The sequence below is a fragment of the Caballeronia novacaledonica genome, assembly GCF_900258035.1.
In the GTDB taxonomy this organism is placed as follows: domain Bacteria; phylum Pseudomonadota; class Gammaproteobacteria; order Burkholderiales; family Burkholderiaceae; genus Caballeronia; species Caballeronia novacaledonica.
Genome location: NZ_OGTP01000027.1, coordinates 1 through 57,671, shown reverse-complemented (window position 1 = coordinate 57,671; position 57,671 = coordinate 1). Strand labels below are relative to the sequence as shown.

Genomic DNA, 57,671 nt, shown 5'->3' with positions numbered 1-57,671 from the left:
TCGAGCCCCACTACGGCAAAGTCGAAGAATTTCTCGGCATTTATGGGTGCGCAGACAACGTGCGCAATGTGCCGAACGGCAAGTTCAAAGGCCCTTCGAAGCTCACCGCGACGGAAAAAGAATTCAAGGCTTGCACGGAGACCCGCTGGCCGGAACGCTCCGCAATCGCATGGCGCTACATGCCACCGAACATCAAGCGTATTCCGCAGCCTATACTTGCCGCGAAGGAGACGGGCCGGCTGACAGTCCGGACCGATGCCATCGTTAAGTGCATCACGACGGACCCTTCGAGCGGTAAGGCGACCGGGGCCGAGTTTATTGACCGCGTCACCAAACAGGTTGAGTCGGTCAAAGCAAATGTCGTGGTGGTATGTGCGTCGACGATTGAGTCGTCGCGTTTGTTGTTGAACTCAAAGTCTGCGAAGCACCCCAGCGGCCTTGGAAACAGTTCGGGCGTCCTGGGCAGATACTTCATGGACCAGGTTCCTAGTCTCATCGTGGGCTCTGTTCCAGGCGTAAAGGGCTGGGAGTTGGACGACACCGTTCCAGCTGACCCGTTCTACGGAGTAACGGGCGGGGTCTACATCCCGCGCTACGAGAATCTCGACAAGGTAACGAATTCGGGCTTCGCTCGTGGCTTTGCCTACCAAGGCACGATTGGTCGCCTGTTCTCTCGTGACGACAAGCCCGCTAAGTTCGGGGTTATGGGGTTTGGTGAGATGCTTCCGCATTACCAAAATTCGGTGACTTTGGACGACATGAAAACCGACGCGTGGGGCCTGCCCGTTCCAAAAATCTCCTGTTCAATGACGCAAAACGAAGTTTCGATGCTGAAGGAACAGACACGGGCCATCAAGGAGATGATGGACAACGCTGGTCTAGATGTCGAGTTCAACGGTTCCTCACTCGGACTCGAAGAGTTTGGCAAAGGGGCCTTCCCGGAAGCAGACGCATTTAGTCGTTTGCTGTTTCGCCAGAACTTCACCAAGAGCATGGCCATGGGCGCGGCAATCCATGAAACGGGCGGCGTGCGGATGGGTGCCGACCCGAGCAAGTCGATTCTCAATTCTCACAACCAGTCTTGGGACGTCCCTAACCTATTCGTGACTGATGCGAGTTCCTTCCCATCCGGCGGATGTGCCGGCGCGACCCTGACGGCAATGGCCGTAACAGTGCGAGCATGTGAATACATTGCGGACCAGTACAACGCGGGTCGGCTCTGACCAAGGGGCTTGGAACTAGGCAACCTCAACCCATCCTTCAGTTTTTCGTCGAATTATGAATTATTGAGCGTCTTGAATTCGCTTGATTGTTCAGTTTTCAAACGATAATATGGATGTATGCCTAAAACAAAATCAGACGCCAAGGAAGAGACACCTGTTTCGGCGCGACGTGGGGCGAGGGGAGCTAACGTGCTACTCGTGCTTGACGTGCTGCGTAGCGATGGTCCCTCTTCCCAAGCCGCGCTCGCGCGCCGTACGGGCTTAGCTCCCGCGACGGTCAACAACATCATTCAAGCGCTTCGTGCCGAAGGTATCGCTGACGTCCAGTGGATTAACGGACGGGAAGCCCTCGTCGAGCTGGTTTCGAAGCAGGGCGCCATCGTTTCGATTTCCGTCGGTCCGGACTCGGTCCATGGCTCCGTATTCAACTTTGCTAAGGGCGTGCGCTCAAACGGAGTTCGTGAACTGAAAAAGGAAGACCGCCCTGGCGCCGACCCTACGGCTGCGGTCGAACTGATTCAGTCTCTTGCGCAGAGGGCAGGCGTGGCCGTGACTGACCTCGCAGGCGTCTCTATCGCTATCCAAGCTCCCATTGACCGTCAAACGGGTGCCGTCGCGCCTTGGGCGGCGAATCGTATGCCGCTCTGGCGGAGCGTCTCTATCGCAGAGGCTATTAAGGCCGAAATTGACGTTCCTGTGGTCGTCGACAACGATGCCAACCTCGCCGCCCTGGCCGAGTGGACGTGGGGTACAGGACGAGGCTCAGACTGCTTCCTCTACGTTTCCTGCTCGGTCGGCATCGGAGGTGGACTCATCATTGATGGGAAAATCCACCACGGCGGCAACGGTATGGCGCTGGAAATTGGCCACATCGTCGTTGAACAGACGGGGCCCGTGTGCTTCTGTGGCAGTCGTGGTTGTCTCTCCACATTGGCGTCCGAGCGCTCCATTCTGGCGGCGCTTCAAGGCTCGGAGAGCTCGAAGGATTCCCTCGCAGAGGTCATCGGGAGCGCAAAGGAGGGCGACCCCGCGTGCCAGCGTGTGCTCTATGAGGCAGGCAGAAATCTGGGGCGGGCGCTCGCAAACATGTCGAAGATTTTGGCGCCGAGCATCGTTGCGGTCGGCGGCGTCCTGTCAGACGCAGGCTCGCTCGTCTTCGACAGCCTCCACGCTTCGATTGAAGAAAACAACGTGCCGGCGTTCTGTCCTTCCATCAAATTCAAACAGGCACTGATTTCAGACGCCACGTTGCTCGGTGGTGTCGCCGCCGTCATGTCAGAGCTCGGGCAAGGCGTAAGCGAACTTCCAGCCTGGATGGGGCAAAGCGTCAACCGTTGAAGGTCAGCTTTACAACTCGACTTACATCGCCGTTCCCCTGAACGTATCCCCGCGACAAGGCGGGGATTCCTTTTTGTGGGCTCGCTTATTTCTCACGACGAATCGGGAAAACCCTCCCCATCCGGCTACTTCAGACGAAGTTTAGCGGTTACTGCTTGCTCAATTTTGGAATGATGTAAGGCTTAACCCTTACAAAATCTCAAAAAAACAATTCATAAAATGAACGATTAAAGAAAATAGTTGCGACTATCATTCGGACCATGCTAATTTACACTTCATAGCGAGAGGTGCTGCTGCACCTCCACAAAACACTGGAGTGAGACGCTCTTTCTGCCGCTAGCACGCACGTTATTCAACGATGTCGTGCACGCCGGCAACCCGCGCGCCAACTACTCCCCGTTTCCTGTGCCGCTGTTGAGTACGCGCCTGCGACGGACCACGCGCGTACTAAAGCCAAAAAAGCCCCACTGCAGCCCTCACTTACTAAATCAGTACAACGAACTAACGGCCGCTTAATTTGGCCGAGTAACCCACAAGATATTCAGACGGAGACGCCAATGTTCAATAAGAAGCATTTTGTAATCGGCTCGATGATTGCCGCCGCACTTGCAGTCCCGGAGCTCGCACAAGCTCAGAGTAGCGTGCAGATGTATGGACGAATCGACGCAGGCGTTGAGTGGGTGAATGGTCAGCCGACGGGTCCCAATGCGAATGGCGCACCGACCGGGACAGGGAACCGCTTCTCGCAAGAGAGTGGGGACGGTGGTGTCAGTATGTTTGGCCTGAAGGGCACGGAGGACATTGGTGGTGGTACCAAAGTATTATTCCACCTCGAAATGCAGTTCCTCGCCAACAACGGAACCTTGGCAGGTCCCGGTTTCTTCAACCGTTTCTCAACTGTCGGTGTCTCGAATGACCGCTTCGGAACGCTAACCCTCGGGCACCAACTGTTTATCTCGAACGCTGTGTGGGACTTTGACCCGTTCGGGCAGTCTCCATGGGCTTCGGCGTCGCTAGTACGTGGCCGCAACTGGCCATTCACCAATAACGCTGTGAATTACGACTCTCCGAAATTCGGCGGCTTCGATTTTTCCGCGCAGTACGCGTTGTCGAATTCGACCAGCTGGAACGGCAACGGGACAACCTCAGACGGCCGTAACGACGGTTTCTACGTTACTTACACCAGCGCGGCGTTCCAAGTTCGCGCGCTCTACGATGAAACAAGGAACCCGCAAACTGGCAAGCTGGACGACCCCTTCCAGTATTCACGCGAGTACACCCTCGCAACAAACGTCTTTCTCGGCCCCGTGAAGCTCCAAGCGGCTTACCAAGCTTCGCGGACCTCCGGAATCTCGGCCTTGGGTGCGGGCTTGCCCACCACAACGGACCACATGTGGGCCGGTGTGAACTGGCAGGCGACCGATGCGTTCTCCGTGACCGGTGCGGTCTATCACATCAACGCGAACAACGATGGCGGAAACGCGAACATGTACAGCGTCGGCGCCGCCTACAAGCTCTCGAAGCGGACGGTATTGAGCACTCAGTTTGCCATGGTGCGAAACAGCAGCACCGCCAACTTCTCGCTCTTCGCTATCAACCCGGCAGGCGATTCTGTTGCTACTGGTAACCCGCCAAAGGGTCACAGCCAGTCAGGCGCTTACGTCGGGATGATTCACTACTTCTAAAACCGACCTTCTCGAATCGAACCACGCCCAGCGGCTCGGGCATCCGCATCAACCCGAGGTGCCGCAACTACGTCTTGCAATGAACGTTCGAAAAGTCCATAGTACATGTGAATTAACAATTAAAATCATTCATTAAGTGAATGATTGGAGGCGGATAATGATTCACGCAGGTAGCGGCACCTCGTCAGATTCGTCGTACGCGAACCAAGCTTCACATGCAAAAGCTACATTTCTTCGCCTGAGCATCATGATGCTGCTCGAGTTCATTTTGTTCGGTTCGTGGTTTGCGACACTCGGACTTGTTCTGGCAACCTACAAGCTTCCAGCTATCATCGGGCCAGCCTATTCGTTAAGCGCGGTGGCTGCCGTCGTGTCGCCGGTCTTCCTTGGTGCCATTGGCGACCGTTACCTTTCCTCGCAGAAGCTGCTTGGACTGACGCACTTGCTTGGCGGCGCTCTAATGCTCGCGCTGCCGGCACTCGTCAAAGCGGGCGATGCGAAGATGACGCTCATCGCCATCTTTGCCTACATGCTCTGCTTCCAGCCCACGCTCGGATTGACGAACTCGATTGCGTTTCGCCATCTGGGTAAGAGCGAAAAGGCATTTCCGTACCTTCGAATCTTTGCGACGGTCGGGTGGGTGATTGCTGGCCTGACAGTCGGTGCAATGGGACTGTCTGCTTCAACGGGCGTGTTCACTTTCGCGGCGGTTGTCAGCTTCGTTCTCGGCGTGTATTCCTTTACGCTGCCTTCCACGCCGCCGTCCGCGAAAAACGCGAAGTTCTCCATCGGCGACCTCATTGGCTCGAAGTCTTTCGTCCTCTTCAAGGACAGAAACTTCGCGACGTTGATTTTCTGCGCTTTCCTCACCTCCATATCGCTCGGTGTCTACAACTCGTTTGCGTCCCCATATCTCGGTGCGTTGGGCATTTCGAACGTCGCCGGCGTACTGGCAATTGGGCAAGCCTCCGAGGTCATCTTCATTATCAGCGTGCCATTCGTGCTGCGTAAGCTCGGCCTTAAGTGGGCGCTCCTGTTGGGAATGGGGATGTGGGGCGTTCGATTCATCTTGTTTGCCCTGGCCGCGGAGCATCAACCCAACCTTGCAATCATCGGCGTCGCTCTGCACGGAATCTGCAACGATTTCTTCCTGATTCTCAGCGCGATGTACATTGACCGCATGACCCCGCCAGAGCTGAAGGTACAAGCGCAGAGCTGGCTAATCATGGCTATCTCTGGCTTCGGCAGCGCGGCTGGCTCATACATCTCCGGAACCATCTTCGGGGCTACTGTTGCTCAGCATCCCGAGGCGGGCGCGGCAGCATGGACGTACATCTGGCTTGTTCCGATTGTCGCCGCGGTGGTTACCGCAGTGCTCTGGATTGCGTTCTTCAAACCTTCCAAAGAGCAAGAACCCGTTGAGGCAGATGCCGCTACGTGAGCGGGAAACAGCGTCGTGCGTGCGGGATGGATTGAAATGGAAAACCTCCGTCCGTTTCGCCTTGAACTGAACTTGAACGAGGTTGTGGAATGTTTGAAAATTTTCTGATTCGCCCGGACAGTCTTCGTAACGTTGAGAAGGACGGGAAGGTGATTGGCTTTGAACTCGCCGTGCGGCATGCAAACTATCGCGGCTGCTATCTGTCGTTGCACAACGGCTACTACATCTCGGTGGATGGCACTGAGTACTCGGTGTCTACCCAGTCTTTCGCGGTCAATGGTAAAGCGCCTCGCAGCTTCGATGAGATTCGCACCGCTGTGCATGAGCACTGGGATTACGACGACGAAGGCATCTTGCACGTCGATGCGCCAGGCGGGTTGGCGGAAGGTGAGCATGAGATTCGGTTCCAGCAGTCGGTGCTTGCAGCGTATGGCTACTTACCCACTGACGAAGAGTGGGTGCGCAACCCGCCAAAGCCGGGGTCCGGAGCTGGGTCGGACAAGGCCCCGCAAATCGTTACTTACAGCTTGACATTGAACACGCAGGAGAAGGTTTAATGGCTATCAAACGTGGTGTTTCCCTGTACAGCTTCCAGCAGTCGCAGTTCTTCAAGGAACTCGACTTGGAGGCACAGATTCGCGAGGTTGGCCAAAACCTCCGCGGCGCAGACGGCATCGAAATAATTGACGAGATGTCGTTGCGTTACCCCAACCCGCGCGACGAGTTCCTCAAGCAGTGGTTCGGTTGGATGGAAAAATACGGCACGACGCCGGTAACAATGGACGTCGGAATGGACGTGCTGCAGTTCCGCGACCATGTGATGACGTACGAGGAGTGTGCGGACCGACTTCGTCACGACATCCGTCTCGCAAAGACGCTGGGCTTCAAGAATGTACGTGTCCTCTCCGTCGTTCCCATCGAGATTTTGATTAGCGCGTTACCTCTTGCTGAGTCCCTCGACATCCGCCTCGGCAAGGAGATTCATCAGCCGATGCGCCTGGAGGGCCAACAGGTCACCGAAATCCTGGACTACGTTACGAAGACGGGCACGAGACACCTCGGAATCGTTCCGGACCTCGGCATCTTCCAGACTCGTCCTTCGGAAGCATTGCTGGGCTCGTTTGAGCGCAAGGGTGCCCAGTCTGCCGCCTGCGATGCGTCAGTCGAACTGGCGGAAAAGATTGACGCGGGTGACGTCGATTTCGAGGTCTCGGACTTGATGAACTACACAGCTGGCAACGTGCGGTCGGCGTTCACCCGCTTCCTTAAAACAGGCGAATGTGAAGCGGGCATCGCGACGGTTTTCGGTGCGGTGAAGCGCTTCGCCGATGAACAGATAGAGAACGCGCAGGAGCTCGACTACACTGTCGTGGCCGAAGCACTGATGCTTTCGCGCACGTCCGCAGAGACGCTGCGTCAAATCGCCGGGAGCGTGGTTGGCGTGCACGGCAAGTTCTACAACATGTCCGAAGTCCCTGGCAAACCTGGCCAGTTTCAGGATATCGCTATCGACTACAAGTCCGCAATTTCGGCCTTGAAAGATGGCGGCTTCGACGGATACATCAACTCTGAGTACGAAGGCCAACGCTACTATCAAGACCGTGGTCGCGAGGACATGAAGAGTGAAGTCGACCAGGTGCGCCGGCATCAAGAGATGCTCAGTCGATTGCTGAGTCACTGACATGGCTGCCGATAATGGTCGACCCTCGAAGAAACTGATAGCCTACGTTGGATGCTATGCCACTGCCGGAAGCGGTTCCGGCGGTATTCACGTGCTTGCTGTAAGCCCCGATGGTCGCCACTTGAATGAGACCAGTCGGGTTCTCGAACCACAGCAAGCTGGTTATCTGGTCTACTCGCCGTCGCTGAAGACTTTGTTTTCCGTCGATGAACGAAAGACTGACGGGCGTGGTCCAGTGGGACCGGCCGCGAGCGTACATTCGTTCTCGGTCAACGCCCGCGATGGAAGCCTGAATTGGAAAAACTCGTACCTGGCTCCTGGCCCAATGCCGACCTATCTCTCGTTCAGCGAGTCGAGGCGGCTCTTGGTCACGGCAAATCATGGGGACTTCACGCATGTGGAGCGCGTGATTCAATGGCCTAACGGAGAGTGGGGCACCGAATACGTGTATGACGATTCCACCGTCATTATGTTCCAAGTTGCGGATGATGGAAGGCTCGATGGCATCCGGGACGTGAAAGTGTTGCCAGGGCACGGCAGAGACCCCAACAGCTCTCCGCAGGCTGGTGGACACGCGCAGTCCAGTGCGCATGCTCACTGTGCAACGCTTGACCCGAGCGGTCAATTCATCGTCGTCTGCGATAAGGGCACGGACCAAATCTATGTCTATCGGCTGTCGTCAGAGCTTGTCGAAGTCAGTTCATTCCGCTTCGAAGACGAAATTGGTCCTCGTCATGTTGCCTTCGACGCTTCAACGGGTCGCGCCTTCGTTACATGTGAATTTTCGTCCGAACTTGCTTCGTTCGATTTTGATGCGGCGACGGGCCGTCTGATATTGCTCGATAGGGTGTCGACGGTTGCAGATGCGCATTCGGGACTCAACGAGCCGGCGGATGTCCGCGTTCATCCAGACGGCAAGTTCGTCTATGTGAACAATCGCGGCGAAGACTCAGTTGCGTGGTTCGAGGTGACGCCGACCGGAAGGCTTACCCGACGCGGCCATGTCTCTATAAGCAAGTCCATTCATCCCGGACTCGCTGCACGTTCCTTCGCCTTCGACCCCAGTGGGAGCTTCATGCTCGTTGCCGACCGACCCGCGAATTTGGTTCGGTCCTACTCGGTAGACCGCGAAACGGGAAATCTGCAGGCTTTGAGTGACGCAAGCGTGCGAGACCCGGCGTTCATCGAGTTCGCTGAACTCCCGCTCGCCGGACAAACCCAACCTGCAACGCACTGACCAATCATGCAGCACGAAGACTTATCGCAGGACAGAAACGCCGACTTGCGTGTCGCGATTCTTGGGGCCGGTATGATTGCAGAGGTCCACAGGAGAGCGGCCCTGCTGGCTGGTGCACGTGTTGTCGGTGCTATGGCATCGACGCCGGCGCGTTCGAGAATCGCGGCAGAGCGCTGGAAAACATCACCCATCACGTCCATCAGCGAATTGGTTTCGATAGCTCCAGATGTAGTGCATGTGTGCAGTCCAAACGCGCTACATGCCGAACATGTGGAAGCGGCTATCGAGGTGGGCGCCCACGTCATCTGCGAAAAGCCTCTGGCAGTGGACAGCGCGACTGCGCAGCGGCTTAGCGATTCTGCTAAGAGTCGCGGTCGAATCGCAACTGTCCCGTTCGTCTATCGCTTCCACCCTCTGGTGCGGGAAATCAGGGCACGCGTCGAGGCAGGCGAATTCGGTAGGTGGCAGCTTCTCCATGGCAGTTATTTGCAGGACTGGTTGCTTTCGCCGTTTGCAACGAGCTGGAGAGTTGATTCGTCCACTGGTGGTCCGTCCCGAACGTTCGCTGACATCGGGTCTCACTGGTGTGACTTGATGGAATTCATTACGGGCGAGCGGATAGCGTCGCTTTGCGCGGCAATGACTACCACCGTCGAACAACGGCCCATCACATCGACCGCGACCTTCGCTGGTCAACCGTCTGACTCTGAGATGAGGGCTGTCGACACCGAAGATGCCGCGACGGTAATGTTCCGTACGGGGGCAGGTGTCCTTGGTTCGGTGACGGTCTCGCAAGTTTCGGCCGGTCGCAAAAACAGGTTGTGGTTTGAATTTGACGGCGAAAAGCAGTCCGCCGTGTTCGACCAAGAGAATCCGGAGACGGTCTGGATTGGCACGGAGGACGCTGCACAAATCCTGCATCGGAGCCCGGCGACCGGTTCTGCTGAACAACGACGGCTTTCCTCACTCCCTCCAGGCCATGCCCACGGTTACGCGCAATGCTTCGAGAATTTCGTCGCAGATACCTATGCGACCGTTCGCGGCGAACATCGGGACGGCCTGCCGACGTTCGACGACGGCGTGCGCTCGGCTTTAATTGTGGATGCCGTAGTCGCATCAGCCAAATCTGGCTCATGGGTGACGGTATAGGGCAAAGACACCGCGAAAATCGGCTTAATGCTGAAGTTCGTACTAGCCTTTCGGAAAGGGAGAATCGATGCAAGATACGAAGACACCTGTGACACTCTTCACGGGTCAATGGGCCGACCTTCCGCTCGAAGAGGTTGCGAAGCTTGCTTCTGAGTGGGGATACGACGGCCTGGAGCTGGCATGCTCAGGCGACCACCTTGACGTTTGGCGTGCTGCAGAAGACCAAAAGTACCTTGACAGTCGTCGCCAGATTCTTGAGCGTCACAATCTGCAATTGTTCGCCATCTCAAACCATCTCGCGGGCCAGGCAGTTTGCGACGACCCCATTGATTTCCGACACAAGGCAATCGTCCGGCCGAACGTGTGGGGTGACGGCGACGCAGAAGGAGTGCGCAGTCGGGCAGCAGAGGAAATCAGGCTGACTGCTAAGGTGGCTCGAAAGCTAAACGTCGACACTGTGGTGGGCTTCACTGGCTCGAAGATTTGGCAATATGTGGCGATGTTCCCGCCAGTTCCTGAGTCCGTCGTCGACGCAGGATATGAGGACTTCGCGAAGCGCTGGAATCCCATTCTCGACGTCTTCGATGCGGAGGGAGTTCGCTTTGCACACGAAGTACATCCGAGTGAGATTGCATACGACTACTGGTCAAGCGTGCGAACGTTGGACGCCATCGGCCATCGCAAGGCATTTGGTTTCAATTGGGACCCGTCGCACATGATGTGGCAGAACATCGACCCGGTTGCCTTCATCATTGACTTCAAGGACCGCATCTTTCACGTCGATTGCAAGGACACCCGTCTGCGTCCCAGGAACGGTCGCGCCGGCGTGATGGGCTCGCATCTCTCTTGGGGAGACCCGAGAAGGGGTTGGGACTTTGTTAGCACTGGCCGTGGCGACGTCCCGTGGGAAGACGCCTTCCGCGCGCTTCGCTCTATTGGATATGCGGGACCGATATCGATTGAGTGGGAGGACGCTGGAATGGAGCGCAAGGTCGGCGCGGCAGAAGCAGTGAAATTCGTTCGCTCGCTGCTTTGGGATACGCCGACCTCGCGTTTCGACGCCGCTTTCACCTCCGGAAGCTAAGTCGCGATTCGAGCGGGTCCGAGCCTACTCTTCGGCCGCCAAGTTGTCTCTCACAGTGCTGAGCAATGCCCCGAGCTGCTGCAACTCATCGGCACTCAAACCAGATACAGCCTTCTTGGACAGGCGCTTCGCTTGTTGTCGGAGAGCCGATTCAATCTCTTGTCCCCGCTCGGTCAGCGACAGGCGAACATTGCGCCGGTCTGACGCATCGGCGTTCGCACTGAGCAAGCCTTCCTCACGCAATCGCTTGATAAGCCGCGCGAGCTGGGCCTGGTCACGGCCACTATGCTTGGCAAGCTCCTTCTGAGTCGCTCCCGGGTTGGCCGCAAAAAACCCCAACACTCTTCCGTCCATATGGGTGATTTCGAAAGGGCCGTCACGTAGGAACCGATATTGAAGCGAACGGTACTCGTGCATGACCGTGTGAAGCAAATCGAGGACGTCTTCGGGGACCGTTTTCATGTCTTTTACAGTTCAATGAAAGGCTACCAATCGCTTGACAATGTCATGTATAGTTTTTAGTATACATGACAATATCATTTATCGGATGCGCCGAGATGGAACAGCAACAAGCCAGCAGCAGAGTGACGCGCGTGCGCCACGAAACTCGCCGTCGCGAGGTCGAAGTGGTGAGCGTAGTGAACGTTTCTCCGAATTTTAAACGCGTGACGTTCGCTGGGGAGGAGTTGGCCGACTTCACGAGTCAATCTTTCGACGACCACGTCAAGCTGATTTTTCCCGGAGCTGACGGGGCAGAAGTGATGCGCGACTACACGCCGCGAAGCTTTGACCGGAAGAAGCGCGAGCTGTCGATTGAGTTCTCGCTGCATGGCGACGGCTTTGCGTCAGCGTGGGCCTCAAACGCCGAAGTCGGCCAACGCATTACCATAGCCGGACCGCGTGGTTCGTTCATCGTCCCAACCAACTTCGAGTGGCATTTGCTTGTAGGCGACGACACCGCAGTTCCGGCAATCGCGCGGCGACTAGAAGAGTTGCCAGCCGGAACCGTGGCAACGGTCGTGCTACAGGCGGCGGACCAGGATAGACGACAATTTCGCAGCAACGCTACGTTTGGCGTATTGTGGGTTCCCGACTCGGAAGAGCTTCTGCAGCAAATCGCATCGCTCGAACTCCCTTCGGGCGAAGGATATGTGTGGTGCGCGGCGGAGGCGAAGGTTGCCGCGAAAGTGCGGCAAGTTCTGGTCGACGAAAAAGGCCATGGCAAGCACGCGATTCGTGCGTCCGCGTATTGGAAGCAGGGCACCGGTGCTCACCACGAGAAGATTGGCGAAGAGTAACGACATCGCGCGTGCGCTTCCAGATAAGGAAGGACCCAATCGCGTTATGCCAGTGAACGGGAGAGCGAGCTTGGAGCTTCCGGTCCGGCGACGACGCCTTCAACTCTTTGCGGCGCACGGCCTGAAACGTTGTAGCGGGGTCTGGAAGCGCGCTCGGTTGGGTGCTTATCCAGCTACCTTCGCGCAGCGGAAGAGCAGTGTGCCACGAGTCGCTGCGACGCTGGCCGCACCTTCGCTGCCTGCCCGAGTTCGCCGATTGATGCAAAAAACGAGTCGCAGATACCGCGAAATAGCTTCAATCGTCCTTGATAAGTATCAATAGAATCACGTCAAGCGCCCATCGAGATGCGCAAAATCCAAATTAACGGAGACAGACGTGAATCATCCCCAACAAGCGGTGGACGTAAAGTCGTTCATTGACGGACGGTCGCTCAGTGCAAAGCAGGTGCTGATTGTCGTCCTGTGTTTTTTCATCGTGGCCGCGGACGGCATTGACGTTGCAATGATGGGCTTCATTGCTCCGTCCATCGTCCACGACTGGCAACTCGCAAAATCCACGTTCGGCGTCGTCATGAGCGCCGCGCCGCTCGGACTTGTGCTGGGCGCATTGATTGCCGGACCGTCGTCTGACCGACTCGGGCGCAAGGCGGTCCTGGTCGTCTCTGTTCTTCTATTCGGAATTGGAAGCATTGTCACGGCGCTTTCGCAGGATGTGACGCAGATGATGGTGCTGCGATTCCTGACTGGCATCGGCCTTGGCGCTGCCATGCCGAACACCACGATTCTTGTTGCCGAATATGTGCCGCAGCGCCGTCGCTCGCTGCTCATTACGACGATGTTCATCGGTTTCGGCGTTGGCTCAGCGTTGGTTGGCTTCGCGGCAGGCTGGCTCGTGCCGAGATATGGCTGGCGTTCGGTGGTGATTTTCGGTGGGATTGTTCCGCTCGCGCTGGTCCCATTCCTCATCGTGGCGTTGCCTGAGTCTGTGCGATTTATGCTTGTGCGCAATCGCCCGATGGAGCAGATTGTCGCGACCCTGCAGCGAGTTTGTCATTGCACCTTCGCGCCGGGCACGCGTCTTTTCGCACCGGAGCCGGCCGTTTCTCACGCGCGACCCGCTGCCATTCTCTTTGAACAGGGCTACCGCGTCACGACTGTCTCCCTCTGGGTGACGTACTTTATGGGCTTGCTGGTCATCTACCTGATTACTGGTTGGCTGCCAATGCTTATTAAAGACGCCGGCATGTCTATCGAGCAGGCAGCAAACATCACGGCGATGTTTCAGACGGGCGGTATCGCTGGCGCAATCCTGGCAGGCTGGGCAATGGACCGCTTGCGTCCTGTCCCGGTAATCGCGGCCGCGTATATCGGTGGCGCGCTTTGTGTGTACGCCGTAGGGAGCGCGGGGGCTCAATCGACGTCTCTCTCGTTGTGGATGTTTGCGGCCGGCTTCTTCATGAACGGCGCCCAGACCGGTCTTAACGCATTCGCTCCTGTCTGCTATCCGACGGTGGCACGAGCTACGGGCGTGAGCTGGATGCTTGCTTTTGGACGTTTCGGAAGCATTGTGGGCTCGGCAAGCGGTGGTCTGCTTATCGGTCTGGGCTACAACTTCGGGGCCCTCGTTGGAATGCTCGCAGTGCCGGCGGTTCTAGCCGGACTTGCCATTACGGCGAGTCTGTTGTCGCGCAACTCTGCGCGTGACCAAGTCGATACGACCTCGACAGCGGAGCAGACGTAGCTGAACCGCATTCTAAGCTGCGCCGAATTGCCGATACGTAAAATAAGTATGACGTAATAATACATGGGCGCTTTGAACCGGAGAGCTTCCTCCGCCTATGGACACTCTGCGTCCAAGCCAGAATTAGAATCGGAGACATTTTGTGAAAACTAAGAAGATTGCCGCTCACATTTTGGCTGTGCTCAGTGTCGGATGTACTGGGACGGCATACGCCCAAAGTAGTGTCACGCTGTTCGGCATGATTGACAGCGGCATCTCCTACGTTAGCAACCGCGCCGGACATAGCGCATGGCAAACGGACGACGGCATTAACGGGCCGAACTTGTGGGGTTTCATTGGAAAGGAAGACATCGGCGGTGGAACAAAGGTCATCTTCAACCTTGTCAACCAGTTTTCGCTGAATTCAGGCGCGTTCCTACCTGGTCAAAGCCTGTTCACTCGCAACGCGTTCGTCGGATTATCTAATGACCGATTCGGTACCTTCACGTTAGGTAACCAGTACGACTTCATGGTCGACGCACTCTATAACAGCAAAGACGACCCTGCGATTTATACGAGCCATCTCTACGGACAAGGAGCTGGGCCGTTTCAGAAGCTCGCTCTTCCAAACAATCCCACTGGAGATTTCGACTGGTACCGCGCGGCTGGGCGCCTTCCAAACTCGGTGAAGTATGTGACACCAAATGTTGGCGACTTGAGTGCTGGAGCAATGTACGGCTTCGGTGGTGTTGCCGGTTCCGTCGGAACAGGAAATTCCTCAAGCTTTGCGGTGGACTACGCCCGCGGTAATTTCGGCTTCGACGCAGCGTACACCTTCGTGAAGTATCCTACGACGGCGGGCGTCATCGGACCGCAGGTCAGTGTCCGTAACTGGGGCGTGGGCACCCGATACCAAATGGGCCCCGTTTTGATGAGCGCGCTGTTTGTAACGGTCAAGAATAATGGTAATGGAGCCAGCGTTTATCAATTTTCGACGGGCGCAAACTGGCTCGTGCGGCCGGACATCGGCCTGAGTGCCAGCTACGCCTACATGAAGGGCAATGAGGTTGTGACGAACAATCACGCCCATCAGTTCGGACTTACTGCGGACTATTACCTCTCGAAGAGGACGACCGTATATGCGATGACTGTCTATCAGCGTGCCAACGAGGGAGCAAACGCGCTGATTATGGGTCTGACGGGGCCGACGGCGTCCTCGGACGGCCCGAATCAGTTAATCGCGCGAGTAGGTTTGCGAACTCGCTTCTAACGGGCCAGGCGGCTGTCGAGTACTGCCGGATGATGTCGCCATCCGCGGTCGCACGACGTCGGCTAAACGATTTGCTGACGCTAGCTCGACGAGGAAGCCGCAGTGCCGAGCAAAATCACGCTCGAGGCGGCTTCCACTCCTTTGCGAGCCATTCCAGGAGGGCGCTAACGCGGGCCACGTTCATGCGTCGACGCGGCACATACGCCTTGAACCAGGTCTCTTGCGGGTCGAAATCGGATAGCACGCGCACGAGCGAACCGGCCTCGAGAGATGGTGCCGAGATGTACTTAGGCAACAGCGCAATACCCAGACCGGATACCGCAGCTCGAAGCAGCGTTAGATTGTCGTCAGCCTGAAGTCGAGGCGAGACATCGACCGACACGACGCCGCGACTAGACTGGAAGTTCCAAGTCGTGCCAATCGGTGCGAAGACCAGGCACGAATGAGTCACAAGGTCCCGGGGGTGAGTGAGCAGCTTGTTAGCGCTCAGATAGTCGTGAGATGCGCAAAGGACGGAGCCTACTGGTTGTAGCGGGATGTCGACGACGCCATCGTAGCTCGCCAAACGGCCACTAATTGCAATGTCGAAACCGGATTCTGCTGGATTTGCAGAACGGTCGACCAGTGCCAATTGCATCGTGATTCGGGGATGCCGCGCAAGAAATGCGCAAAAAACCGGAGCAAGCTCCTGTGTTGCTAAGGTCGTCGGTGCCATGACGCGCAAATGCCCTTCGAGCTTACCGACGTCACGCTCAACCGACGTAAGCAGCTCGTCAAACTCGGATACGAGGTCCCCGGCACGAGCGTAAAGCTTTTCGCCTGCCTCAGTGAGCGCGACGCTACGGGTGCTCCGCTCGAACAGTCGCGTCTTTAGCTCGCCCTCTAGCGCCGCAATCCGCCGTGCCACGACCGAAGGCACGACTTCCAACGTCCGAGCGGCATCGGCGAAGGTACCGAATTTGACAACCGCAACGAAAGTCCGTACGTGTGTGATGACGTCCATAGGGTGACTACCTACTCGTCCAATTGATGCAAAAAAGCGGTCGCAGAAACGTCGAATTAACTTTAATCGACCGGCTTTGGCATCAATAGAATACACACATGCGAGAACGATAACCATCGTTGAACGCCCCGATACGAAAAACTAATTCGGAGACAGCCATGAAATCACGGCTTCGGCGCGCACTGCCGGCCATTAGCCTGCAGGCGCCTCAAAGACACCGTTTGCCCACTTCGAATTTCTAGGCTTCGAGTGGCCGCGTTGTCCTAGCTAGATTCTGGGTCACGTCATTCACCAAATTCGCGCGTCCCGACTGCGCAGGCGAAAGAACGTGTGGGACGTCGTCGACGCAATCGACGCTGTAGCAAAGAGGTAGAGCGATGGCACAAAGTAATATTAAGGTCGAAGTCACTCGAGTTCGACAGCTCACTGAAAGAGTGCGGGAGTATCTCCTTACTCCTGTTGACGGTCGTCCACTTCCGCAATACACCCCCGGCGCACACGTAGCCATTCACACCGTTTCGCCGGAGCGAGGCTTGATTGTTCGGCACTATTCGCTCATTGGCGGAGACGACAGGGAGGCAGACCCGCGTGCGACCTATCGCATCGCTGTTCAGCGAGATAGTGACACTCGTGGCTCCGCGCACATCCACGCGACATTCGCGCCCGGCACACGCGCGGAAATCGCCCCTCCGATGAACAATTTCCCCTTGGACCGTCGGCATGGCCCAGTCCTTCTTATTGCCGGTGGCATCGGCATTACGCCGATTTTCTCGATGGCCCGCAGTCTCGTTCGTCGACGTCGTCCTTTCAAGGTCGTGTACGCCGGTCGAAATCGCGAATCGATGGCGTATCACGATGCACTCGGCAACGTTGCTGCAGGTTCAGCCACTTTCCATTACAGCGACGACGCGGGAGTCCTCGACGTCGTGAAATTGCTGCAAGAACAGGAACACGGAACGACTGTCTACGTATGCGGACCAGGAGCGATGATTGTCGCGACGCATGCGGCAGGTGAGCAGCTCGGTTGGAATGCGGACCGCGTTCGCAGCGAAGCATTCGGTGTTGGACGCGCCGAGAACCCTCAGGCATTTGATGTCCACCTTCAGCGAAGTGGTCGAACGGTACATGTTAGCGAGGACGCCAGCATCCTCGATGCACTCAACGCGGCAGGCGTCCCCGTGCTTTGGGATTGCCGTCGAGGCGAATGCGGCTTGTGTCCGCTCAAGGTTGTGTCGAGCGATGGCGCGCTACAGCACAACGATAGGTACTTGACGGACGAAGAGAAGGCCGCCGGCGACACAATGTGTATCTGCGTTTCGCGCACGAAGGGTCGCGAAATTGTGCTGGACGCCTAAGCCGACCAAATTCTGGAGAAGGTAATGAATATCAAGCTAAAGGTTGCTCATCAAGAACCGGAACATGACTTCGACGTACCTGGTTTCATTCCGGGCGGCTTCGCCGACCACTCGACACCCTTGGTCCGCAACTGCTGGTACGTCGCTGCGAGAAGCTCTGACGTTTCTCGCGACATCATCAGTCGCCGGTTGCTCGGTGTTGACGTCGCGCTTTACCGCACTTTGGCAGGCGAGGTCGTCGCAGTTCGGAACCGTTGTCCCCATCGCTCGTTTCCTCTCGCGAAGGGCAAATTGGTCGGCGACATTTTGGTGTGCGGCTATCACGGCATGCAATTCGACCCGTCGGGCCGTTGCGTGAATATGCCGGCGATGCCCATCACGCCCACGAACGCGAATGTGCGCAGCTTTCCGGTGGTCGAACGTGCCCCGCTCATTTGGATTTGGATGGGCGAGCCGGATGCGGCGGACGAAAGCCTCGTTCCAGACACCCACTGGCTATCAGACCCTGAATGGAAGAGTGTCGGTGACACCTTTCATATGAAGTCCGACTACGTCTCCATGCACGAGAACCTTCTCGACCAAACTCATTTCCCGTTTCTTCACCCGGGTGCCATTGGTACGCCCGAATACGCCCGGTCACGCCTGAAAGTGCGTGTGGAGGGCGACGTTGTCGTGATTGACCGTGAGCTCCGCAACTCTCCTCCGCCCGGAGTCTATGGCGTGCCCACAGGACTGACGGGAAAGCCCGTCGACCGATTCTCCGAGGCTCGCTTCGTATCGCCGGCGCTTCACACGGCTTATGCACGTATCATCGATAACGATGACCCAAGCGGGCAGCCTCGAACGTACCGCTTCAATATCACGCACATCTTCACTCCCGAGACCAACGGTTCGATTCACTACTGGTGGTTCTGCAGCCGGAATTTCAAGCTCGATGACAAGGCAATCGACGAGCATCTTTATGCTGCGTCGTCGAAGGCCTATCAAGAGGACGTCGATGCGCTCGAGTGGATTCTCGAGACCGTTTCCAATGACACGGAACCGCAGTTCGACTTGAACTTCGCCCCGGACAAGCCCGGTCTGTTGATGCGCCAAATCCTCTATCGCCTGGCCGGCGAGGAAGCGGGACACGTAGGGTGAGCGTCTGGTCGTCGGAAAACGCCGTGGCCCACCGAATGAAAGAGAGGTGCCGCCCGCTGCCGTGAATGCTACGCCAATGCGATGCTCAGTGCTTCAAGCGTCGGGATTGTCCCGGCCGTCGTAGGCGTGGCCTTGCGGGAGGTCGTTTTGGGAGCCGAGGCCTTTTTGGCAGTGGCGACGGTTCTCCTTGCCGAGGTCTTCGTTGCGGCCTTCTTTCCGGCTGCAACTTTCTTTGATGCCACTACTTTCTTGACCCCAACCTTCTTGCTCGTAGCGCCGACCGTCGCTGCGGCCTTCGACTTGGTTGCCTTCCGAGTCGCCGACTCATCGGACTGAACGGCGGCGGCTTGTTTAATCAGAAACCTGGTTCTGTCCTTTGCAGAGGCGAGCCACTTGGGAGCAGGGCCACGACCACTCCAGGTCGCTCCGGACTTCGGGTCCTCGTATTTTGCCGGCACCGCGCTTTTTGATTGCACTTTGCCAACTGCAGCCTTGCCTCTAGACGCGCCGACCCCTTCTTGGCGGGAGAAGTGATGGCGGCGCTATCGATGAGGAATTTTGAGCGGTCCTTCACGTCCTTTATCCATGCCGGCGGTCTGGCATGTCCGCTCCACGTCTCGCCGGTTTTTGGATTCAAGTATTTTGCGGGCAACTTGCCTTTAGGAGCGGTGGGTGCCTTGACGCTCTGACCGGCGGGAATGGGACCGCTTGCCTTCGCGTCTCTCTTCGCTTTCGCCCTGGCCTCGATATCGGCGGTGGTCAGGCCGTGCTTCAACATCAACTTGCGAATCTGGTCGACTGCGGATTGTGCGTTCTTGGCGAGAAGGGTTTCCGCTTGTGCTTGCAGCTTTTTCATTCGCGCCTGGATTTGTTCTAGTGTCGCCATGGTCTTCTCCGAGTATTCAACTCGGTGAACTATGACACACCCTTGAAAAAATAGAAGGGCAAAGCGCTCTTCCAAAAACGAAAATTTAATAGGGTTATTCGCGAATTTGAGCGACAGAGTTTGTGAGTGAGGCAATACGGGCACCACGATGCCCGTTACGAAGACGGGCAACAACAAGACCCGAGAACCGAAGCTACCTCGGTAAAGAAGACTGGCCCCAAGCCGCATGCAGCCAACGACCATCAAACCAGTCTTCTTCGGCTCGAGGATTATTTGGCGGCATCGGCCTCACACTTTTTCATAAACGACGATTTCGCAGCGCCCGCGAGTGGCTTGCCGTCATTTCCGACCGCTTTGCTCGCACACGCAGTGGAGACATTGCTCTTGTTGCCAGCTTCGCACTTCTTGATGAAGGAGGTCTTAGCTGCGCCGGCCAGTGGTTTTCCGTTCTTATCGATTGCCTGCGACTCACAGCTCGACCCTGCCGCCGTCGGCGCGGGTTTGGCGGTCGCGGCGGAAGGTGCCGACGTTTGGGCGCACGCGATTCCGACCGAGAAACATGCTGCCACAGCGACTGCGATAATCTTGTTCATAGCTATTCTCCGGGAAAAGTAAGGCTGTGCGCCTTCCTTGATTAACGCCTGGAAAGCTGTGACGTTGACGTCAGTCCGTAGGAATCGTTGTTGCAGCGCCGTATCGGTTGCTCTATCGCTGCTCTACTCACAGCCTCAGCGAAGCGGTCGTCGCAAGAGAGAGAGCGGTCCAAAAGCGCTCCTAAAGGAGCGAAGCGACGACAGGTAGGATGTTTCCCTAGCATCTTCGAACGGTCTTTTGAAACTGCATTACAGACGCAGGGATAGAATCGTTGCATGTCGGCTATGGCGGTTTTGGCGTTCAAATGGTGGGTCGCAATGCGCGTTTACTAAGGAGCGGGAGGGGACCATGGTTTCGATGACGGCAAACCGCTTGCTCGTGTCGATTTGTCTGGCGGTCCTCATGTCTGCATGTACCGTCGCGCCTGGCGTTGCGACAAAGAAGGCAACCGAGGGGACCGCGAAGGTTCGCGCAGCGATAGAGAGCGCAGTCGCGTCATCAGACTCGGAGTTGACAAAAGACAGTCCGACGTCAAATGGTCGTCGGCAGACAACTGTTCAATGTGACACCGTTGGCAGCATGTTCGTTTGCACCGAAGGTGAAGCAATATGCTGGTGGAATCGTCGTACAGGCTACGGTTGCAACTGACGGCAGATTCTTTTGCGAGGCGCATCGTACTTTGGTGCGGGATGCAGCATTATTGCTTGCGCGGCAGCATAAAGCGCTCAAGGAGAGCTGTGGCCTGTTTTTCAACATCGTTCTCAAGCGTCCCCGGGTACGTATCCGCGTGCGCGCGCCTTGCGGCCGTTCCGAAAACTGGCGATTCCACGTCGGCTGGCTCGCTGATTGAGTGGGCGCGCGTGAACCAAGCCTCGATGTCTCTTCCGAGCGAGCATAGGCGGTCGTGGGTGGTTTTCAGACGGATGCCGTACCCTACGACCAGCGTGAAGCCTAGGAACATGCCGGCAGCCAGGCACGTGACGGAAGCAGTGCCCCACTGAACAATGTCCGCGTCGGCCGCCCAAAGCTTGGTGGTCGCCGAAAGCCCGACGCCAGTGCCCACGCCGAGGCCCGCGAATGCCAGGCCTACGACGCGGGTTTCGCGAAGCAGTTCCTGGACGATTCTCGCTCCAAATTGGCTGTTGTTTATAGCTGGCCTGGGCACTAGCTGTGACCTTCTGCTGTCGTCAAAGAAATTGTACGCCGATGGGTTAAAGCCTAAGGGCTTGGACAAGGCACGTCCGTCCGGTGGAAAACATACGGTCGCTTATGAACGACGCGCCGCCGGAAACGTGCCGAAGACCACCGTGGAGGCAATGCGGCCTTTCTGCCTCTATCCCAAAGCTGACATGGCGTGGAAGGGCGCCCGCCTGTGCCTTTACCGGCGACGACGGCAAATCACACCTGCTGAACTGGCGGTAGGGCCGACAACGCGAAGCTCGAGCAACCGAAGCTTGGCGCCATGGGGGCGCGATGTGGGTTGACTACAATGTGGATTGACCACCCGCCGACGCGAATTCATGACCAGCCAAACTCATCTCCGCGATGTGCTGACATTGGAAGAAGTGCAGTCTCTCGCCGACGTCAAGACGTTCGCGCGCGGGAAAGCGTACTTCCATGAGGGAGCCGTTTCTCGACTCGACGAACGCGATGGAGCATTGCGCGCAAGCGTCAACGGTTCGAGCCGTTACAGCGTCGAACTGACGGTCGGACTCGACGAAGAACTCGCCTACAAATGCAGCTGTCCGGTTGGGCAGTCAGGGACCTTTTGCAAGCATGTCGTGGCTGTCGCGCTCTCTTGGCTCGAAAACTCCGGCGTTGAGGTCTTTCATCCGGATGAATCAGAGCCGACGAAGACCAGAAAGAAGCGCAAGACTGCCGAAGAGCTTATCGCCGAGTACGTGGCGACGTTGGACGACGACGCCATACGCAAACTGTTGCTCGAAGCGGTAGAACGCGACATGGTGCTGCGCGACAAGCTGCTTTTCGCAGCGCGGGCAGCCAGTGCTAACGACCTGCCCAGCATGAAAGCCGCCGTAAGGGAGGCAACAAGAATCGGTCGACCGCTTGATTGGCGTGAGGCAGGTGGATTTGGCGACGGGCTATTCTCGCTCGCCGAAGCGCTTCGCTTACGACTCAGCGGACCTGCGGCTGCGCAGGTGGTGGAACTTGCGGAATTGGCCATCGCCGGCGCCGAAGAAAGTCTTGAGCAGATTGATGATTCGAACGGCGACGTGATGCCTGGAATTCTCGAATTGGCAGCAGTTCATCTCGAAGCGTGCAAGCAGACATCTCCGGACCCAGTAAAGCTCGCGGACCGCTTGTTCCGATATCAATCTGAGGGAGCGTGGGACACGTTCTACGACGTATTGCCCAAGTACGCCGAGCCGTTGGGCGAACGAGGAATGCTGCGCTATCGAGCGCTTGTGGAGGAGGCGTGGCGCCAATTTCCTAGCCTTTCGCCGAAGGATGGTTTGCGCCGGTCGTTTGATGGCAATCGAACTCGGCTCGAGCATGCAGCTATCAGGCTTGCCGAGCTCGACGGCGACGTCGACGAACAAATAGCAATTCGACAGAAGGATCTCTCGGTACCATATCGATATCTGCTGATTGCAGAAATTTGCGCCCAGAATGAGCGGTACGATGACGGCCTCAGATGGGCCAAGGAAGGGCTCGCCGCCTTCAAAGACCCGGACCGACGTCTGCTTGATTTCTGCATCCTGGAATATTTGCGGCGCGGTGACTCGGTCGACGCGAATTTGTACGCCTGGGTGCGCTTCGAGCAGCGACCAGATGCAGATGGATTTGCGGCGCTGATGGAAGTGGCACGGTCTACGGACAGCATTGACCAAGCGCGCGAGCGAGCGTTCGCCCTTCTTTGGGCGCTGGTCAAGAAGGAGGAAGCAGCAGCTGCTGTCAATAAGTCTACGTGGTACCACCCGGGGTCGCGCAGCACGATAGTCGAAATCTACCTCGCCTCCAAAGACTTTGAGAAAGCTTGGGCTGCTTTTGCGGGCGGCCCGGTTGCGACGAGTCTGTGGGCAACCATGGCGTCAATTCGAGCGAAGACTCATCCGCGCGATGCAATCGCTCTCTATCACCGTCTGTTGCCAATCGCAGCTGAGCAGGGCACAAGAAAGGCTCGCTACGATGAGGCTTTCGGTATCGTGCGAAAGATTCGCAGCCTGAGAACGGAACTAGGAGAGCAGAATGAGTTCGCGAAGGAACTCGACGTTATTCGAGACGTGTATGGCGCCAAGAGAAACTTCATGAAGCTGCTTGCGTCGTTGACTTGAGGCATTGCGGTCGTGAAGCCCGAATGAGGAAAGCTCTTAATTGCTACGATGACGTTGCAAGCAAATTCGCGACGATTGTTCTTGTCCAAAAAACTACTATTTGTGCTTCATTAGAGCATCGCTCTAGGCCGAGGACTCGCATTGCTCGCTGCGCATATGGCATAGTGCGCTGATTGCAATTACGAAACGGGACAAGCCATGGCTACGCTAAAGAGCATTCAGTCGAAGATTGCGAAACTGCAGGCGCAGGCGGACGCGATTACCAAGAAGCAGTCGACGAAAGTCATTGCCGAGATTCATGCTCTGATAGCAGAGCACGGGATAACAATGGATGACCTTGGTTCTGCGTTTGGTGACAAAAAGCGTGGCACCAAAATGGCGATGACGTCAGCTTCGGACAAGACAGCGTCGAATGCGAAGTATCGTGACCCGAAGTCTGGAGCGACTTGGAGCGGACATGGCCGCGCGCCCGGATGGATTGCAAACGCAAAGAATCGCGACAAATTCTTGATTGATGGCAGTGCGACGAGCGTCTCGCCTGCAGGCAAAACGTCGCCGGAGTCTGTCGGCAATTACGTTAAGGGCCCACAGCCCGCGCTGTACCGCGACCCTAAGTCGGGAGCGGAGTGGAGTGGTCGCGGCAGAGCTCCGGCGTGGCTGGCGAGTGCTAAAAATCGCGACCGGTTTCTAATTGACGGCAATGCGACGACCGCGCCCGCTGTCGATAAAAGTTCGGCGAAGCCTGCCGGCAACTACGTTCGCGGGCCTCAGCCTGCAAAATATCGTGACCCCAAGAGCGGTGCAGAGTGGAGCGGTCGCGGCAAGGCGCCGGGTTGGCTGGCTGGTGCCAGAGACAGGACGAAATTCCTGATTGACGGCGCTGCGGCCACGGCTGCTGATGGCAAGGAAAGTGCGCCCAAGGCCGTTTCGGCGAAGAAGGTGGGGGTGAAGAAGACAACGTCGAAGAAGACGACAGCCACTGCATCCGCAAAGAAGGCGGTCGCGAAGAAAGCTTCGGTGACGTTCGCAAAGACTTCTGCCGGCAAGAAAGTTACTGCGAAAAAGTCGACTTCCTCGGCAAAGAAGGGACCGCAAGCTGGGAGCAAGAAGACTGCCGCCAAGAAAGTGGCGACGAAGAGGTCTGGAGGCAAAGCGACAGCAGAGAATGCGGTGGACTCGACGACGCTGCTGCCTGCAACGAGCGGGAGCGAGGTTGAGGCCGGAATTCTGTAGCGTTAGGGGACGCCGAATGCGTTTCGGACCTGCTGAACTCGTCGTGTGTCGTCCCCGTGTAAGTATTTGGATGTTGTTGAAATCGAGGCGTGTCGCAAGTTGTCGCGGACGCACACAAGGTCAACTCCGTCTTCGAGCGCATGAGTTGCGTGACTGTGTCTTAACCAATGCGGACTGACGTGACCTAAGGTATCCGCGAGTAATGCATCTTCCTCGCCGACAAACTTTGCAGCTGTATCGAAAAAACGACTCATCACCTGTCGCAGTCGGGCTGTTGTGATGCCCGCCGTGTTTCCCTCGGACGTCTCTCCAGTCAGCGCTCCAATGAGCTTCACAGAACGCGGCCATCGCGCTCGGGCAATTGGCAAGCCGCGCTCTACGAGGTGTATTTCGAGGGCGCGCAGGGCAAGCGGTGGCAGCGCGACTTTCGCCTTCTTTTGTCCTTTACCTACAAGATGTAACCAGGCGTCGCCATTCTCGTCCTCTCGAACGTCTCCCAGCTTCGAATCGACGAGTTCGTGCGCGCGCAGTCCTGTGGCAACGGCGAAATCGAGGATGAATCTCATCCGCTGCGCAGCCGCGGCGCTCCAGCCATGAACGACTTCGAGTTGCCCGGCGAAGGTTCGCGCAACCCTCCACTGCGACTGCGTGAGGCAACGGTCGGCGTCGAAATGCGTACTTCGTCCTGCGCCTCGAACTTTGAGGCCGGCAAAAGGATTAGCCAGCACGTAACGCTGCTCGACGAGCCAGCGGAAAAGGGAGCGCAACACCGTCAACGCATATGCAATGGATTCGGACGACAGCCCATGGACGAAGGGGCGCCATTCGACGGACGAGCGCGGCCGCGCCGGTCCGACCCAGCGCTCGCGTGGCGTCGGGCGGCGCAGGAAGGTTCGGTACGCTACCGCGTCGTCGGTGGTGAGCGACGAAAGGGGTCGCTGGCGTTCCACGATGGTCCACAGCAACAGACGCTCGGCTTCTCTTCGGTAGGCGCGCGCGGTCTCCGGTGCCTCGTGCAATTCGAGCCAGGCGTGGACTGCTTCGTAATCCGTTTCTGCGTTAAGCAGGCAACTCGCAACCGGTGCTCGGAATCGACCGTGCGAGCCGTCGAGCGATTCCGGAACGCTCAGCCTTTCCTGCGGCACCACAAGATGGCTCGTCGGCTGATGCACCAGCGTCCGCGCTTGGGCCGTCAAAGCAGGATGCGTCTCAAAGAAGGCTTCCACGTCGCGTGCACCGACGCGTCCGAGCCCGGCGATGGCGTGCCACCAGAGGCGACGGCGCGGCACTCGCACCGTCAAGTCCGCGAGGGTACTTATGCCGGCCGCCTGGAGCGCTCGCACTATGCGAGGTGACAGCCATTGCGCCACGTCATCGTTCACCTGCGGTTCCGGAACGGCCGCATGGCGTAAGACGTCCAGCGCGCGGACCACGGAGCCAGCGCGCGCGGTCCGCTCCACGGCGGCGTGGTCGAACAGGCGCGCCAGCTCGGGTCGCTCACGAGACCGAGCGAAGGCGATGAGTTGCTGGCGAATTCGGCTGAGCAGGGCGCGGGACGATTGACCGTCGGCCCGGATATGGCCGAGGTAGCGATGGACGGCGGCGCGCGCGGTGAGCCCCTCGTACCAGGCGCGCAGCGCCGAGAGTTCGTCGAGGTCGGGGAAAGGCGGGGAGGGTGCTGTGGAAGGCGGGGCGTCGGGACCAGACGGGGCGCGGCGGCCGCGCCCGGCAGCGGGCGGCGACGGTTTCATGCTTCCAGTTTAGGTCGCGGTCCGTGCGCTATCGATAAGATAAATTATCGCAATAGCACTGCTCACGCATCGACCTTGAATACCTCGCGTACTTCCTCAATCCCACCAGACGGTACACATCGGACCAAGTCGCTCAATGAGTGAGTCGTTGACGCGTGCAGAACCCACGGCGAAGGGCGCTTGACCACGGCGTCGCGGTAACAGCTTTCTGAAACGACGAGCACATCTTGGCCACGGCGGGCCTGAGCAATCTTGCATTCATCGAGCAGGACCGCACCGAAGAGCACAACCGTCGAGACCGTCCTCGAAAGCTCGATAACACTCGCCGAATCCCTCGCCGAGAACTCAGCGCTTTGGATAGTCGATAGGAACATGCGCCGACGAACCAGAGTACGTCGGTCTGCGCCTATCGAAGGTCGTGCGCTGATAGGGTCGTTAATAAATAATGCTGATATTAAGCCTACGGTTTTCTGTCGTCCCGCCGATAAACAGGGATAAACAGATTTGAGCAAGGCACATGGTTTCGACTCACACCCATTACGACAATCTGAGAGTGTCGCGGAACGCGCCCCCGGAGGTCATTCGGGCGGCGTACAAGGCGTTGACGCAGCGCTACCATCCGGACAAGAACCACAGTCCGGACGCGACGCGCATCATGAAAATTCTCAACGAAGCGTATGCGGTTCTCAGCGATGCGGAGGCGCGGCGTCGTTACGACGAGACCATCGGCAGCGATGCATCTCATTCGCATGCACATCCGGAACCCCAGGCACATCCACAGGGTGCTGCCGAGCAAGGTCGCGCAGAGCCCTCGTTCCGAGCTGGCCGTGACGACAATGCACCGCCGTCGGACGTTCCGCCAAACGGGTCTACAGTTGATGCTGGTCACCCCGCTTTGTTGCCCATGGCCGGGCGTTGGTCGAGATTCTTCGCGCGCAGCTTCGACCTCTGGTGGGAAATCGCAGCTGTAGCATTCGTGGGTGGCTACTGGCTCGCGCAGAACTCAGCCTGGTACGTCGAAGTCATGACCGGACCCAGTGCGAACTTCTACGCATCGATACTTTTTCTTCCCCTCGCGCTGGTGCTTGACGCCTTCGTATATCGGATTTTCCGCAACACACCTGGAAAGGCGTTGCTGGGTTTGAGAGTAACGACGATTGAAGGGAGCCGCCTGACATTCGACGACTACTTGCGTCGAAACTTCGCGCTTTGGATGAGCGGGCTTGCGTTCGGCCTGCCCTTATTCAATCTAGGGACGATGATTCGACAATCTTCCCGACTAGGAAACGGCGAGCAAGCGAGCTACGACGAGTTCAGTGGCAACAGGGTACGTGCAAGCAAGAACGGAATCTTCAAAAAGCTGCTGTTTGCCGTGGCGTACGTGCTTTTAGTTGGCAGCCTGTCCATCGCGAATCAGGCCACTGAGCGCTCAAGTGTGGCCTCTCGGGTCCCAGCCGGTGCGCCGGATGTCGCCTGGACGAATCCGGTAACGGGCAGCAGCACAATGGTTGAGCCAACTTGGAAATTCGGTCAGCAGACAAGCGACGGGGCACCGGTTTACTCGTTCACGGAGAAGACGCAGCATGCCGCCGTCTACTTCGCGCAAGAAAGTTTCCCGCGCATCGAGTTGCGCGAGTACGTGAACCTTTATAGACAAGGGGTCACAGGCACGATACGCCTCAACGGGAGCGGCGCCTTTTCCGACGATGGGAATTTCTGGCAAGCCGACGGCGAGTTGGTAAAAGGGGCGCTGCGCCTCCATGTCTCCATCGTGCGGATTGGAGCCAGCTTCTGGCGCATCGTCGAAGTCCAAGACAAACCGTATGCGTTCACCGATGATGCCCTGACGAAGCTTCGCACCGCGCTGTGGGGAACACTGCGCTAGTCCTCCTTCTAGGGAACACGGGTGCGCAGGCTACTTATCGCTGAATGCGATGTAGCAAGCCGACGCGATGTATGCAAAAAATATCGTAAGACGCAATGGAAGCAAGAGAACTGATTCGTTCACTCCTTGACTTTACTCAGTTCGCGAGAAAGTCATGCTCTACTTATCGATGGGCGTCTTCGTTGGAAAGCTTCGCTGACCTGGATGACCCCTCGGCCCCTGTTCTTAGATGCCGTCACTTCCTCGTCTTTTCTGTGACGCTAACAGTTTTAAGTCTCGCGTTGCTGCTGACCTCCCTCAACCTTAGTGTTTTGAATTTTCAACGCGGGGGTCGCCGAGCTCATGACGTGGTAGCGCTCCTCGTTGGGTTCAAACGCGACATAGCTGCGGCGTTTTCGTCCTCGATTATCACGGACTTCGCCATAACTAAGCAAGCCGTCGTACTTTTCACATCGATTTCTGGTTCCATAGTCGCCGCAATTGCTCTTGCAATGGTGGCAAATGTGCGCCGCGTCCCCACGGTCGAACGGCTGCGTCAGTTGGCCTTTACATCGCTTATCCTCTCTACAGGGTTTGTGCACTTCGCAATGGCTTGCTGCGTTGCGACCTGTTTCGTCCTTTTGGCTCGTGCATACGACCTCAACATGCGACCGGGCGAAGGCATTACTTTAACTGTATTGCTTGTAGTCTTTGCTGTCTCATCATATCTAACAGTGTTAGTTAGAAGACTTAGTACGAAGGGAGCCAGAGGAGACCGCTCGGGTACCGCTAATCTATCGGTTCTTTATTCAGCCCTGGCGCCGGCTTGCGTCGCATTGGTACTAATGTCATGTGCAGTATGGGCCCTCGATTGGTTCAGACCGTCCGTTGCGGCAATGCTTTCCGAGAGTTGCGGTGCGCCAGACAGGCGGACATGTGTACTTACGCTTATGCCGAAAGACATCGATGGTACCGTTCTGCTCGACGGTGTTCGTGTTCAAATGACAATGGAATTTGCCGATGAATTTAGTATTGTAGGTCCGAAACGTTTGATGGCAGCAGGAGGATATCTGCGACTAATTCAGAATCCGGACACACCGTCGCTTTTGGAGCTTGGTATGAAGCGAGTGAGCGGAGTCGTTCAATTTGTCCACTTCGAATGCCCTCAAAATCTAAGCGGAGCGGGGCGACAAAGGAAGTTGACTATCCGGTCATTTGTAGCCTCGGCCGACACGCATACCGTCGATATCGAGGACTTTGACTCGATAGAACCGGTTCAAATCAAATTCTCCACCAACAGAGATGTGATTCGGCTATTCCGCAACTCGGTCACTGGGTGCGTATTATTCCCCTGAGCGACGCGCTCGTGCCGTGCAGCGACCTTGGGCCAGTGGACGTTGTACTTGGATTCAGAGCCCAGTCATCACAAAGCGGAGAAACGAGTCCTGAGCGAAGTGGCGCAGGCGCCGAAATTTCCAACAGAATCAGAAGAAGCCAATGCATTTCAATATCTCGTTTTTTGCGCCAAAGCCGACCACCACTATAAGCGCTCGGTCTTTCAAGAAGAATCCTGGAGACTTCGCGAAATTGTTCGACTTAATGCCATCTCACGGGCCAACCGTCACAATCGAAAGCCTTTTCAAACTTGCACTTGATGCTGGATATGGGTCGCTCTCGAGCAGGAGCATGAAGGAAGTACTTGGGCTTCTACAAACAGATATCGCCCGACTAAGAGACTATCAACGTGCCAGACTGCGACTATTGCTGTCGCTTTTTGACATCAATATTCGCGCTTCACTCTTCGAAGTTCACGGTATCGCAAAGGTTTTGGAAGCGAGCGAGAAAAGCGATGCATCTTTTATTCTGGGCAGCGTGGGGTGCCGCTATGCAACCGAGGAATGGCTCCTGCAGCGAAAACGCTACATTGAATCATTCTGGCACTACTCGACATACAGCAGCAAGGCAGTAGCTAAGATAAAATTGTCCGCACCGGAACTGGCGGGTAAGAGTCGACCTGATTACTTAGTTCGTGACAACAGAGGCGAGTGGTATGCGCTGGAGGCCAAAGGCACGTTCGATGAGGGTAACTGGTCCACTTTACGCGACGGCTTGAAGCAAGCTTGGCGGCTTAAGACTATACGTTTAACTGACCCCAACACTAAGACAACCGCGAACGTCCTCGTCTCAGATTTCGCGTGCGCCCTTACGCACATCGAGAACAACAGGCCAAGAGTTACGTTCGTTGACCCGCCTGCCGGAGAAGGGTCGAACGGGTGGGAAGACGCTCGGGAGGATGGCGACGACGCAACTGAAGAGCCGACGATTGCCTTGGATTTAGTTATGGAGCTAGCAAAGATTCAACGGTACTTCAACGCATGTCAGCAATTTCGACTGCTCGGTAGGCGGAAGAAAGTGAAACCGAGGTCAGGCCAAGCCTACTTCGAAAATATTAAGTGGGCTGTGGCTATCGAAACTCGGCGAGCATCAGATGATGTGTGGATTGGCATATTGAGATGCGTCTCATCAAAAGAGTTGCTGATGCGAGACCTGCTGGTCGCATCCGAGTACGTGTTGTCTCGATATGAGACGTCAGAAAACGACGGAGTTCACCAAGAGACTTCGCTGAGCCTCGACTCTCTCTCCCCAGCCATGGAGCGTCCCGTCGAGCGGGATAGGTCCAATATATTTCCGTTGAGCGATTCGCAGAAGCGTATCGTAAAAAGGTTTCGAGCTGCGCTTGCAAAACCTCGTTCTCCAGAGGAGCCCACTGATTGGTTGCAACGCATAGCTCCAATGCTTGACGTCGCCGTAGTGCGCGTCAATCGAAAGCCGTTGAACGTGAGAGAATTTGTCGCCCTCATAGCACAGGAGGCCTTCGTTGAGTCGGAGCAAAATGCGTTTCGCATGGAGGTCGCTCAGCGGGAGGTCACTCAGCGACAACGCATAGGGCGATTCGGTATGTCAACGTTGTCTTGCGGCCTAGTTGTGGCCTCTGGTGCAGCCGACTGGGATGCAAAGCCGCTTACGCTTACCTCACGCACGCGGCTATGAGATTTGCGCAATTGAACTCATCGGTCGGTGCATTGTTGACTATCACCAACGTCGTAAATCGCAGGGACAGAGTTCGGCGTTGACCAAGTCGAGCACGAGCGTCGAGAGGGCGCTTGGCGGCTGGGAGGACGACGTTGGCAGCTTGCCTTGTAGAGACGCACGCGTCTGTTACCCGGGCTTGTGACCCTGCAGGAGAGGGCATTTTGACCAGTGAGGGTCGAGAATGACGAGGTACTCGCGCGCGCGGCTGATTCCGACGCGGACAATTCTTCGACATTCTCGCGAATGTAGCCGTCCGTCCGTGGTGACGACGACTAATTGAGCTGCTCCCGCATCGGTGAAGGTGGCCACGGTGAATTGTTCACCGGTCGCCGAAGCACTGTTGTTGATAACCGAGTGGATTGGCCGGTGGGATGAGGCTACGTCGAGTCGCCGAAAAAAGCGCGGGTAACCTGTTTCCGATTAAGCGAGACATTCGCGAGGGTCTGCCAAGAGAATGCATAGGTCGACGTCCAACACTCGGGCGATGTCCGCCACGGTCTCGATTTTGAGGTCTGGCGCGGCGACCTCAATTAACGAAACGTAGTTCCGCGCTAGACCAGCAGCTTGCCCGAGCGCCTCTTGCGACATCCCAGCGACCGAGCGCAGCTTAACTATATTCCCAGACACGATTTTCGATAACGCTATGCGTCGAGGAAGCCGCGGCGTATTCGAAGGCACCGTCTCAAAAAGCTGCGTGGGGTTTAGCTTAAAGAACTTCGCCAGTGCGTCGATTGTGCTCAGGCGGGCATTGGCGTCTCGATTTTCAATGCGCCAAAGCGTGTTGCGACTCATGCCTGTCGACTCAGCTAAAGCGACCAGAGTGAGCCCGGCCGATTCTCTTACGGCTCTCAGGCCTGCCGACAGGCGACGGTTGACATCAAGGGGCTTGTCTTTCGCGAGTTTTTTTACCATCTGGTCTCGTGATGGTGAAAGCAAATGACGCAAGAACGCCGCGCACGCAACGAGGGCGCGCGCGGCGATTTGGTTGCATGAACTCTCCTTCGCTACATCGCAAGGTGCGAAGCGGCGATGGCAACATCGAAAATTTTAGGAATTCCGGTCAATGTTACCGTGCAACGGGGTGTTTTAGGAACACCCTAGTTTGATAGTCAAACTTAAACTACCGCGTTGTCAGCATCGCGCGCAGGAACGTCCACGCGTTGAAGGCGGCGCCGGCGAACATGAGCACGCTCGTCATCGCGAAGACGGCGTGCATGCCCGAATGCGCGGCGATGAAGCCGCCCGCGAGCGGTCCCGTCACCTGCCCGATGTATTGCGCCGATGTCGCGTAGCCGAGGATGTATCCGGCTGCGTGATCGGGCACGCTGTGACGCACGACGCTCGTGATTGCGGGCAGCAGGCCGCCCAGCGCGAGGCCCATCAGAAAGCGCAGCACGACGAGCTGCGTGCCGTCGGTGACGAACATCTGCGGAATCAGCAGCACGCCGCAGACGGCGAGACACGCGACGATCACCTTCGGTGCGCCGATGCGATCCGCGAGCCGTCCGACGCGCGGCGCGGCGAGCACGCTGCCGAGCGCGGCGGCGGACATCACGAAGCCCGCGACGAGCGTGACCTGCTTCGGGTCTTTCACGAGCTGCGACACGTACACCGTGATGATCGGCTCGATCGACATGTTCGCGAACATGAGCAGCATCGCGCTCACGAGCATCGCGATGACGGGCGTGAGCAGCGGCACGTCGCGCCAGCCGCCGCGCGGCGTTGTCTTCGCGTGATCCGGCGCGCGGCGCTCTTCCTTGACGAACAGCGTCGTCATGATGAACGAGCAGAAGATGAGGCCGCCCGCGAGAAAGAACGTCGCGCGTATGCCGATCAGTCCCGGCAGCAACCCGCCGACGAGCGGCCCGACGAGATTGCCCGCCATCATGCCCGCCGCGTGCGTGCCGAGCGCCCACGCGGTGCGGTGTTTCGGCGTCTGCGTCGCGATCATGACGATGGCGCCGCTCGCATAACCGCCGACGAGCCCCGCGAGAAAGCGCATCGCCACGAGTTGCCAGACCGTCTGCACGACGCCGAGCAGGGACATCGTGATCGCCATGCCGAGGCTCGCGCGAATGAGGATCGGCTTGCGGCCGTAGCGGTCGGCGAGACGTCCCCAAAGCGGCGCGACGAGGCCCGCCGCGAGAAACGTCGCGCCGAACGCGATGCCGGACCATTGCACCGCCGCCTCCACCGACGACGCCCCGAGCTGCTGCACATAGAGCGGCAGGAAGGGCAGGAGCAGCGTCATCGCCATGATGGTGGTGAACGAGCCGAAAACGCAGACGTAGAGATTGCGCTGCCAGTGCGCGGAGGCTTCGGACATGGATGCGAGGATCGTGGCGGAGTTCGCGTGACTTTGGCAGATTTTCCGCCGCCGCGCTCGCGTATGCCGCGGCACGCAAACTGCGGGGCGTGTACGATCGATTCCGATCCACCGATGGAGCGACGCCGAGTGAAAATCGCGACCTTCAACATCAACGGCATCCGTCCGCGTCTCGACGCCTTGTTGCAATGGCTCGAACGCGAATCGCCCGATATCGTCTGCCTGCAGGAACTCAAGGCGACGGACGCGCAGTTTCCCGCCGAGGCGATCGCGAACGCGGGTTATGGCGCGTTGTGGCACGGACAGCAGTCGTGGAACGGCGTGGCGATTCTCGCGAAGGATGCCGAGCCGGTGCTGAGCCGGCGCGGGCTGCCCGGTTATGAGGACGATACGCATAGCCGTTATATCGAAGCGGCCGTGGGCGGCTTGCTGATCGGCTGTCTTTATCTTCCGAACGGCAATCCGCAGCCGGGCCCGAAGTTCGACTACAAGCTCGCGTGGTTCGAGCGCTTCAACGCACACGCGAAGGCGTTGCTCGACAGCGGTCATCCCGTCGTGCTCGCGGGCGATTACAACGTCGTGCCCACCGACGAGGACATCTACAACACGCGTTCGTGGCTGAAGGACGCGCTCTTGCAGCCCGAGAGCCGCGCGGCTTATGCCGATTTACTCGCGCAAGGCTGGACGGATGCGCTGCGCAAGATATTTCCCGATGAGCGCATCTATACGTTCTGGGATTACTTTCGCAATCACTGGCAGACGAATTCGGGCTTGCGCATCGATCATATTTTGCTGACCAAGGATCTGGCGAAGAAGCTGCAGAGCGCGGGCGTCGACAAGTGGGTGCGTGGCGAGGCGCACGCGAGCGATCATGCGCCGACGTGGGTGACGCTGAAGACGGGGCGGGCTCGCGGGAAAACCGCGGGCGCTTAAGCCTGGAGCGTGTCCCGCGCCGGTTGCAGCGACGCGAGAAATTGCATGACGTGTTCGCGGCCGCCCTTCGTCCAGACGTCGAGGTGATCGGCGTCTTCGATGAGCGCGAGATGTTTGTTGCCGCGCGCGGCGTCGAAGAGGCGCCGGAAGTGCGCGGGCGGAATCACGCCGTCTTTCGTGCCGCCGTAGATCAGGATCGGCGCGCGCACCGAGGCGATTTTCGAAAGGCTTTCGTAGCGGTCGCGTGCGAGCAGGCGGACGGGGAAGAGCCGGAATCGCTTCGCCGCCACATCGACGATGCTCGTGAACGGCGCTTCGAGCATCAGCGCATGGATCTTCGCTTCGCTGGCGAGCTGCACGGCGACGCCGGAGCCGAGCGAATAGCCGTGCAGGACGACGTTCGACGATCTCGCAGACGCGTAGGCGTGGGCGGCGCGCGCATCGGCGTAGAGGCCGGCTTCGTGGGGCCTGCCGGGATTGCCGCCATAGCCGCGATATTCGGCGAGCAGTACGCCGTAGCCCGCTTCGATCATTTCCAGCGCGATATGGCCGCGCTGGGCGAGGTCTTCGCCGTTGCCGTGGAAGAGGATGATGGTCGGGGCGGCTTTGTTTCCGGGCGCCTGGTATCGGACTGTCAGGTCGAGTCCGTCGGCGGTTCTGATGCTGACTGCTTCGGTGCGGGCTTCGAGTTCGGCGTTTTTGAACGCTTCGATCTGTTCGAGTGGATAGACGAGTCGGCCTTGCAGCCAATAGAGCCCTGCCAGGGCGACGGTGTAGATCAGCGCGATCGCTAGCAGAAGGATCCAGAGGATTTCGCGCATGGGATTCGTGGGGCGGGTTTGGGGGCTTTCATATGGTAGTGGGTTTGATTTGGTTTTGGTTTTCGCCGGATCCCGATTTGCTTTTGGTCTATTAGCACTGCCCCTGTGCGGGGCGGCAGTCACTTTCTTTGCTGCTGCAAAGAAGGCAGCTTTTATCGCGGGCGGCGCGGGGGCTTTTTGAGGCTTCGAGGGTTTTCGCCGGATCCCGTTTTCGCGTCGGTCTATTGGCGTTGCCCCTGTGCGGGGCGGCAGTCACTTTCTTTGCTGCTGCAAAGAAAGTAACCAAAGAAAGCAGCTTTTCAGGCCCGCGGTCACACGCAACTTGGCCAATTTTCTCCCTTAAGTTGGCACTCGCCTAAAGAGTGCCCTCATCACAATCACCGGGCTTGGATCGCGCACGGTCTGACAAGCTACTTGTTTTAGGGCGCTGGTTCAGCACGAAAGAGCATCGGCACTGCGCTTCGCGCTGCCGTTGGGTATGCGAGGGAAACCATCGAGAAAGAAGCGCACGCAGCCCCCGCCCCGATTGACCCATCGGCCGCGAAGCGGGCCGGCGCCATTTCGTGCTGAACCAATCTGGCGTGTGGTGCGACGCGGCAGACCGTGCGCGAGCCAAGTCCGACAAGACCTTTGAGGGCACTCGCTACTCTGGGGGCCATTAGGTCAATCGCCTGTGCCGCGGCCGGCATGAAGTGCTTAGGCTGGGGATAGCTGTTTCTTTGGTTACTTTCTTTGCAGCAGCAAAGAAAGTGACTGCCGCCCCGCACAGGGGCAACGCTAATAAACCGACGCGAAAACGGGATCCGGCGAAACGAAAGCCAAAAGCTTCAGACCCGAACACGAGATCCGGCGAAAGCCAAAAAAAATTCACTCACGAATATCCCCCTCCCCATGCCGCAAACTCAAAGGCATCTCAGCAGCGATTTCCCTCTCGATATCCCCCGAATCGCGCTCGCGATTAAAAAGCGCATTGAGCAGAATCGCAAACACCGCAGCGAGCGTGATCCCGCTATGGGTCAGCGGCCCGGCCCACCCGGGCATATGCGCAAAAAAAGTCGGCGCGGCAAGCGGAATCACCCCGACGCCCAAACTGATCGCGATGATGAGCAAGTTGTTCTTGCTGTCGAAATCGACCTTGCTCAGAATCTTCACGCCGGTCGCCGCGACCATCCCGAACATCGCAATCCCGGCGCCGCCGAGCACCACGACCGGTATCGACGCAATCAGATTGGAAAGCTTCGGCAACAGCCCGAGCAGAATCAGAATCACGCCCGACACCGCGACAACCCATCGGCTCTTCACGCCCGTAATCCCCACGAGTCCGATGTTTTGCGAAAACGACGAATGCGGAAACGTATTGAAAATCCCGCCGATCACCGTGCCGAGACCGTCCGTGCGCAATCCGCGCGTCGCGTCGATGCGCGAAACGGGCCGCATCGCGAGGTCGCCGAGCGCGAGAAACATGCCGAGCGATTCCACCATGATGACCACCATCACGAGACACAACGAGGCGATCGCCGCGAGATCGAAAGTCGGCATGCCGAACGCAAACGGCCGCACCGGCGCGAACCACGCGGCCTGACCGACGCCGCCAAAATCGACGAACCCGAGCGGCAGCGCAATCGCGAAGCCGATCGCCATGCCGAGCAACACCGAAATATTCGCGAGAAAGCCCTTCAGATACTTGTTGATGAACAGAATCGCGAGCAGCACGACCGCCGCGATCATCAGGTTCCTCGGCTCGCCGAAATTCGCCGCGCCGCGCCCGCCGCCCGCCCAGTTGATCGCCACCGGAAAGAGCGTCATGCCGATCGTGAGAATGATCGTGCCCGTGACGATCGGCGGAAAAAAGCGCATCAGCCGGCCGAAGAACGGCGCGATCAATATCGCGAACACGCCCGCCGCGATCGTCGCGCCGAAGATCGCCGTGAGCCCGGCGCCGGACGATGCCATCGCGACCATCGGTCCGACCGGCGCGAAGCTCACGCCCATGATCACCGGCAAGCGAATGCCGAACTTCCATACGCCGATGCACTGCACCAGCGTGACGAGCCCGCACGCGAAGAGGTCCGAGCTGATCAGAAACGCGACCTGCTCCTTTGGCAGCTTCAACGCCGCGCCGATGATGAGCGGCACCGCGATCGCACCCGCGTACATCACGAGCACGTGCTGAATGCCGACCGCCAGCATCTGACCGATGGGCAGCACTTCGTCGACGGGGTGAATCGTTTGGGCCATGTGCGCTCCGGCGAATCGGATGAGGTTTGAGTCGGTCGCCCGAGTATTGCATCGGGCGATAGCCGAAAAAATATTCGCGCCGCTATACACGGCATCGCATGCCGGACGTGTGCTTCATCCTATGGACGCGCGGGTTTCCTCAGGATATTTGACCGGACTTCGTCCACCCGGCGGCGCACGACCGGAAGCATTTTCCGATTGCGCCGGGCGCCGCCGGCAGCGCCCGAAGTAATCCGCTAATCCATTGCGCTACAAGGCGTTCCGGACTGTCGAATTTTGGGACGACGTGCTACATTCCGAGCGCCTTGCGTCGCATTATTTCGATCATCTTCGCGGCGACGCAACAACCAACTTCCGGGGCTCGGCGCCCGATAACATCATTCGCACAGGATTTCGGCATGGAAATGGTCGGCGGAATGCGGCTTGCCCAGTTGTTCACCAACAATCAGGAGCAGCTGCTCGCGGAGTGGTTCGCGCAACAGCACGCCATCGCGTCGCGGCGCGGGCTCGTCGGGGAAGCGGAACTGCGCAATCAGTTCACGCAGTTCGTCTCGCTGCTGATGACGGCGCTCAGCACCTCCGAGCGCGTCGATTTCAAAGCGCCCGCGTGGCAGGAAGTGCGCGCGTTTCTCGCGGAGATGTCCGCGCAGCGGGCGCGTCAGGGCTTCACGCCGGTCGAGACCGCGATGTTCGTGTTCTCGCTGAAGCAGCCGCTCTTCACGCGTCTGCGCGAGACGCTCGGCACCGATGCCGCGACGCTCGCCGATCTCACCTGGACCATCAGCACGCTCTTCGACGAACTCGGCCTCTTCACGACCGAAGTCTTTCAGACGAGCCGCGAGCAGGTCATCGTGCGCCAGCAGCAGGAACTGCTCGAACTGTCGACGCCCGTCGTGCAGTTGTGGGACGGCATTCTCGCGCTGCCGCTCATCGGCACGCTCGATTCCGCGCGCACACAGGTCGTGATGGAAAACCTGCTGCAGAAAATCGTCGAGACGGGCGCGGCGATCGCGATCATCGACATCACCGGCGTGCCGACCGTCGATACGCTCGTCGCGCAACACTTGCTGAAGACGGTCGCGGCCGCGCGGCTGATGGGCGCGGACTGCATCATCAGCGGCATTCGTCCGCAGATCGCGCAGACCATCGTGCATCTGGGCGTGAATCTGTCGAACGTCACGACCAAGGCGACGCTCGCGGCGGCCTTCGTCATCGCGCTGCAGCGCACCGGCAAGTCGGTGACGGGCGCGAGCGCGCAGGACGCGACGCGCGCGCTGCGTCCGAACGACGGCTTCGACGCGTTGCAACCGGAATGACGCCGCATCTCGCCATTCGAAGCACGCATCGAACGCAACGCGACTGAACGGGGCCTTACGCGATGGAACGCATTCCGATTCTCAGGATGGGCAAGCTGCTGCTCGTCACCATTCAGGTCGACATGCACGACCGGCTCGCGCTCGCGCTGCAGGACGATCTGACGAGCCGCATCGTGAAGGACGGCGCGCGCGGCGTGCTGATCGACATTTCCTCGCTCGACGTGGTCGATTCGTTCATCGGGCGCATGATCGGCAACACGGCGGCGATGGCGCGCGTGCTCGATGCGGAGACGGTGGTCGTCGGCATGCAGCCGTCGGTCGCGATCACGCTGGTCGAGCTGGGGCTCACGCTTTCGGGCGTGCGCACCGCGCTCAACGTGGAGAAGGGCATGGCGCTCCTCGCGGGCAACGGCACGGTCTGACGGCCGGATGCGAACGACGCCATGACGATCTTCAACTCCACAGCCGCGCCGACGTCCGCCTCGCCGCCCGACACGCTGCCGATCCGCTCCGACGAGCAGATCGTGCGGCTGCGCCAGTTCGTGCGCGAGAAGGCCGTCGCGCAAGGCCTGTCTCTCATCGATCAGACCAAGTTCGTGACGGCGGCGAGCGAGCTGGCACGCAACACGCTCATCTATGGCGGCGGCGGCGACGTTCATTGCTATCTCGTCGAGCGCAATGGCCGCCGCGGCCTCAAACTCGAATTCGTCGACAACGGCCCGGGCATTCCGGATATCCAGCGCGCGCTGTCGGATGGCTTCACGTCGGGCAGCGGCCTGGGCCTCGGCCTCGGCGGCGCGAAACGCCTGTGCGACGAGTTCGAGATCCGCTCGGCGCCCGGCGAAGGCACGCACGTTTCGATCACCAAATGGAAACCGTTCTGAAGGAATCGATGGCCGCGCAGCAGCGCTACGAGATCGCCGAGGCGAGCCAGATCGCCTATGCGCGGCGCTCGATCGGCGAACTCGCGCGCGGGCTCGGTTTCAACGAGACGATCGCGGGCGAGCTCGCGATCGTCGTCACCGAATGCTGCACGAATCTGCTGAAGCACGCGGCGCGCGGCGAGCTGCTCGTGCGGCCGCTCGTCAATGCCGGCGCGGGCGCGACGTTGCGCTACGGCATCGAAGTGCTGTGCATCGACAGCGGTTCGGGCATTCACGATCTGCATCGCTGTTTCGAGGACGGCTACACGACCGCCGGCAGTCCCGGCACCGGCATGGGCGCGATCGAGCGCCTGTCCGACGAGCTCGACATCTGGAGCGCGCCGGGGCGCGGCAGCGTGCTGCGGGTCGTGTTCTGGAATGCGCCGGGCCCGGCGAACGCGCCTGCCGCGCAACTGACCTACGGCGTCGTGAATCTGCCGCTGCAAACGGAAACCGTTTCCGGCGATGCGTGGGCATGTCACACGAATCAGGGCGAATTCACCGTGCTCGTCGCCGACGGCCTCGGTCACGGTCCGCTCGCGAACGTCGCGGCGATCGAAGCGGCGAAGGCGCTCGCCGCGAACGGCGATCTGCCGCTCGACCGCATCATGGACGCCGCCAACGAAGCATTGCGCCCGACGCGCGGCGCGGCGGTCGGCATCGCGCGCATGCCGGCGTTCGCGTCGATGTCGGGCATGCCGGTTTCGTACGCGGGCATCGGCAATATTTCCGCGAGCGTGTGGACGGAAAGCTCGCACAAACATCTCGTGTCGCACAGCGGCATCGTCGGGCACGCGGCGCGGCGCGCGCAGTTGTTCGACGTGCCGTATCCGCCGAACGCGCTCGTCGTGCTGCATTCGGACGGCCTCACGTCGCGCTGGGATCTCGCGCGCTATCCGGGTCTCGCGATGCGTCATCCGGCGCTCGTCGCGGCGGTGCTGTACCGCGACTTCTCGCGCGGCCGCGACGACATCACCGTATTCGTCGCGCGCGTGACCGGAGGCGCATGATGACGCAGCCGCTCTACGCGATGCCTATCGAGGACGAGCGCGACATGGTCGCGGCCCGCGTGAAGGCGCGCGACGCGAGCGCGGCGCTCGGGTTCTCGCCGCAGGACCAGACGCGCATTTCGACATCCGTTCTCGAAGCGGCGCGCACGGTGCTGATGGCGGGGCAGCCGGCGCGCGCGGAATTTCTCGTCGATCAGAGCGAGCGTTCGCGACGCTTCGTCGTGCGTTTCCTGACGGCCGCCGGCGCGGGCGAGCGCTTGCGCGCGATGCGCAACGACGACTCGCAAGCCGCGCTCGGCCTGCTCGCGGCGCAGCGCCTGATGGACCAGTGCACGATCGCCGACGAAGCGGACGGCGTCACGTCGATCTCGCTCGCGAAAGCCTTGCCCGACGGCGCGCCGTGCGATGTGCAGGCGGTCGGCGGCGCGCTTTCGCGTCAGTCGGACGAAGATACGGCGGCGGAATTGCAGCGCCAGAATCGCGAGCTGATCGCCGCGTTCGCCGATCTGCGCGAGCGTCAGGAAGAACTGACACGCCTGACGCGCGAACTCGAGGACACCAATCGCGGCGTCGTCGCGCTCTATGCGGAACTCGACGCGCGCGCGGATCATCTGCGTCGCGCGGACGAATCGAAGTCGCGCTTTCTGTCGAACATGAGCCACGAGTTCCGCACGCCGCTCTCGTCGATCCGCGCGCTGTCGAAGCTCTTGCTGGAGCGTATCGACGGCGATCTGACGGAAGAGCAGGAGAAACAGGTGCGCTTCATCCGCAAGGCGGCGGAAGATCTGTCGGAAACGGTCGACGATCTGCTCGATCTCGCGAAGATCGAGGCGGGCAAGATCGAAGTGCGTCCGGCCGAATTCGAAGTCGATACCCTGTTTTCGGCGCTGCGCGGCATGTTGCGGCCCCTGTCGCCGGGCGGCGCGGTGGAGCTCGTGTTCGAGTCGTGCGAAGGCCTGCCGCCCATCCGCACCGATGAAGCCAAGGTCGCGCAGGTGCTGCGCAACTTCGTGTCGAACGCGCTCAAGTTCACCGAGCGCGGCGAAGTGCGCGTCGCCGCGAGCTATGACGACGTGCGCCGGCTCATCACGTTTTCCGTCAGCGATACGGGCATCGGCATCGCGCCCGAGCATCAGCAAGTGGTGTTCGAGGAATTCGGGCAAGTCGAGAACCGGCTTCAGCAATACGTGAAGGGCACGGGGCTCGGCCTGCCGCTGTGCCGCAAGCTCTGCAAGCTGCTGGGCGGCGACGTTTCGCTCGCGAGCGAAGCCGGGCGCGGCTCGACCTTCAGCGCGACGATTCCCGCTCACTACGGCGCGGACTTCGACACGGCGCATCATGCGGCAAGCGATCCGCGGCCCGCCGTGCTGATCGTCGCGAGCAATCCGATCGAGCGGCTCGACTGCGAGGCCGCGCTGCGCGATTCGTCGTATCGTGCGATGAGCGCCGCGACGCTCGACGAAGCCGGCCGCCTGCTCGCGCGCACGCAGCCCGCCGCGCTGCTGCTCGCGGTGCGGCCCGCGCCGTCGGAAGCGTGGATCTGGCTCGCCGCGCTGCGCGCGCAGGCCGCGACGCGCAGCATTCCGATCGCCGTGCTCGGCGACGCCGGGGATCGCGACGAAGCGCAGGCGCTCGGCGCGGCCGCGTTCATCGAAAAGCCGGTCGGCGGCGGAGCGTTGCCGGGCGTGCTGGACGCGGTGACGGGCAAGGGACGATCATCATGAGAAGCGACCGGAACGAGGTGCTGATTCTCAACGTCGACGACAACGACGGCGCGCGCTATGCGAAAACGCGCATTCTGTCGCGCGCGGGCTTCAACGTGATCGAAGCGGCGACGGGCACCGCCGCGCTGGAAAGCGTGCGCCTGGAAGCGCCCGATCTCGTGCTGCTCGACGTCAAGCTGCCCGACATCAACGGGCTCGAAGTGTGCCGGCAGATCAAGGCGTCGGCGGAGACCGCGAACACGCTCGTGCTGCAGACGTCGGCGGCGGCGGTGCATAGCCTCGATCGCATTCGCGGTCTCGAAGGCGGCGCGGACAGCTATCTGACCGAACCCGTGGAACCCGCCGAGCTGATCGCGCACGTGCGCGCCCTGCTGCGCGTGCGGCTCGCGGAAAACGCGTTGCGGGAGAGCGAAGAGCGCTTTCGCCAGCTTGCAGAAAATATCGACGATGTGTTCTGGATGCTCGATCCCGCATCCGGCGAATTGCTCTACGTGAGCCCCGCATACACGCATCTCTTCGATACGGGCGGCGGCGCGCCCGCTCCCGTGCCCGGACCGGATCACTGGTCCGGCGATATTCTTCCGCTGGATCGCGAACATGTCGCCGAAGCGTATCGGCAATTGCTCGCGAACGGCACGCCGTATCAGGTGGAATATCGCATCGTGCGCGCGAGCGGCGGGCCGCGCTGGGTGGCGGAGCGCGCGTTTCAGGTGCGCGGCGCGGCGGGCCATCCGGCGCGGCCGTATCGGATTGCGGGCATCGTCAACGATATCTCCGAGCGCAAGGCCGCCGAACTGCTGCTGCGCGAAGCGGACCGCCGCAAGGACGAATTTCTCGCGATGCTCGCGCACGAGTTGCGCAATCCGCTCGCGCCGATCCGCAATGCGGTGGATTTGCTCGATCCCGATCGCGAGCCCTCCGTGAAGCACTTCGCGACGGTGCGCGCGATCATCGACAGACAAGTCCGGCACCTGAGCCGTCTCGTCGACGATCTGCTCGATGTCGCGCGCATCACGCAGGGCAAGATCACGCTGCGTCAGGAAACGGTCGAGCTCGCGGCGGCGATCGCGGCGGCCATCGAGACGGTGCAGCCCGCGCTCGAACGCAAGCGCCATACGTTGACGGTGAAGCTGCCGGATGCGCCGCTTTACATCGTCGGCGATAGCGTGCGGCTCGCGCAGGTGTTCGGCAATCTGCTGTCGAATGCGTCGAAATACAGTCTCGAAGAGGGCGAGATCGCGATCGAGTCCGAACAGTTCGGCGATGAAGTGCGCATCGTCGTGCACGACAAGGGCATCGGCATCGCGCCCGACATGCTGCCGCATATCTTCGATCTCTTCGTGCAATCCGAGACGTCGCTCGAACGATCGGAGGGCGGGCTCGGCATCGGCTTGCCATTGGCGAAGACGCTCGTCGAGTTGCAGGGCGGGCGTATCGAGGCATTTTCGGCCGGGCCGCAGACGGGCAGCGAGTTCGTCGTGTGGCTGCCGCTCGCGATGGACCCGCAAGTGGCCGCGCAGGGCGTCGGAGAAGCGCCGGTGAACGTGGCGAGCGGCAAGCGCGTGCTGCTCGTCGACGACAGCGTGGACGCGGCCACGGCGATGGCGCTGCTGCTCGAAGCGGACGGCTTCGAAGTGCGCACGGCCCACGACGCGGCCGAAGCGCTCGCGCTCTCCGATGTTTTCGCGCCGCAGATCGTGCTGCTCGACATCGGTTTGCCGGGAATGGACGGCTACAGCCTCGCGGCCGAGATGCGCGCGCGTCCCGCAACCGCTGAAGCGTTGCTGATCGCGGTGACGGGTTATGGACAGGCGCACGATCGGCAGCGCTCGAAGGAAGCGGGCTTCGATCATCATCTCGTGAAGCCGGTCGCGTTTGCGGAGATTCGGCGGGCGGTGTCCGCGAAGTTCGCGTAGTCGGGATATCGCCTCCTCGAACAAGGAGACATGCATGACGGTTCTTCAGATGCTGAAACCGCACGCGGGTCTGCGCGTGCTCGTCACGGGCGGCGCATCGGGCATCGGGCTCGTGATCGCGCGCGCGTTCATCGATGCGGGCGCGCGCGTGCACATCTGCGATGCGAGCCCCGACGCGATCGATGCGCTGGCGAACGCCGAAGCGAGCGTGGAGTGCAACGCGATCACGTCGACGCTCGCGGATGTCGCGGACAAGGCAGCCGTCGAGCGCGTGTTCGCCGACGTGCGGCGCGAACTCGGCGGACTCGATGTGCTCGTGAACAACGCGGGCATCGCGGGCCCGACGGGCGGTATCGAAGAAATCGATGTGGACGAGTGGGAACAGACCATCGACGTCAATCTGAACGCGCAGTTCTACTTCGCGCGCCGCGCGGTGCCGCTGTTGCGCGAGGCGCATGGCGGCGGGACGATCATCGCGTTGTCGTCCGTTGCGGGACGGCTCGGCTACGCGTTCCGCACGCCTTACGCCGCGACGAAGTGGGCGGTCGTCGGCATGACCAGGAGCCTCGCGATCGAACTGGGGCCGTCGAATATCCGCGTCAATGCGATACAGCCGGGCATCGTGAAAGGACCGCGCATCGAGCGCGTGATCGCCGCGCGTGCGAAGCAGTTGAATCTGTCCTATGAAGAGATGGAAAAGCAGTATCTCGCGAAGATTTCGCTGCGCCGGATGACGACGCCCGAGGAAGTCGCGGCGACCGCGCTCTTTCTCTGCTCGCCCGCGGGCGGCGGCATCTCGGGACAGGCGATCTCCGTGTGCGGCAACGTGGAAGTCCTTTAATCGCAAGAGGATCACATGGCAACGAAACGCAAGGTCATCATCACGTGCGCGCCGACGGGCGCGATCCATACGCCTTCGATGTCGCCGTATCTTCCGCTGACGCCGCAACAGATCGGCGATGCGGCGCTCGCGGCCGCGCAGGAAGGCGCAGCGATTCTGCATCTGCACGCACGCGATCCGAATGACGGGCATCCGACGCAAGACCCCGCCGTGTTTCAGGAATTTCTGCCGCGCATCAAGGCGAATACCGATGCGGTCATCAACATCACGACGGGCGGCAGTCCGCACATGACGGTCGCGGAGAGATTGAAGCCTGCGCATCATTTCAGGCCGGAAGTCGCTTCGCTCAACATGGGCTCGATGAACTTCGGCCTCTATCCGATGCTGGAGCGCTTCAAGGACCTCAAGTACGAGTGGGAGCGCAAGCATCTGGAGAATAGCCGCGATCTCGTGTTCAAGAACACCTTCGCGGATATCGAATACATCCTGACATCGTGCAGCGCGAACGGCACGCGCTTCGAGTACGAGTGCTACGACATCTCGCATCTCTACAATCTCGCGCACTTCGTCGATCGCGGACTCGCGAAGCCGCCGTTCTTCGTGCAGAGCGTATTCGGTTTGCTCGGCGGCATCGGGCCGCATCCCGAAGATCTCGCGCATATGAAACGCACCGCGGATCGTCTCTTCGGCAAGGACTATGTGTGGTCGATTCTCGGCGCGGGCCGCAATCAGATTCCGCTCGGCTCCATCGGTGTCGCGCAGGGATCGAACGTGCGCGTCGGTCTCGAAGACTCGCTGTGGATCGAGCCGGGCAAGCTCGCCGAATCGAGCGCGGCGCAGGTGCGCAAGATTCGTCAGGTCATCGAAGGATTGTCGCTCGATATCGCAACGCCCGCCGAAGCACGCGAGATGCTCCGGCTCAAGGGCGCGAGCGATACCAATTTTTGACGTGAGGACGAGACGCGGATGCAAGCGAAGAACATTGCGGTGATCGGTTCGGGCCGCATCGGCCGTGCGTGGGCGATCGTGTTCGCGAAGAGCGGCTTCGACGTGAAGCTTCACGATGCATCGGCGGAGATGCTCGCGGGCGCGATTCCGTCGATCCGCGAAAGCCTGCGGGATCTCGCGTCCTTCAAGCTGATCGATGAACCCGTCGATATGATCGTTGCACGCATCACCGCGTGCGAAAGCCTTGCCGATGCCGTCGCCGATGCGGATCTCGTGCAGGAGAACATCGCGGAAGTGGTCGAAGCGAAGCGCGCGTTGTTCATCGAACTGGATCGGCTGACGAAGCCCGATGCGCTGCTCGCGAGTTCGACGTCGGGGCTGCCCGCATCGACATTCACGGAAGGGTTCGAAGGCCGCGCGCGGTGCCTCGTCGCGCATCCGGTGAATCCGCCTTCGCTCGTGCCGCTCGTCGAGCTATGCGGCGCGCCGTGGACCTCGCATGAAACGATGGAACGCGCGCGCGCCATCTACGAACGAGCGGGACAAAAGCCCGTGACCGTCAACCGGGAAATATCGGGCTTCTTGCTCAATCGTCTGCAAGGTGCGCTGCTCGACGAAGCATTGAGTCTCTACGAACAAGGCTATGCGAGCGCCGCCGATCTCGACACCGTGATTCGCGACGGACTCGCGATGCGCTGGTCGTTCATGGGGCCGTTCGAAACGATCGACCTGAACGCGCCCGGCGGCGTGGCCGATTACGCGGCGCGTTACAGCGGCACGTATCGATCGATCGCGTCGGGGCGCAAGCCGTTCGACTGGCCCGCCGACACGCTCGACAAGCTCGATGCGGAACGCCGCGCCGTGTTGCCGCGCGAACGCATCGAAGCGCGCAGCCGCTGGCGCGATCGTCGATTGATGGCACTGCTTGCGCATCGGCGCGATGTCGATGACGGTGACGTCTAGCATGAGCGTTATCATTCGGGCCTCAGGGTCACGAACGATATCGCCCGATATGGATACGAACAAGCTCATCGCGTCGTTGCCGGAGAGAATCGATGCGATCGTCTCTCGCGGCGCGCAGGCGCATCCCGATCACATCGCGTTGCATGAGGACGCGCGGACGCTGACCTATGCGCAACTCGACGATGCCGTCGATGCGCTCGCCGCGCGTTTGACAGCCGCGGGCGTGCGTGCCGGCGATCGCGTGATGCTGATCGGCGAGAACAGCGTCGCGCTCGTCGCATCGCTCTTTGCCGCGAGCCGCCTCGATGCATGGGTGCTCGTCGCGAATGCGCGCCTTTCCGCCGTCGAGCTCGATGCGATTCGCGCGCATGCGAAGCCGCGCATCGCGCTTTATACCGTCGAAGCGTCCGATGACGCCGCGCGTCACGCACAACGCGACGGCGCTTCGGTCGAATCGTTACCGATGGGCGCATTCGCGCTGAGTGCCATCGATACGGCTTCGGAGCAAGAACCGCATGGCCTGCCTTCGGACCAGCAATGCGCCGCGCTCATCTACACGACCGGCACCACGGGCGCTCCGAAAGGCGTGATGCTGTCGCATCGCAATCTGCTCTTCGTCGCGGCGGTTTCGAGCACGCTGCGCCGCGTGAGTTCGAGCGATCGCGTCTATGCCGTGTTGCCCATCTCGCACGTGTTCGGTCTTGCGTCGATGTGCCTCGGCTCGCTGTATGCGGGCGCGACGCTGCGGCTCGCCGCGCGCTTCGACGTCGAGCGCGCGGGACGCGTGCTCAGCGACGAACGCATGACGATCTTTCAGGGCGTGCCCGCGATGCACGCGAAGCTGATCGATCATTTCACGCCGCGCGGCGGTCTGAATGCGCCGTCGCTGCGATTCGTCTATTGCGGCGGATCGCCGCTCGACATGACGCTCAAGGCCGCTGCTGAAGCGTTTTACGGCGTGCCCTTGCACAACGGTTACGGCATGACCGAAAGCAGCCCGACCGTATCGAACACGCTTCTCGACGCACCGGCGCGCGATGCGTCCGTCGGTCCGTTGATCCCCGGCATCGAAGCGCGTATCGTGCCGCTCGCGCAAGCAGGCGAAGCCGACGACGCGGGCGAACTATGGATACGCGGTCCCAACGTGATGCTCGGCTACTACCGCGATGCCGCGCAAACGGCGGCCACGGTAACGACGGATGGATGGCTCAAAACCGGCGACCTCGCGCGCTTCGAGAACGGCAATCTGTACATTGTCGGACGCAGCAAGGAGCTCATCATCCGTTCGGGTTTCAACGTGTATCCCGCCGAAGTGGAGCAGGCGTTCAACAGTCATCCTGCCGTGCTGCATTCCGCCGTGATCGGTCGAAGCGTTTCGGGGAACGAGGACGTGCTCGCGTTCGTCGAACTGAGGCCGGGCTACGCGGCGTACGAACGCGAACTGGCGGAATGGGTGAGCGCACGGCTCGCGCCGTACAAGCGGCCTTCATCCATTCGCATTCTCGACGCGCTGCCGGTCTCCGCGAGCGGCAAGGTGCTCAAGCATCGGCTCGGGACGCTCGCTAATTAGTTGCGGATGCAACCGGTTTGATCGCCGCCTTCGTGTCTTCGCCTGCGCCGCCGAGCGACTGGAAAAGCGCGGCCGTGTCGGAAAGGCGGTTCGCCTGCGCGAGCGCGTAATCGAGCTGCGTTTGCAGCGCCTGGCGTTGCGTGTCGAGCAAATCGAAACGGCTCACGCCGCCTGCGGTGAAGCGCGCGCCGGCGGTATCGAGATTCGCTTGGGCTTCACTCGCTGCGATCTCGCGCGACTGGACTGTGCTCGTATCGTTTCGCAGCGCGGTGAGGCTATCGGCGACTTGCTGGAGCGCGTCGAGCACGGTTTGCCGATAAGCCTGCATGGCCGCATCGTAGGCCGCTTGCGCCGAACGCTTCTTTGCAAGCAGTTCGCCGCCATGAAACAGCGGCTGCGTCAGATTCAGGCCGACATTCCATACGTTCAGGCTGTCGAGCATGTTGTGGATGTTCGTGCGCTCGCTGCCCACGCCCGCCGATAACGAAAACTTCGGATAGAGATCGGCCGTCGCCACGCCGACGTTCGCGCTCGCCTGGTGCAGCAAGGCTTCGGATGCGCGAATGTCGGGACGTTCGCGTGCGAGCGTCGAAGGCAGCGTGAGCGGCACGCTGTCGGGCAGATGCAGCGAATCGAGCGTGATCGCATCGAAGTCGGCGGCGGACGGCTCGACGCCGAGCAACACCGCAAGCCGATGATCGGCCTGTTCGCGTTGCGTGACGAGCGACGGCAGACTCGCGCGCGTTTGCTCGACCAGCGTGCGCTGGCTGCGCACATCGAAGGGCGCGACGCCGCCCGCTTGCAGGCGGCCTTCCATGATGGTCAGTTGCCGCGCCTGTGCATCGACGAGGCGCTCCGTGAGCGTGATCTGCTGCTGCAACGAAGCACGCCGGATCGCGCTGGCGACGACATTGCCCGCGATCGAAAGACGCGCCGCATCGAGTTCGAAGGATTGGTAATCCACTTGCGCGCGCAATGCTTCGAGCGCGCGCCGTTCGCCGCCGAAGATATCGAGCGTGTACGACACACTGACCGACGCATCGTAGAGCGTGAAGGGACCGGGGCTCGGAATGGGCACGCCGAACGCGGCGGGATCGACCTTTTGGCGCGTGGTGGAAAGCGAGGCGTCGATGGCGGGGAAGTACGTCGCGCCCGCTTGCGCGCGATAGTCTTCACGCGCTTGAACGAGCTTCGCACGCGATTGCTCGAGCGTGGGGCTATCGTTCAATGCACGATCGACGAGACGGTTCAGCGCATCGGAACCGAACTGCGTCCACCATTGCGGCAACGCGCGATCGGCGGCGGGAAAGTGTTGCGGCGTCGCGCTTGTCTTGACATAGCGCTGCGAATCGGGCGGCGCGGGCGCATGAAAGTCAGGGCCGACCGTGCAGCCGCATAACACGAGCAAGCAAAGAGGAAGAAGCGGTTTCATCGACGTCTCCCTAATCCAGCGTGCGCCGGTAGAAGCGCAGCGCAATGCCCATCACGATGACGGTGAACAGCGCCATCGGCCAGACCGAAGGCCACAGGTCCGCCCAGCCGCTGCCCTTGAGCAGAATGCCGCGTATGAGGCGATTGAAGTAGGTGAGCGGCAGAAGATTGCCGATGAACTGCGCCCACGCCGGCATGCCCGCGAACGGAAACATGAAGCCCGAAAGAAGAATGTTCGGCAGGAAGTAGAACATGGTCAGTTGCATCGCCTGAAGCTGATTCTGCGCAAGCGACGACAGCGTGATGCCCACCGTCAGATTCGCGGCGATGAAAAGCAGCGCGGCGAGATAGATGGCAAAGGGATTGCCGACGAACGGCACGTGAAACACGAAGCGCGTGGCCGCGAGAATGATCGATGCCTGAATGAGACCGATGAACACGTACGGCACGATCTTTCCCGTCATCACTTCGACGGGGCGCACGGGCGTCGCGAGCAGATTCTCCATCGTGCCGCGTTCGCGTTCGCGCGTCATCGCGAGGCCGGTCATCATCACGAGGGTCATCGTGAGGATCACGCCCATCAGGCCCGGCACGACGTTGTATTGCGTGATGCCTTCAGGGTTATAGAGGCTGTGGACCTGCACGTCGAAGGCGGCGGGCGCGCCGTTCAGCCGCGCGAGCGGACCGGTGAGGTCCTTGCTTGCCACCGATTGCACGAGCGAGGACAGTGAACTGGTCGCCTTGCTGACCGCGTTCGGATCGGTCGCGTCGGCTTCGACGAGCAGCGCGGGCCGCTCGCCGCGTAGCAGCTTGTGCGAGAAATCGGCGGGAATGTTGAGCACGAAGAGCACGCGGCCTTGCGCGAGTGCGCGGCGGCCGGCTTCGTCGTCGGGCAGCGTGTCGACGATATCGAAGTAGTCGGAATGCTCCATCGCGGCGATGAAGCTGCGCGAGAACGCGCTTTGATCGCCGACGATCACGGCCGTCGGCAGATGCTTCGGGTCCGTATTGATGGCATAGCCGAAGAGCGCGAGCTGCACGATCGGCAAGCCGACGATCATGCCGAACGTGATGCGGTCGCGCCGAAGTTGCAGAAACTCCTTGATCACGATGCTCCACCAGCGCGTGATGGAGAAGCGCCCACGCGCGCTCACGAGGCCACCTTGAAGTTGTCGGTGGCGTGACTCATCAGATAGATGAACACGTCTTCGAGCCCGGTTTCGATGCGTTCCGCGTGCGTTGCGCCGTCTTTCGTCGCATCGCGCACGGCCTGTTCGAGCGCGGCATGATCGCTGCCGCTCACATGAAGCGACGAGCCGAACACGACCGTCTGGTCGATGCCGGGAGTCTTGCGCAAGCGTTCCGAGAGCGCGCTGAGATGCTCGCCATGAATGCTCCACGTCGCGAGATTCTGCGACGCGATGACTTCGTTCGCCGTGCCCTGCGCGAGCAGCTTCCCGTAAGCGATATACGCGAGCTTGTGACAGCGCTCGGCTTCGTCCATGTAATGCGTGCTGACGAGCACGGAGATGCCTTTCGCAGCGAGACGATGCAGCTCTTCCCAGAAATCGCGACGCGCGGTGGGATCGACACCCGCAGTCGGTTCATCGAGCAACAACAATTTCGGCTCGTGCAGCATGCATGCAGCCAGTGCGAGGCGTTGCTTCCATCCGCCCGAAAGCGAACCTGTGAGTTGCTTTGCGCGGCTCTGCAAGCCCAGCGCTTCGAGCGCGTGATCCACGGCTTCGCGGCGGTTCTCCATCTGATACATGCGCGCGACGAAGTCGAGATTCTCGCGGATAGTCAGGTCTTCCCAATACGAGAAGCGTTGCGTCATATAGCCGACGTTGCGCTTGATTTCTTCGCTCTCGCGCACGATGTCGTAGCCGAGACACGTGCCGCTGCCCGAATCGGGCGTGAGCAGGCCGCACATGAGGCGGATGGAGGTCGTCTTGCCGCTGCCGTTCGGACCGAGAAAGCCGAAGATCTCGCCGCGCCCGACCTGCAACGAGACATCGTTGACGACGTGCTTGTCGCCGAAGCGCTTGTTGAGAAGGTGTACGTCGATGACGTAGGGCGTGTCCTGCGTGTTCATTGCAACCTCACCGCGACCGGTTGGCCGGGATGCAGCTTCGCTCCGTCGGCGGGCTGAGGGTGCGCCTCGACCATGAACACGAGCTTCGAGCGGCTTTCGTTGCTATAGATGACAGGCGGCGTGTATTCCGCCTGATTCGACACGTAGGTGATCTTCGCGGGCACATCTTCCGCGCAGCCGTCGCAATGAATCGATACGGCGCGCCCCGTCGCGAGACCGCCCACTGCGGCTTCCGGCACGAAGAAGCGCACCTTCACGTTCTGCGGCGGCAACATCTGCACGACGGGCGTGCCCGCCTGCACCCATTCTCCGACGCGATAAAGCGTGTCGTACACGAGTCCATCCGCCGGCGCCGCGACGCGCTTCTGATCGACTTTCCATTGAGCTTGTACGGCGAACGCCTGCGCGGCGGCCACTTGCGCGCGCTGCGCTTCGATCTGCCGAGGACGTCCGGGCAGACGCGCGATGTCGACCTGTTCGGCGAGATCACGCACTTGCGCCGCCGTGGCATCGGCATTGGCCCGCGAATCGTCGAGTTGTCCCTTGGCGATGCCGCCTGCACTGAACTGTGCTTCGTCGCGGCTCAGTTGCAGCGCGGCCTTGCGGGCGTTCGCGCGTGCCTGCGCGAGTTGCGCGCGCACCGAAGCGACTTCGGGTGCGCGTTTCCCTGTGAGGATGTCTGCTAACTGCGATTGGGCGGCGGCCAACTGGCGTTGTGCCTGATCGAGCGCGGCGGTTTCGTCGACGGATTCGAGCGCGAACGTGCTCGTGCCCTCTTTCACTGTTTGCCCGCGCGCGACGGACAAGGTCGCGAGCTTGCCCGATTGCGACGAGCCGAGATAAACGAACTCTCCTTCAACATAGCCCTGATAGACGTCGCGCTCCTGATGCGAGCACGCCGCGAGTGCCGCGGCGAGAAGCAGGTAAAGGGGTATGCCGGTGATGCGGCTCATGGCGCGCTCCATGATCGGGTGTATCTGGTCTTGGTTGGTGTACCAAACAATAAAGGAGAGCGGTCCTCGCTGTCAAGCGACGCGTGCGGGCGCTACTAAGGCGTTATAGCGAAGCAGGTAAAAATTGCAAGGTCGAGCACGGCGGTATCAAAATGCTGAAATGCGATCAGGCATCGCGCGTGTTTCGTCTTGGTCGATACCACGATGCCTCACAGAATGATCTGCAATCCGAAAAGAGTCCTATAGAAACCCTCCCTCTGGCGCTTCGTGCGGAATCATCCATCCGAAGAAGACCTGGGCATCGACGAGCTTGCCGTCGCGGATCGTCAGAATCTCGGTGTTGCGAAACGCGCTTCCATCCTTCATGCGCAGATCGTAGGTGACGAACACGTGGTCGGCGTCGCGTACGAGATGGACGAACGTGAAGTCGTCCGTTACGTGTGAATTCGGCCAGCATCGCGCGAAATAGGTCGCGCGGTCGAGACGATTGTCTCGCGGGCTCGTGAAGTGGAAATCGTCCGCGACAATGGCTTCGATCGCGTCACGGTCTTGCGTGACATACGCTTCATAAACGCGCTTCGCGATCGAGATCGGGTCGAGCGATTGATTTGAACTGTTCATCGTGTTTCTCCTTTGTGGGCGCCGTCGCTCGATTCGACGAATGAACGTCGTCCCGTTCGACATCATTTCCCGCATGCAGACGCGGATGGATGTATCCGAATGTAACCCCCATCGGCTATAACGGTTTTGCGCGCCGTCCGTATTCGCATTACATTGCGATATCCGAGTGACCTGATAAGAAACGGAGACGCCACGATGAAGGGAAGAAAAAGACAACACATGCTCGCGCTGATAATCGGCGCATCGCTTTTCGGATCGCTTGCGTCGAAGATCGCGCAAGCCGATGCGCCTGCAGTCGAAACCATTGCTGTGGCTGGCCTCTCGCAGCCCTCGGACATTCTGATCGACCGCTGGGGTGTACCGCATATCTTCGCAGCCAACGACAGCGACGCGTTCTTCGTGCAAGGCTTCAACGCCGCGCGCGACCGCATGTTTCAAATCGATCTATGGCGCAGGCGCGGACTCGGCGAGCTCTCGGAAGTATTCGGCCCTGCGTATGTCGAGCAGGACAAGGCCACGCGGCTCTTTCTCTATCGCGGCGACATGACGACCGAATGGCAGCGCTATGGTCCCGATGCGAAGCCGGCCGCGACGCGCTTCGCGGCGGGTGTCAACGCGTATATCGACTGGCTCGTGGCGCATCCGGACCGCATGCCGTACGAGTTTCGCAAGATCGGCTATTGGCCGGCAAAGTGGAGTGCCGACGACATCGTGCGCATTCGCAGTCACGGTCTCACACGAAATCTGACGAGCGAAGTCGCGCGTGCGCGCGTGGCGTGCAAGAGTTCGCTCGACGCGGATACCGTGCGCTTCGGCCTGCAGCCGCCGTGGAAGGCTCAAATGCCCGCCGGCCTCGATCCATGTCTTCCCGATGACGTGCTCAAGGTCTTCACGCTCGCGACACAAGGCGTGCGCGTGACGAAGGAATCGATGAAGAGCGCGGATGCATCGACAACATTGATCGCCGCCGCCGACAACCCCGAGGAAGTCACCGAAGGCAGCAACAACTGGGTGATCGCGCCATCGAAGTCGGCGACGGGCCGCGCGATCATGGCGAACGATCCGCATCGCGCATACGCCGCGCCGAGCCTTCGGTACATCCAGCAGATCAGCACGCCGACGCTCGATATCATCGGCGGGGGCGAGCCTTCCGCGCCGGGCATTTCGATCGGGCATAACGGTTCGATCGCTTACGGTCTCACGATCTTCAATATCGATCAGGAAGATCTGTATGTGTACGAGCTGAATCCGGCGAATCCGCGGCAGTATCGCTACAAGGGCAAGTGGGAGCCGATGCGCGTCGTGCGCGAGCAGCTCGCGGTACGCAACGGGCCGCCGGTCGCCGCCGATCTGCTGTTCACGCGTCACGGTCCCGTGATCTATATGGAAGAAAGCAAGCATCGCGCATTCGCGGTGCGCACGGCGTGGTTGTCGCCGGGCATGTCGCCGTATTTCGATTCGATGCGCTACATGCGGGCGAAGAATTACGCGCAATTCAAGGCATCGCTCGCGACCTGGGGCGCACCGACCGTCAATCAGGTCTTCGCGGACAAGGACGGCAACATCGGCTGGGTGCCGAGCGGGCTTGCGCCGATACGTCCGAACTGGGACGGCCTCATGCCCGTACCCGGCGATGGCCGCTACGAATGGGCCGGCTTCTTGCCGCGCGATGCCATGCCTTCGGCCTATAACCCCGCGCAAGGCTATTTCACCACGTCGAATGAGATGAACTTGCCGGCGGGTTATCCGTATGCCGAACGCAAACTCGGCTTCGAATGGACCAACGGGTCGCGACATCAGCGCATCGATGAAGTCTTGAAGTCGCTGCCCAAGGTGTCGATCGAAGACTCGGAGCGCTTGCAGAACGATATCGTTTCGATTCCGGCACGCAGGCTCGTTGCATTGCTTGCACCGCTTTCGAGCGATGACGACGACACGCGCGCCGCGCTCGCGATGCTCAAGGGATGGGACGCGCACATGGACGCGGATTCACCGCAAGCCGCGCTCGAAGAAGTGTGGCTGTCGCGGCATCTCGGACGCACGTTCAAAGATGCGGTGCTGCCGAAGAATGCGGCGTCGTCGTTCGGCGCGCCCGATACGGCCGTGATGCTCGATACGCTCGAACATCCCGAGGCACGTTTCGGCGACAACGCGCAAGCCCGTCGCGATGCCGTGCTGCTTTCGAGCCTGCACGATGCCTTTGAAGAGATGCGGCATCTGCAAGGAAACGATGCAAGCCGATGGCAATGGGGCAAGCTGCAAACGAATCTGAACGCGCATCCTTTGGCCGATATCGTCGATGCCGATATGCGCGCGAAGCTCGATGTCGGACCGATCGGAAAGGGTGGAAGCGCTTATACGCCGAATCAATCCACGTATCGCGCGAGTGATTTCCGCGAGACCAATGGGCCATCGTTTCGTGTGGTCGTCGATGTCGGCAACTGGGACAACTCGCGCGCGGTGAATCTGCCTGGCGAGTCGGGCGATCCGGATAGCCCGCATTATCGCGACCTCGCGCAGATGTGGCTCGACGGGCAGTACTTCCCGCTGCTGTATTCGCGCGCGGCCGTCGAAGCCGCGACCGAGAAGCGCGTGCATCTCGTGCCGGACGCGCATTGAGCATCGGGCGCATGCTTGTCATTGTTGCGGGATCGACAAAGCATCTTCAACGCGAGCAGCGATGATCTTCGCGTCGGCTTGCGTCACAATCTGATCGCGGTGGACGGGCGCTGGCTGGCGCCTTGCCGGACTCCTCATCCGGTTCGTCCTCCGCGCCTCCCTTATTGTTGTCGACACTCGTTCGACGGAAATCGCACTTCGCCGTGGGAATAGATCGCGACGTGTCCGGGTTTACCAATCGAAGCCTCTACGCTTGAAACCGGGATCGAGTGAGTCGAAGCCGCGCAAGGGCCCTGTGCGTTCGATGAGGTTCGTGGATCGCGTATGCGATCCGTTCAACCTTTTCTGTCGGAGTGTGAACATCATGAACGCCATTGCCAAATTTGTCGTGTCCCTCGCCGTGGTCGCTGCGCCCACGTTCGTTTTCGCGCAGAGCCAGAACGGTCCGCTGACGCGCGCACAAGTGAAGGCCGAACTGGTCCAGCTCGAACAGGCCGGCTACTCGCCTGCCACGGGCGAGCAGGCCAACTATCCCGCCGATATTCAGGCTGCGGAAGCGAAGGTCGCTGCACAACAGAACGCGAACGCAACGAACGAAGCCTACGGCGGCGCGAGTGCGGGCGGCGCATCGTCCGGTTCCGGCTCGATGCGTGCGCCGATGTCGATGAAGCATGGTTCGATGCCGGCATCGGATTGCGTCGGGCCTGCGGGATTCTGCACGCCGTTTTTCGGAAGCTGAGTTGCCGGGTGATCATCGGGCGCGAGAAGATAGGTCATGCCTTTTCGCGTTCGCAGTCGGGACATTGAGCTTTCGAGGCGCTTTACGGCTTCAGAAAAATAATTTGCGCAGGGGGCTTGCGATGACGTCATTGGCCCGTCATAATCTCGTTTCTCTGCTGCTGATGCAGCGACGCAAGACGGAAGTGATGGTTTGAGTGTCTTGCGATGTGCTCTTTAAAAACTAACAGCCGATAAGTGTGGGCGCTTGATAGCGAGTGCGGTTGTGGTGCTTAGGCGCTGCAGCAATAGCAAAAGTATCAAGAGTCTCACACGAAGTATCAGAGGAAGGTTTGTCTGTCTTA

General features: G+C 59.8%; 47 protein-coding genes (1 of these 47 running past the window's edge). 31 read left to right on the top strand and 16 right to left on the bottom strand.

Annotation, left to right across the window (positions count from 1 at the left end; genetic code table 11):
- The 9 genes from NOV72_RS33025 to NOV72_RS27260 all read left to right on the top strand — a co-directional run.
- On the top strand, window positions 1-1,223 hold the 3' portion of the coding sequence (locus NOV72_RS33025) for a GMC oxidoreductase (protein WP_106857647.1). Its footprint begins 445 nt before the window's first position; only the last 1,223 of its 1,668 coding nucleotides appear in the window; its start codon lies off the left edge, out of view; the stop codon is at window positions 1,221-1,223.
- 189 nt (window positions 1,224-1,412) lie between these two features.
- Window positions 1,413-2,561, top strand: coding sequence for an ROK family transcriptional regulator (locus tag NOV72_RS27295; RefSeq protein ID WP_181291168.1), 1,149 nt, complete (start codon window positions 1,413-1,415; stop codon window positions 2,559-2,561).
- Window positions 2,562-3,118: 557 nt separating this feature from the next.
- The gene (locus tag NOV72_RS27290) at window positions 3,119-4,246 is read left to right on the top strand and encodes a porin (protein ID WP_106857645.1); all 1,128 of its coding nucleotides are present in this window, start codon (window positions 3,119-3,121) and stop codon (window positions 4,244-4,246) included.
- A gap of 157 nt (window positions 4,247-4,403) precedes the next feature.
- The gene (locus NOV72_RS27285) at window positions 4,404-5,687 is read left to right on the top strand and encodes an MFS transporter (protein ID WP_106857644.1); all 1,284 of its coding nucleotides are present in this window, start codon (window positions 4,404-4,406) and stop codon (window positions 5,685-5,687) included.
- An 89-nt stretch (window positions 5,688-5,776) separates the two neighbouring features.
- A complete protein-coding gene (locus NOV72_RS27280; protein ID WP_106857643.1) occupies window positions 5,777-6,244 on the top strand; it encodes a C-glycoside deglycosidase beta subunit domain-containing protein in 468 nt (155 codons plus the stop codon).
- Window positions 6,244-7,368, top strand: a complete 1,125-nt coding sequence (locus NOV72_RS27275; protein ID WP_216858896.1) for a sugar phosphate isomerase/epimerase — start codon at window positions 6,244-6,246, stop codon at window positions 7,366-7,368. Before NOV72_RS27280 ends, NOV72_RS27275 begins: the two co-directional genes overlap by 1 nt.
- A gap of 1 nt (window position 7,369) precedes the next feature.
- Window positions 7,370-8,605: a lactonase family protein gene (locus tag NOV72_RS27270; RefSeq protein WP_106857642.1), complete on the top strand. Its 1,236-nt coding sequence runs from the start codon at window positions 7,370-7,372 to the stop codon at window positions 8,603-8,605.
- A 6-nt stretch (window positions 8,606-8,611) separates the two neighbouring features.
- A complete protein-coding gene (locus NOV72_RS27265) occupies window positions 8,612-9,754 on the top strand; it encodes a Gfo/Idh/MocA family protein (RefSeq protein WP_106857641.1) in 1,143 nt (380 codons plus the stop codon).
- Window positions 9,755-9,821: 67 nt separating this feature from the next.
- Window positions 9,822-10,838, top strand: a complete 1,017-nt coding sequence (locus NOV72_RS27260; protein ID WP_181291166.1) for a sugar phosphate isomerase/epimerase family protein — start codon at window positions 9,822-9,824, stop codon at window positions 10,836-10,838.
- Between the two features lie 24 nt (window positions 10,839-10,862).
- Here the strand turns inward: NOV72_RS27260 and NOV72_RS27255 are convergent, their stop codons facing one another.
- Window positions 10,863-11,300: a MarR family winged helix-turn-helix transcriptional regulator gene (locus tag NOV72_RS27255; protein WP_106857640.1), complete on the bottom strand. Its 438-nt coding sequence runs from the start codon at window positions 11,298-11,300 to the stop codon at window positions 10,863-10,865.
- Between the two features lie 95 nt (window positions 11,301-11,395).
- Here NOV72_RS27255 and NOV72_RS27250 point away from each other — a divergent pair, with 95 nt between their 5' ends.
- From NOV72_RS27250 to NOV72_RS27240, 3 genes are all read left to right on the top strand, one after another.
- Entirely contained in the window at window positions 11,396-12,136 is a 741-nt protein-coding gene (locus tag NOV72_RS27250) for a siderophore-interacting protein (RefSeq protein WP_106857666.1), read from the top strand.
- Window positions 12,137-12,512: 376 nt separating this feature from the next.
- On the top strand, window positions 12,513-13,877 hold the full coding sequence (locus tag NOV72_RS27245) for an MFS transporter (RefSeq protein WP_106857639.1): 1,365 nt from the start codon (window positions 12,513-12,515) through the stop codon (window positions 13,875-13,877).
- A 157-nt stretch (window positions 13,878-14,034) separates the two neighbouring features.
- The gene (locus NOV72_RS27240) at window positions 14,035-15,126 is read left to right on the top strand and encodes a porin (protein WP_106857665.1); all 1,092 of its coding nucleotides are present in this window, start codon (window positions 14,035-14,037) and stop codon (window positions 15,124-15,126) included.
- Between the two features lie 115 nt (window positions 15,127-15,241).
- Here the strand turns inward: NOV72_RS27240 and NOV72_RS27235 are convergent, their stop codons facing one another.
- A complete protein-coding gene (locus NOV72_RS27235; protein WP_181291165.1) occupies window positions 15,242-16,129 on the bottom strand; it encodes a LysR family transcriptional regulator in 888 nt (295 codons plus the stop codon).
- 377 nt (window positions 16,130-16,506) lie between these two features.
- On the opposite strand from NOV72_RS27235, the gene NOV72_RS27230 reads away from it, so the two are divergent.
- Both NOV72_RS27230 and NOV72_RS27225 read left to right on the top strand, forming a co-directional pair.
- Window positions 16,507-17,484 (top strand): PDR/VanB family oxidoreductase, encoded by a 978-nt coding sequence (locus tag NOV72_RS27230; protein ID WP_106857637.1) that lies wholly within the window; start codon window positions 16,507-16,509, stop codon window positions 17,482-17,484.
- Between the two features lie 24 nt (window positions 17,485-17,508).
- Entirely contained in the window at window positions 17,509-18,624 is a 1,116-nt protein-coding gene (locus tag NOV72_RS27225) for an aromatic ring-hydroxylating oxygenase subunit alpha (protein ID WP_106857636.1), read from the top strand.
- A gap of 68 nt (window positions 18,625-18,692) precedes the next feature.
- Here NOV72_RS27225 and NOV72_RS32860 read toward each other — a convergent pair whose 3' ends face one another.
- The 4 genes from NOV72_RS32860 to NOV72_RS27205 all read right to left on the bottom strand — a co-directional run bounded on the left by NOV72_RS32860 (window position 18,693) and on the right by NOV72_RS27205 (window position 21,338).
- Window positions 18,693-19,082, bottom strand: a complete 390-nt coding sequence (locus NOV72_RS32860; RefSeq protein WP_245933167.1) for an H-NS family nucleoid-associated regulatory protein — start codon at window positions 19,080-19,082, stop codon at window positions 18,693-18,695.
- Entirely contained in the window at window positions 18,980-19,753 is a 774-nt protein-coding gene (locus NOV72_RS27215) for an H-NS histone family protein (RefSeq protein ID WP_245933172.1), read from the bottom strand. The genes NOV72_RS32860 and NOV72_RS27215 overlap by 103 nt, the downstream gene beginning before the upstream one ends.
- A 26-nt stretch (window positions 19,754-19,779) precedes the next feature.
- Window positions 19,780-20,103 carry a hypothetical protein gene (locus NOV72_RS27210; protein WP_106857634.1) on the bottom strand — a complete coding sequence of 108 codons (324 nt, stop codon included), beginning with the start codon at window positions 20,101-20,103 and terminating at the stop codon, window positions 19,780-19,782.
- Between the two features lie 698 nt (window positions 20,104-20,801).
- Window positions 20,802-21,338: a hypothetical protein gene (locus NOV72_RS27205; protein WP_146150051.1), complete on the bottom strand. Its 537-nt coding sequence runs from the start codon at window positions 21,336-21,338 to the stop codon at window positions 20,802-20,804.
- Between the two features lie 286 nt (window positions 21,339-21,624).
- Here NOV72_RS27205 and NOV72_RS27200 point away from each other — a divergent pair, with 286 nt between their 5' ends.
- Entirely contained in the window at window positions 21,625-23,400 is a 1,776-nt protein-coding gene (locus NOV72_RS27200) for an SWIM zinc finger family protein (RefSeq protein ID WP_106857632.1), read from the top strand.
- Between the two features lie 198 nt (window positions 23,401-23,598).
- Window positions 23,599-24,633: an H-NS family nucleoid-associated regulatory protein gene (locus tag NOV72_RS27195; RefSeq protein ID WP_106857631.1), complete on the top strand. Its 1,035-nt coding sequence runs from the start codon at window positions 23,599-23,601 to the stop codon at window positions 24,631-24,633.
- Between the two features lie 2 nt (window positions 24,634-24,635).
- Here NOV72_RS27195 and NOV72_RS27190 read toward each other — a convergent pair whose 3' ends face one another.
- A complete protein-coding gene (locus NOV72_RS27190) occupies window positions 24,636-26,384 on the bottom strand; it encodes a site-specific integrase (RefSeq protein WP_106857630.1) in 1,749 nt (582 codons plus the stop codon).
- A 517-nt stretch (window positions 26,385-26,901) separates the two neighbouring features.
- Between NOV72_RS27190 and NOV72_RS27180 the strand changes: the two genes are divergently transcribed.
- Together NOV72_RS27180 and NOV72_RS27175 are read left to right on the top strand one after the other, a co-directional pair.
- Window positions 26,902-28,269 carry a DnaJ domain-containing protein gene (locus NOV72_RS27180; protein ID WP_106857628.1) on the top strand — a complete coding sequence of 456 codons (1,368 nt, stop codon included), beginning with the start codon at window positions 26,902-26,904 and terminating at the stop codon, window positions 28,267-28,269.
- A gap of 1,476 nt (window positions 28,270-29,745) precedes the next feature.
- Entirely contained in the window at window positions 29,746-31,299 is a 1,554-nt protein-coding gene (locus NOV72_RS27175) for a hypothetical protein (RefSeq protein ID WP_106857627.1), read from the top strand.
- Window positions 31,300-31,761: 462 nt separating this feature from the next.
- Here NOV72_RS27175 and NOV72_RS27170 read toward each other — a convergent pair whose 3' ends face one another.
- Both NOV72_RS27170 and NOV72_RS27165 read right to left on the bottom strand, forming a co-directional pair.
- On the bottom strand, window positions 31,762-32,253 hold the full coding sequence (locus NOV72_RS27170) for a helix-turn-helix domain-containing protein (RefSeq protein WP_106857626.1): 492 nt from the start codon (window positions 32,251-32,253) through the stop codon (window positions 31,762-31,764).
- Between the two features lie 208 nt (window positions 32,254-32,461).
- Entirely contained in the window at window positions 32,462-33,667 is a 1,206-nt protein-coding gene (locus tag NOV72_RS27165; protein WP_106857625.1) for an MFS transporter, read from the bottom strand.
- A 114-nt stretch (window positions 33,668-33,781) separates the two neighbouring features.
- Here NOV72_RS27165 and NOV72_RS27160 point away from each other — a divergent pair, with 114 nt between their 5' ends.
- The gene (locus NOV72_RS27160; protein WP_106857624.1) at window positions 33,782-34,600 is read left to right on the top strand and encodes an exodeoxyribonuclease III; all 819 of its coding nucleotides are present in this window, start codon (window positions 33,782-33,784) and stop codon (window positions 34,598-34,600) included.
- On the opposite strand, the gene NOV72_RS27155 is transcribed toward NOV72_RS27160, so the two are convergent.
- On the bottom strand, window positions 34,597-35,544 hold the full coding sequence (locus tag NOV72_RS27155) for an alpha/beta hydrolase (protein ID WP_245933166.1): 948 nt from the start codon (window positions 35,542-35,544) through the stop codon (window positions 34,597-34,599). The genes NOV72_RS27160 and NOV72_RS27155 overlap by 4 nt on opposite strands.
- Before the next feature lie 744 nt (window positions 35,545-36,288).
- Window positions 36,289-37,659 carry a nucleobase:cation symporter-2 family protein gene (locus NOV72_RS27140; protein WP_106857620.1) on the bottom strand — a complete coding sequence of 457 codons (1,371 nt, stop codon included), beginning with the start codon at window positions 37,657-37,659 and terminating at the stop codon, window positions 36,289-36,291.
- Between the two features lie 398 nt (window positions 37,660-38,057).
- On the opposite strand from NOV72_RS27140, the gene NOV72_RS27135 reads away from it, so the two are divergent.
- The 10 genes from NOV72_RS27135 to NOV72_RS27090 all read left to right on the top strand — a co-directional run bounded on the left by NOV72_RS27135 (window position 38,058) and on the right by NOV72_RS27090 (window position 48,870).
- Entirely contained in the window at window positions 38,058-38,975 is a 918-nt protein-coding gene (locus NOV72_RS27135; RefSeq protein WP_106857619.1) for an STAS domain-containing protein, read from the top strand.
- Between the two features lie 62 nt (window positions 38,976-39,037).
- Window positions 39,038-39,397 (top strand): STAS domain-containing protein, encoded by a 360-nt coding sequence (locus NOV72_RS27130; protein WP_106857618.1) that lies wholly within the window; start codon window positions 39,038-39,040, stop codon window positions 39,395-39,397.
- A 21-nt stretch (window positions 39,398-39,418) separates the two neighbouring features.
- The gene (locus NOV72_RS27125; RefSeq protein ID WP_106857617.1) at window positions 39,419-39,859 is read left to right on the top strand and encodes an anti-sigma regulatory factor; all 441 of its coding nucleotides are present in this window, start codon (window positions 39,419-39,421) and stop codon (window positions 39,857-39,859) included.
- A complete protein-coding gene (locus tag NOV72_RS27120) occupies window positions 39,844-40,908 on the top strand; it encodes an ATP-binding SpoIIE family protein phosphatase (protein ID WP_106857616.1) in 1,065 nt (354 codons plus the stop codon). The genes NOV72_RS27125 and NOV72_RS27120 overlap by 16 nt, the downstream gene beginning before the upstream one ends.
- On the top strand, window positions 40,905-42,632 hold the full coding sequence (locus NOV72_RS27115; RefSeq protein ID WP_245933165.1) for an ATP-binding protein: 1,728 nt from the start codon (window positions 40,905-40,907) through the stop codon (window positions 42,630-42,632). Before NOV72_RS27120 ends, NOV72_RS27115 begins: the two co-directional genes overlap by 4 nt.
- Window positions 42,629-44,548 (top strand): hybrid sensor histidine kinase/response regulator, encoded by a 1,920-nt coding sequence (locus NOV72_RS27110; protein ID WP_106857615.1) that lies wholly within the window; start codon window positions 42,629-42,631, stop codon window positions 44,546-44,548. Before NOV72_RS27115 ends, NOV72_RS27110 begins: the two co-directional genes overlap by 4 nt.
- A gap of 34 nt (window positions 44,549-44,582) precedes the next feature.
- Window positions 44,583-45,389 (top strand): SDR family oxidoreductase, encoded by an 807-nt coding sequence (locus tag NOV72_RS27105; RefSeq protein WP_106857614.1) that lies wholly within the window; start codon window positions 44,583-44,585, stop codon window positions 45,387-45,389.
- Window positions 45,390-45,404: 15 nt separating this feature from the next.
- Window positions 45,405-46,337, top strand: coding sequence for a 3,5-dioxohexanoate:acetyl-CoA acetone transferase (gene kce, locus NOV72_RS27100; RefSeq protein WP_106857613.1), 933 nt, complete (start codon window positions 45,405-45,407; stop codon window positions 46,335-46,337).
- Window positions 46,338-46,355: 18 nt separating this feature from the next.
- Window positions 46,356-47,300 (top strand): 3-hydroxyacyl-CoA dehydrogenase, encoded by a 945-nt coding sequence (locus NOV72_RS27095; protein ID WP_106857612.1) that lies wholly within the window; start codon window positions 46,356-46,358, stop codon window positions 47,298-47,300.
- Window positions 47,301-47,349: 49 nt separating this feature from the next.
- Window positions 47,350-48,870 carry a class I adenylate-forming enzyme family protein gene (locus tag NOV72_RS27090; protein WP_106857611.1) on the top strand — a complete coding sequence of 507 codons (1,521 nt, stop codon included), beginning with the start codon at window positions 47,350-47,352 and terminating at the stop codon, window positions 48,868-48,870.
- On the opposite strand, the gene NOV72_RS27085 is transcribed toward NOV72_RS27090, so the two are convergent.
- From NOV72_RS27085 to NOV72_RS27065, 5 genes are all read right to left on the bottom strand, one after another.
- Window positions 48,863-50,302 carry an efflux transporter outer membrane subunit gene (locus NOV72_RS27085; RefSeq protein WP_106857610.1) on the bottom strand — a complete coding sequence of 480 codons (1,440 nt, stop codon included), beginning with the start codon at window positions 50,300-50,302 and terminating at the stop codon, window positions 48,863-48,865. The genes NOV72_RS27090 and NOV72_RS27085 overlap by 8 nt on opposite strands.
- Window positions 50,303-50,312: 10 nt before the next feature.
- On the bottom strand, window positions 50,313-51,455 hold the full coding sequence (locus NOV72_RS27080) for an ABC transporter permease (RefSeq protein WP_106857609.1): 1,143 nt from the start codon (window positions 51,453-51,455) through the stop codon (window positions 50,313-50,315).
- Window positions 51,452-52,396, bottom strand: a complete 945-nt coding sequence (locus tag NOV72_RS27075) for an ABC transporter ATP-binding protein (protein WP_106857608.1) — start codon at window positions 52,394-52,396, stop codon at window positions 51,452-51,454. Before NOV72_RS27075 ends, NOV72_RS27080 begins: the two co-directional genes overlap by 4 nt.
- Window positions 52,393-53,349 carry an HlyD family secretion protein gene (locus NOV72_RS27070; RefSeq protein ID WP_106857662.1) on the bottom strand — a complete coding sequence of 319 codons (957 nt, stop codon included), beginning with the start codon at window positions 53,347-53,349 and terminating at the stop codon, window positions 52,393-52,395. The genes NOV72_RS27075 and NOV72_RS27070 overlap by 4 nt, the downstream gene beginning before the upstream one ends.
- Window positions 53,350-53,589: 240 nt before the next feature.
- The gene (locus NOV72_RS27065) at window positions 53,590-53,970 is read right to left on the bottom strand and encodes a nuclear transport factor 2 family protein (RefSeq protein WP_106857607.1); all 381 of its coding nucleotides are present in this window, start codon (window positions 53,968-53,970) and stop codon (window positions 53,590-53,592) included.
- Window positions 53,971-54,165: 195 nt separating this feature from the next.
- Between NOV72_RS27065 and NOV72_RS27060 the strand changes: the two genes are divergently transcribed.
- Window positions 54,166-56,589, top strand: a complete 2,424-nt coding sequence (locus NOV72_RS27060; protein ID WP_106857606.1) for a penicillin acylase family protein — start codon at window positions 54,166-54,168, stop codon at window positions 56,587-56,589.
- A gap of 364 nt (window positions 56,590-56,953) precedes the next feature.
- Complete coding sequence (locus tag NOV72_RS27055) at window positions 56,954-57,328, top strand: DUF4148 domain-containing protein (RefSeq protein WP_106857661.1); 375 nt, start codon at window positions 56,954-56,956, stop codon at window positions 57,326-57,328.
- Window positions 57,329-57,671 lie beyond the last annotated feature (343 nt).

Bases quoted from the DNA above. Each gene is read 5' to 3' on its own strand.
- NOV72_RS27180 (WP_106857628.1), top strand. From the start codon at position 26,902: ATGGTTTCGACTCACACCCATTACGACAATCTGAGAGTGTCGCGGAAC.
- NOV72_RS27095 (WP_106857612.1), top strand. From the start codon at position 46,356: ATGCAAGCGAAGAACATTGCGGTGATCGGTTCGGGCCGCATCGGCCGT.
- NOV72_RS27105 (WP_106857614.1), top strand. From the start codon at position 44,583: ATGACGGTTCTTCAGATGCTGAAACCGCACGCGGGTCTGCGCGTGCTC.
- NOV72_RS27190 (WP_106857630.1), bottom strand. From the start codon at position 26,384: ATGAAACCGTCGCCGCCCGCTGCCGGGCGCGGCCGCCGCGCCCCGTCT.
- NOV72_RS27090 (WP_106857611.1), top strand. From the start codon at position 47,350: ATGGATACGAACAAGCTCATCGCGTCGTTGCCGGAGAGAATCGATGCG.
- NOV72_RS27225 (WP_106857636.1), top strand. From the start codon at position 17,509: ATGAATATCAAGCTAAAGGTTGCTCATCAAGAACCGGAACATGACTTC.
- NOV72_RS27115 (WP_245933165.1), top strand. From the start codon at position 40,905: ATGATGACGCAGCCGCTCTACGCGATGCCTATCGAGGACGAGCGCGAC.
- NOV72_RS27165 (WP_106857625.1), bottom strand. From the start codon at position 33,667: ATGTCCGAAGCCTCCGCGCACTGGCAGCGCAATCTCTACGTCTGCGTT.
- NOV72_RS27085 (WP_106857610.1), bottom strand. From the start codon at position 50,302: ATGAAACCGCTTCTTCCTCTTTGCTTGCTCGTGTTATGCGGCTGCACG.
- NOV72_RS27125 (WP_106857617.1), top strand. From the start codon at position 39,419: ATGACGATCTTCAACTCCACAGCCGCGCCGACGTCCGCCTCGCCGCCC.
- NOV72_RS27260 (WP_181291166.1), top strand. From the start codon at position 9,822: ATGCAAGATACGAAGACACCTGTGACACTCTTCACGGGTCAATGGGCC.
- NOV72_RS27055 (WP_106857661.1), top strand. From the start codon at position 56,954: ATGAACGCCATTGCCAAATTTGTCGTGTCCCTCGCCGTGGTCGCTGCG.
- NOV72_RS27195 (WP_106857631.1), top strand. From the start codon at position 23,599: ATGGCTACGCTAAAGAGCATTCAGTCGAAGATTGCGAAACTGCAGGCG.
- NOV72_RS27065 (WP_106857607.1), bottom strand. From the start codon at position 53,970: ATGAACAGTTCAAATCAATCGCTCGACCCGATCTCGATCGCGAAGCGC.
- NOV72_RS27250 (WP_106857666.1), top strand. From the start codon at position 11,396: ATGGAACAGCAACAAGCCAGCAGCAGAGTGACGCGCGTGCGCCACGAA.
- NOV72_RS27110 (WP_106857615.1), top strand. From the start codon at position 42,629: ATGAGAAGCGACCGGAACGAGGTGCTGATTCTCAACGTCGACGACAAC.
- NOV72_RS27210 (WP_106857634.1), bottom strand. From the start codon at position 20,103: ATGAACAAGATTATCGCAGTCGCTGTGGCAGCATGTTTCTCGGTCGGA.
- NOV72_RS27265 (WP_106857641.1), top strand. From the start codon at position 8,612: ATGCAGCACGAAGACTTATCGCAGGACAGAAACGCCGACTTGCGTGTC.
- NOV72_RS27060 (WP_106857606.1), top strand. From the start codon at position 54,166: ATGAAGGGAAGAAAAAGACAACACATGCTCGCGCTGATAATCGGCGCA.
- NOV72_RS27200 (WP_106857632.1), top strand. From the start codon at position 21,625: ATGACCAGCCAAACTCATCTCCGCGATGTGCTGACATTGGAAGAAGTG.
- NOV72_RS27290 (WP_106857645.1), top strand. From the start codon at position 3,119: ATGTTCAATAAGAAGCATTTTGTAATCGGCTCGATGATTGCCGCCGCA.
- NOV72_RS27255 (WP_106857640.1), bottom strand. From the start codon at position 11,300: ATGAAAACGGTCCCCGAAGACGTCCTCGATTTGCTTCACACGGTCATG.
- NOV72_RS27120 (WP_106857616.1), top strand. From the start codon at position 39,844: ATGGAAACCGTTCTGAAGGAATCGATGGCCGCGCAGCAGCGCTACGAG.
- NOV72_RS27170 (WP_106857626.1), bottom strand. From the start codon at position 32,253: ATGGTAAAAAAACTCGCGAAAGACAAGCCCCTTGATGTCAACCGTCGC.
- NOV72_RS27160 (WP_106857624.1), top strand. From the start codon at position 33,782: ATGGAGCGACGCCGAGTGAAAATCGCGACCTTCAACATCAACGGCATC.
- NOV72_RS27175 (WP_106857627.1), top strand. From the start codon at position 29,746: ATGCATTTCAATATCTCGTTTTTTGCGCCAAAGCCGACCACCACTATA.
- NOV72_RS27285 (WP_106857644.1), top strand. From the start codon at position 4,404: ATGATTCACGCAGGTAGCGGCACCTCGTCAGATTCGTCGTACGCGAAC.
- NOV72_RS27275 (WP_216858896.1), top strand. From the start codon at position 6,244: ATGGCTATCAAACGTGGTGTTTCCCTGTACAGCTTCCAGCAGTCGCAG.
- kce (WP_106857613.1), top strand. From the start codon at position 45,405: ATGGCAACGAAACGCAAGGTCATCATCACGTGCGCGCCGACGGGCGCG.
- NOV72_RS27140 (WP_106857620.1), bottom strand. From the start codon at position 37,659: ATGGCCCAAACGATTCACCCCGTCGACGAAGTGCTGCCCATCGGTCAG.
- NOV72_RS27280 (WP_106857643.1), top strand. From the start codon at position 5,777: ATGTTTGAAAATTTTCTGATTCGCCCGGACAGTCTTCGTAACGTTGAG.
- NOV72_RS27075 (WP_106857608.1), bottom strand. From the start codon at position 52,396: ATGAACACGCAGGACACGCCCTACGTCATCGACGTACACCTTCTCAAC.
- NOV72_RS27215 (WP_245933172.1), bottom strand. From the start codon at position 19,753: ATGGTCGTTGGCTGCATGCGGCTTGGGGCCAGTCTTCTTTACCGAGGT.
- NOV72_RS27235 (WP_181291165.1), bottom strand. From the start codon at position 16,129: ATGGACGTCATCACACACGTACGGACTTTCGTTGCGGTTGTCAAATTC.
- NOV72_RS27230 (WP_106857637.1), top strand. From the start codon at position 16,507: ATGGCACAAAGTAATATTAAGGTCGAAGTCACTCGAGTTCGACAGCTC.
- NOV72_RS27135 (WP_106857619.1), top strand. From the start codon at position 38,058: ATGGAAATGGTCGGCGGAATGCGGCTTGCCCAGTTGTTCACCAACAAT.
- NOV72_RS27270 (WP_106857642.1), top strand. From the start codon at position 7,370: ATGGCTGCCGATAATGGTCGACCCTCGAAGAAACTGATAGCCTACGTT.
- NOV72_RS27070 (WP_106857662.1), bottom strand. From the start codon at position 53,349: ATGAGCCGCATCACCGGCATACCCCTTTACCTGCTTCTCGCCGCGGCA.
- NOV72_RS27130 (WP_106857618.1), top strand. From the start codon at position 39,038: ATGGAACGCATTCCGATTCTCAGGATGGGCAAGCTGCTGCTCGTCACC.